The following is a 54,777-nucleotide window of genomic DNA, read 5'->3' on the forward strand; positions in this document are numbered from 1 at the left end:
AGAGGCTCATTTCATTTCCTTTTCCACGGCGAGGCGGCAGGCCGCGATCCGGGATGACCTTCGGCCGGGGGCGACTCGGACGGTCGATCCCCGCAGGCGGTCTTAGCACAGCCGGCCCCCGCCTGCGCCATGCGGATCGCAAGACGGCTGCCGCGTCCTGCGGGCGCCCCGCGGCCGGAACGGGGGCGGGTCACCGTCGCGGTCCCGGGCGAATCGAAAGCGGTTGTCGACATCGGCGATGACGATGATGGAACGGAACAAGACCGACGCAGGATCGTCGGACGTGCATGCGGGAACGGCCCGCGGCCGACAGGCGCGACGGCACGGAATGGAACGATTTAACTGTGGGATTTCAACTGGTGCCCGAGGCGAGACTCGAACTCGCACGCCTTGCGGCGGAGGATTTTGAATCCCCTGCGTCTACCATTCCGCCACTCGGGCCAGTTCCTGCCCGTGTAGCGGGCGGCCGGGCGGCTGGCAAGGGGCTTGCCGCGCCCGTCCGCCCGGTTCAGGGCTCGGCCACCGAGAAGGTGTCGCAATGCGAGATGTTGCCGCTTTCATAGCCGGTCTCGAACCAGCGCTGGCGCTGTTCGGAGGTGCCGTGGGTGAAGCTGTCGGGCATCGGCCGGCGGCCGGCGTTGCGCTGAAGCGTGTCGTCGCCGATCCGCTCGGCGGCGTTCATCGCCTCGGCGATGTCGCCGCGCTCGATCGAGCCGAACTGCTCCTCGGCGTGGAAGGCCCAGATGCCGGCCAGACAATCGGCCTGCAGCTCGGTGCGCACCGAAAGCGCATTGCTCTCGGCCTCGCCCGCCTTCGCGCGCAGCGCATTCACCTTTGACAGCACGCCCAGCTCGTCCTGCACATGGTGGCCGATCTCGTGCGCCACCACATAGGCCGCGGCGAAATCGCCCGAGGCGCCAAGGTCGCGCGACAGCGTGGTGAAGAAAGCGGTGTCGAGGTAGACCTTCTTGTCGCTCGGGCAATAGAACGGCCCGGTCGCCCCCGAGGCCGTGCCGCAGGGCGATTGCGTCACCTCGCTGTAGAGCACCAGCGTCGCCGGGTGATAGGTGCGGCCCAGCTCGTCGGTGAAGATCTTCGCCCAGACCTCCTCGGTATCGGCAAGCGTCACCGAGACGAAATCCCCCATCTGCTGGTCTTCCTCGCTGAGCGTGCCCGAGGTCTGCACCGACGGCCCCTGCCCGCCCTGATCGAGCAAGGGCGTCAGGTCGACGCCGAAATACCAGCCGACGAGGACGACCGCGAGCACACCGAGCCCGCCCACCCCGCGCAGCCCCACCGGGCTGCCCGAGGCGCCGCGCCGATCCTCGATGTAGCGGCTGCCGCGCCGTCCCTGCCACTTCATTGCACGCCCTCCACTGGTCACAAGGGCGAGATTAGCGGGTCGGGTTCCCCCGGCACAACGCAAATCCACGCGCGAAAGCTTGACCTTGCGCCGCAGAGCGGCGAGAGATCGGGAAACGGCAAACGAGGCTCAGATGATCCGACGGCTTTATGACTGGACGATGGGCCTTGCCGGGCATCCGCGCGCGATGTGGGCGCTGGCAGCCGTGGCCTTCGTCGAAAGCTCGGTGTTTCCGATCCCGCCCGACGTGCTGATGATCCCGATGGTGCTCGCCGCGCGCGAGAAGGCGTGGAAGATCGCCTTCGTCGCGACGCTTGCCTCGGTGCTCGGCGGCTGTCTCGGCTATGCGATCGGCTATGGCTTCATGGATGCGATCGGCAAGCCGATCCTCGAGTTCTACGGCAAGGCCGACAAGTTCGACGAGCTCGCCCTGCGCTTTAACACCTATGGCGGTTGGGCGGTGCTGGTCGCCGGCGTCACCCCCTTCCCCTACAAGGTGATCACCATCTTCTCGGGCGCGACGCAGCTCTCCCTGCCGCTGTTCCTCGCGGTCTCGGTCGTCGCCCGGGCGCTGCGCTTCTTCGTCGTCGCCGGGCTGCTGTGGCGCTTCGGCTCCCCGATCCGCGATTTCATCGAGCGCTGGCTCGGCCCGCTCTTCACCGCCTTCGTCGTGCTGCTGATAGGCGGTTTCTACGCCCTGAGGTATCTGTGATGCTGGATCTTCTCACCCCCCGCCGCCTCGTCGGCCTCGCCGCCTTCGGCTCTGCCGCGGTGCTGGGCGGCGCGCTGATCTTTCAGGCGATCGGCTACGCCCCTTGCGAGCTCTGCATCGAGCAGCGCTGGCCGCATCTCTTCGCGGCCCTTCTCGGCGCGGCGATGCTGCTGTTCCGCCTGCCGATGGGGCTGTCGCTTCTGGGCGCGCTTGCCGCGCTCACCACCTCGGTGATCGGCTTCTACCATTCGGGGGTCGAACGGCACATCTTCGCCGGCCCCGACGCATGCACCTCGAACCCGGTGGGCGGCATGTCGGCGCAGGACCTTCTGGCGCAGATCCAGGCGGCGCCGCTGGTGCGCTGCGACGAGATCAGCTGGGAGATCTTCGGCATCACCATGGCGAACCTGAACGCGGTCGGCTCGCTCGTCTTCGCCGGGATCTGGGTCTGGGCCTTCCTCAAGGCCCGCGCCACCGCCTGAGCCGCGCCGGTTTCCATCCGGGCGTGTCCTTGGGCTTTTTCATGGCAAAAATACTCGAATCCGCCGCCCGCGGCTTGTCCCGACGCTTCGAGATTGCACCCAAACCGTTGGATCGGCTATAAGACCGCCAACAAGATCTAGAAGAAGAAGACGCGCGTGACCGATACTCCCGAAACGCCGGAAACTCTCGACGACGGCCCGAAGCGGCCTCTTTACGACGGCCCTACCGTCTCGATCGCCGAGGAGATGAAGACCGCCTATCTCGATTACGCGATGAGCGTGATCGTGTCCCGCGCGATCCCCGATCTGCGCGACGGTCTGAAGCCGGTGCACCGGCGCATCCTCTATGCGATGCACGAGACCGGCAACACCTCGGACAAGCCCTATCGCAAATCGGCCCGTCCGGTCGGCGACGTCATGGGTAAGTATCACCCCCATGGCGACGCGGCGATCTATGACGCGCTGGTGCGCATGGCGCAGGACTTCTCGATGTCGCTGCCGCTGCTCGACGGTCAGGGCAACTTCGGCTCGATGGACGGCGACAGCGCCGCGGCGATGCGTTACACCGAAGTGCGCATGGACAAGCCCTCGGCCTTCATGCTTGCCGATATCGAGAAGGACACCGTCGACTTCCAGGACAACTACGACGGCAAGGACAAGGAACCGACCGTCCTTCCGGCACGCTTCCCGAACATGCTGGTCAACGGCGCGGGCGGCATCGCGGTCGGCATGGCGACGAACATCCCGCCGCACAACCTGGGCGAAGTGATCGATGCGACGCTCGCGCTGATCGAGACCCCCGACATGTCGACCGAGGCGCTGATGCAGATCGTGCCCGGCCCCGACTTCCCGACGGGGGCGCAGATCATGGGCCGCGGCGGCATCCGCAAGGCCTATCTCGAGGGCCGCGGCTCGGTCATCATCCGCGCCAAGACCCGGATCGAGGAGATCCGCAAGGACCGCCACGCGATCATCGTCGACGACATTCCCTATCAGGTGAACAAGGCCGCGATGATCGAGAAGATCGCCGAGCTCGTCCGCGACAAGCGGCTCGAGGGGATCTCGAACATCGCCGACGAATCCGACCGGGTCGGTGTGCGCGTGGTGATCGAGCTGAAGCGCGACGCGACGCCCGATGTGGTGCTGAACCAGCTCTACCGCTTCACGCCGCTGCAGACCTCCTTCGGCTGCAACATGCTGGCGCTGAACGGCGGCAAGCCCGAACAGCTGACGCTGCGCGATTTCCTCACCCATTTCATCACCTTCCGCGAGGAAGTGGTGGCGCGGCGCACGGCCTGGGAGCTGCGCAAGGCGCGCGAGCGCAGCCACATCCTGTGCGGCCTGGCCGTTGCCGTCTCGAACGTTGACGAGGTCGTCGCGACGATCCGCGCCTCGGCCGATGCCGCCGAGGCCCGCGAGAAGCTGATGACCCGGCGCTGGCCGGCGCATGAGATCGCCGGATACATCCGGCTGATCGACGATCCGCTCCATGAGATGAACGAGGACGGCACCTACAACCTCTCCGAGGTCCAGGCCCGCGCCATTCTCGACCTGCGCCTGCAGCGCCTGACCCAGCTCGGCGTCAAGGAAGTCACCGACGAGCTCGCCGATCTCGCGGCAAAGATCCGCGACTATCTCGAGATCCTCGGCTCGCGCGAGCGGATCATGAGCATCATCTCGGCCGAGCTGCGCGAGGTGAAGGAGCAGTTCGCCGTGCCGCGCCGCACCGAGATCATCGACTGGGCGGGCGACCTCGATGACGAGGACCTGATCGAGCGCGAGGACATGGTCGTGACGATCACCTCGGGCGGCTACATCAAGCGCACGCCGCTGGTCGAGTTCCGCGCGCAGCGCCGCGGTGGCAAGGGGCTCGCCTCGATGGCGACGAAGGAAGACGACGTCGTCACCACCCTCTTCGTCGCCAACACCCATACGCAATTGCTGTTCTTCACCACCGACGGCATGGTCTACAGCCTGAAGTGCTGGCGCCTGCCGCTGGCGGGCCGCACCTCGAAGGGCAAGGCGATCGTCAACATCCTGCCGATCCCGCAGGGCGTCTCGATCGCCGCGCTGATGCCGGTCGACGCGCCCGAGGAGGAATGGGACGACTATCAGGTCTTCTTCGCGACCTCGGATGGCGATGTGCGCCGCAACGCGCTGAGCGACTTCGCCAAGGTGATGCGCAACGGCAAGCGCGCGATGGAACTGCCCGAGGGCGTGACCCTCGTCGACACCCGCATGTGCTCGGAAGATGACGACATCATGCTCGTCACTGCCTCGGGTCGCGCGATCCGCTTCCCGGTGACCGAGGTGCGCGTCTTCAAGGGCCGCTCCTCCACCGGCGTGCGCGGCGTGCGTCTGGCCGAGGGCGACAAGGTCGTCTCGATGTCGGTGATCCACCACTTCGAGGCCGAGCCCTGGGAACGGGCCGCCTTCCTCAAGCGCTTCCGTGCCGAGATGGGCGCAGAGGCCGGCGAGGAAGAGGCGGTCGAGGTCGAGGCCGAGGAAGAAACCGTCGAGGCGGGCGAAGGCATGCTGTCCGACGAGCGCTATGCCGAGATGCGCGCGGCGCAGAACCTGATCCTGACGATCACCGTCAAGGGCGCCGGCAAGATCTCGTCGAGCCACGATTATCCCGTGCGCGGCCGTGGCGGCCAGGGCGTGGGCGCCTTCAAGATGAGCGACCGGACCGGCGACCTTGTCGCCTCCTTCCCGGTCGAAGCGAATGACCAGGTGATGCTGGCCACCTCGACCGGGCAGTCGATCCGCTGCCCGGTGGCGGGGATCTCGTTCCGGTCCCGTTCCGCGGGCGGTGTGCGGGTGTTCAACACGGGGGCCGACGAGGAAGTCGTCTCGGTCGCCCGCATCGCCGATCAGGGCGATGACGACAGTGAAGCATGACCCCCTGAAGGGGGCTATTGATGAGGTGCATGATGCAGAAAAAACTTCTTCTCGCGCTTTGCGCAGCCGGGCTGCTGCCGCAGACCGGCATGGCCGAGGTGACCGGTGCCGAAGTCGGGTTCCACTATTCGACCTTCGCCGATGCCGACGCCAATGACCTGAACAAGGCCACGCTCGGTGGCGCGCTCGAATACGCCTTCGCGCCGCAGTTCACCGCGCAGGCCGACCTGTCGCAGCGCTACTACGGGCTGACCAACTGGGATGGCACCACCTTCACCCTGCACGGCAGCTATCGCCCGACCGATGCGATGGCCGCCGGTGCCTTCGTCGGCCACGACTGGCTCGACAAGCAGGACGTGATCTACTACGGCCTCGAATTCGCCAACAAGGTCAACCAGATCTCCTATGAGGCGGCGTTCACCCACTTCGACAGCCTCGGCAAGAACGCCAACGGCATCACCCTGCGCGGCGGCTATGAAGTGACCCAGCAGCTCGGCCTCGGCGGCCGGTTCGACATCGTCCACGGCCAGGGCGATAACAACTACCGCATCAGCGGCACCGCCGATTACCAGATCACCCCCGGCTTCATGGCCACGGGTGAACTCGGCTTCTACGACGGCGACGGCATGCCGGCCGAAAGCTTCATCGGCGTCGGCGTGAAAGCCACCTTCGGCAACAACAACGGCGTGACCTTCGGTGGCCGTGGCCTGCAGGACTTCCTGCCCGGGCTCTGAGCCCCTGCACCTTGACGCCCCTCCGGGGGCGTCTGCGGCGCCCTCCCCGCGAGGGCGCTTTCCTTTTTCCGCAAGCCACCGTAAACGGACCCCATGAGCGAGACACTTCACATCATCGGCGGCGGCATGGCCGGATCGGAAGCCGCCTGGCAGGCCGCGCAGGCGGGCGTCCCCGTCGTGCTGCACGAGATGCGGCCCAAGGTCGCCACCTTCGCGCATCAGAGCGGCGATTTCGCCGAAATGGTCTGTTCGAACTCGTTCCGCTCGGATGATGACGAGCGCAACGCCGTGGGCCTGCTGCATTGGGAAATGCGCGCCGCGGGCGGGCTGATCATGACCACCGCCGACCGCCATTCCCTGCCCGCCGGCGGCGCCCTGGCCGTCGACCGCGAGGCGTTTTCGCAGGCGGTGACGGCGGCGCTGCGGTCGCACCCGCTGATCTCCTTCGCCGAGGATGAAGTCACCGAGCTGCCCGCCTCGGGCCACTGGATCGTCGCCACCGGGCCGCTGACCTCGGGCGCGCTCGCCGAAAGCATCCGCACCACCACCGGGGCCGAGAGCCTGGCTTTCTTCGACGCGATCGCGCCGATCGTCTATGCCGAGACCATCGACATGGACATCGCTTGGCGGCAAAGCCGCTATGACAAGGGCGAGACCGAGGAAGAGCGCACCGCCTATATCAACTGCCCGATGACCAAGGCGGAATACGAGGCCTTCATCGACGCGCTGCTCGCCGCCGAGAAGACCGAGTTCCACGAAGGCGAGACGGCGGGGTACTTCGACGGCTGCCTGCCGATCGAGGTGATGGCCGAGCGCGGCCGCGAGACGCTGCGCCACGGGCCGATGAAGCCCGTCGGCCTGACCAACGCGCACAAGCCCGAGGAAAAGGCCTATGCCGTGGTGCAGCTGCGCCGCGACAATGCGCTCGGCACGCTCTACAACATCGTCGGCTTCCAGACGAAGATGAAGTACGGCGCGCAAACCTCTGTATTCAAGATGATTCCGGGGCTGCAGAACGCCAGTTTCGCGCGCCTTGGCGGGATTCATCGCAACACTTTCATCAACTCGCCGACGTTGCTTGACGACCAGATGCGGCTGAAGCTGCGGCCGAACCTGCGTTTTGCCGGGCAGATCACCGGCGTCGAGGGCTATGTCGAAAGCGCGGCGATGGGGCTTCTGGCCGGCCGCATGGCCGCGGCCGAGATCAAGGGCGGCTGCCTGCCGCCGCCCGCGCCCGAAACCGCCATGGGCAGTCTGGTGAACCACATCACCGGCGGCGCCGAGGCGAAAAGCTTCCAGCCGATGAACGTGAACTTCGGCCTCTTCCCGCCGCTCGAGGAAGCCCGCGGCGGCCGCAAGGGCCGCAAGGACCGCTACAAGGGCTATACCGACCGGGCGAAAGAGCTGTTCACGCATTGGCTTGCGGCGCAGGGCTGAGATGATCACCCGGTTCGCGCCCTCGCCGACCGGGCCGCTGCATCTGGGCCATGCCTATAGCGCGATCCTTGCCCATGACATGGCGCGCGCCGCCGGCGGGAAGTTCCTGCTGCGGATCGAGGACATCGACCGGCAGCGTTCCAAGCCCGAATGGGAGGCGCAGATCCTGGACGATCTGCGCTGGCTCGGGCTGAGCTGGGACGGGCCGGTGATGCGCCAGTCAGAGCGCCTGAAGGTCTATCGCGACTGCCTTGAAAAGCTGTGGAATTCCGGATTCCTCTTCGCCTGTTCCTGCAGCCGGCGCGACATCGAGGCCGCGGCCTCGGCGCCGCAGGAAGGCGTGCCGCTCGGCCCCGACGGGATCGTCTATCCGGGCACCTGCCGGCTGACGGGCGCGCCGAAGCCCGGCGAACCGCTGCCCGACGCGGCGCTGCGGCTCTATATGGATCGCGCCGCAACCGCCTGTTCCTTCACCGAAATCGGCGAGAAATACCGCGGCATCCATGCGATCACGCCCGAGCGGATGATCCGCGAGGTGGGCGACGTGGTGCTGGCGCGGCGCGACATGGGCACCTCGTATCACCTGTCGGTGGTGCTCGACGACGCGGCGCAGGGCGTCACCCTCGTGACCCGCGGCGAAGACCTGTTCGAGGCGACGGCGATCCATGTCACGCTTCAGAAACTGCTTGAGCTTCCGGTGCCAACCTATTGTCATCACAAGCTGGTCCGCGACGAGAATGGCAAGCGTCTGGCGAAGCGTGACGATGCCCGGGCCCTGGCGAAATACCGGGCCGAGGGGGCGACCCCGGCCGATATCCGCCGCCTGGTCGGGCTGTAGCCTTACGCCATCGGCTTCAGGATCTCGACCTCGTCGCCCTGGCGCAGCGCGGTGTAGAAGCACGAGCGGCGGTTGGTGTGACAGGCCGGGCCGGTCTGGTCGACCAGCAGCAGCAGGCAATCGCGGTCGCAGTCGATGCGCAGCTCGACCAGCCGCTGCACATGGCCCGAGCTTTCGCCCTTCGCCCAGAACCCCTGGCGCGAGCGCGACCAATAGGTCACCTGCCCGGTCTCGAGCGTGCGCCCGAGGCTTTCGGCGTTCATCCAGGCCATCATCAGCACATCCCCGGTCGCCGCGTCCTGCGCGATTGCCGGGATCAGGCCGTTGGCGTCGTATTTCAGCGTGGCGGTGTCGAAACTCATCGGGCTTTCCTTGCGCGTTGTGGCGTCCTATCTAACCTGCGCAACCCCGGGGGAAAAGCCATGAGCGACGCCGATCTGTTCAAGCTCTATTCGCAGCGCATTCTGGCGCTGGCGGCCGACATCCCCTTTACCGAGCCGCTCGCCACCCCGGATGCCAGCGCCCGCAAGCGCGCGCCGCTCTGCGGCTCGACCGTGGCCGTTTCGCTGACGCTGAAGGACGGGCGGATCACCGGCTACAGCCAGCAGGTGCATGCCTGCGCGCTTGGTCAGGCCTCGGCCGCGATCTTCGGCGCGGCGGTGATCGGGCGCACGCGTGACGAGGTGGCGGCATTGCGCGATGCGCTGGCGGCGATGCTGACGGGCGGGCCGGTGCCGGCCGCGCCCTTCGGCGAATACGAAGTGCTGCAGGCCGCGCGCGACTATCCGAACCGCCACGCCTCGATCCTGCTCGCCCCCGAGGCGACGCTCGAGGCGCTTGACGCGGCGGCGAAGGCCGCCTGATCCCCTTTCCCAGTCGAGATAAAAAAACGCCGCCATCCGAAGATGACGGCGCAGGAGCGCTTTCGGGGGGCGGAACCCCTCTTTGGACAGGCGGCCGCACATCGGGGACAGAGGCGGCAGCGAAAGCGCGAGGCAGTGAACAGGGCCGGGCTCAGAACAGCCCGGGCAGATAGAGAACCGCGACAAAAGTCACGCAGAGCGAAAGGGCGCCCAGGGCGTCGTGCAGCAGAGTGTTCGGCAGACGGCCGAGGGTGGCATTCAGATCCTTGCGCATTCCGTACTCCTTTCGTTCCAGTTGCTATTTTGTTCTCATATCCCGTTCCGCAAGTAAAGAACTTTTTGAGAACATTTCTCAACCGACGTCGATCAGCCGGATCGCGCGGTCCTGTTCCATCAGCCACAGGAAGACCCGCACCGCCTGCCCGCGCTCGCTGGCAAGAGCGGGGTCGCGGGCCAGAAGCGTGCGCGCATCGCTTTGGGCGAGCGCCATCAGCCCCGCCTGACGCTCGAAATCGGCGATGCGAAAGCGTGGCAGGCCCGATTGCGCGGTGCCGATGACATCGCCCGCGCCGCGCATCGCAAGGTCTTCCTCGGCGATGCGGAAACCGTCTTCGCTCTCGCGCAGGATTGCCAGGCGCCGCTCGCCGCTTTCGGACAGCGGCGCCTGGTAGAGCAACAGGCAGGTCGAGGCGGCCGCCCCCCGGCCGACCCGGCCGCGCAGCTGGTGCAGCTGCGCAAGGCCGAAGGTCTCGGCCCGCTCGATCACCATGATCGAGGCCGCGGGCACGTTCACGCCGACCTCGATCACCGTGGTCGCCACCAGAACCCGGGTGCGGCCGGCGACGAAATCGGCCATCGCCGCGTCCTTGTCCGCAGGCGGCATCTGGCCGTGGACGAGCCCCACCACCCCCTCGCCAAGCGCCGCGCGCAGCGAGAGGAAGCGGTCCTCGGCGGCGGTCAGATCGACGTGCTCGCTCTCCTCGACCAGCGGGCAGACCCAATAGGCCTGCCGCCCCTCGGCCACGGCGCGGCGCAGATGCGCGACCACCTCGTCGATCCGCGCGGTCGAGATCAGCGCGGTCTGCACCGGCTTGCGCCCGGGCGGCTTCTCGTCGAGCAGGCTCACGTCCATGTCGCCGTATTGGGCAAGCGCGAGCGAGCGCGGGATCGGCGTTGCGGTCATCACCAGCACGTCGGCCGCCTGCCCCTTGGCGCCCAGCTCCATCCGCTGCGCGACGCCGAAACGGTGCTGCTCGTCGACGATCACAAGCCGCAGGTCGTGAAAGACCACGTCCTTCTGGAAGACGGCATGAGTGCCGATCAGGATGTGGATGCGCCCCTCGGCGAGATCGGCCAGCTTCGCCGCCCGCTCCGCCCCCTTGTCGCGCCCGGTGAGCAGCGCAAGGCGCACCCCCGCGGCCCTAGCCAGCTCGACCAGTCCCTCGTGGTGCTGACGGGCGAGGATCTCGGTCGGGGCCATCATCACCCCCTGCCCGCCCGCCTCGACCACGGCGAGCAGCGCGAGCAGCGCAACAAGCGTCTTGCCGGAGCCGACATCGCCTTGCAGCAGCCGGTTCATCCGCCGCTCGGAGGCCATGTCGGCGGTGATCTCCTCGACCGCGCGGGTCTGCGCGCCGGTCGGCCGGTAGGGCAGCGCGGCAAGCACCCGCGCCCGCAACCGGCCGTCGCCCAGGCTTGCCCGCCCCTTGCCGCGCCGCTGCATCCGTCGGGCGAGCGCCAGCGTCATCTGATGGGCGAAGAACTCGTCATAGGCGAGACGCGTGCGCGCGGGCGTGGTGGGCGCGGTGTCGGCAAGCGAGGTCGGCGCATGGGCGGTGCGCAGCGCCTCGGCCCAGCCCGGCCAGCCCTCGCGCGCGCGAAGCGCCGGGTCGATCCATTCGGAGAGATCGGGCAGACGGGCCAGCGCCCCCTCGGCCGCCTTCGCCATCACCCGCTGTGTCACCCCGGCGCCAAGCGGATAGACCGGCTCGAAGCGCGGCAGCTTGCCGGCCTCTTCCGGCGGCAACAGGTGATCGGGGTGGACCATCTGCGCGCTGCCGTCGAAAAGCTCGAGCTTGCCCGAGACGAGGCGGCGCGCGCCGATGGGCAGCTGCCGTTCGAGGAAATCGCCGCGGGCGTGGAAGAAGACCAGCGCGAATTCCGCCTCGGCATCATGCACCAGCACCCGCGACGGTCCGCCCTTGCGCCGCGCCGGCACATGGGCGTCGATGGTGACCTCGACGGTGACGATGGCGGGCGGCACCGCCTCGCGGATCGTGCGCAAGGGCGTGCGGTCGATGACCGAATGCGGCAGCGCGAAGAGCACGTCGCGCGGCCGTGCAATATCGAGCTGCGCGAGCGCCGCCGCGGTCTTGGCGCCGATGCCGGGCAGCGTCTCGAGCCCGGCAAACAGCGGAAAGAGAACCGCGGGGCGGCCGCTCATGTGCCCTGCGCCAGCGCGAGCCAGGCGTCCTCGTCGATCACCTCGATGCCAAGCTCGGCGGCCTTCGCGGCCTTCGAGCCGGCGCCCGGGCCCGCAATGACCAGATCGGTCTTGGCCGAGACCGAGCCCGCCACCTTGGCGCCAAGCGCCTCGGCCCGCGCCTTCGCCTCGGCCCGCGTCATCTTCTCGAGCGTGCCGGTGAAGACGAGGGTCTTGCCGGCGATCGCGCCGCTTGCGGCCTTGGCGGGCGGCGGCAGGATGGTCAGCTGCGCCACCAGCCGGTCGATGGCCGAGCGCTCCTCGGGGTTCGCGAAAGCGTCCGAGAGCGACAGCGCCAGCACCGGGCCGATGCCGTCGGTGGCGACAAGGTCGGCCCAGGCGGTGGTGGCGTCATCCGGCACATCACGGGCCGCAATCGCCGCGTTGCGCACCTCGGTGATGCGCGCCCGGCGGCCCTCGGCCTGCGCCGTTGCCCGTTCGGCCTCCTCGGCCGCATCGGCCGCGCGCTGTGCAAGGGCCGCCGGGCGGGCCCGGTCGAGCGCCTCGGCCATCGCCTCCCAGCGGCCGTAATGCTGCGCCACGTCCTTCGCCGCCGCCTCGCCGCAATGGCGGATGCCAAGCGCGAAGATCAGCCGGTCGAGCCCGATCTCGCGCCGCAGCTCGATCGCCGCAAACAGGTTCTGCGCCGATTTCTCGCCCCAGCCCTTGACCCGGGCGAGCGGCTTCGCGGCCAGATGCTCGATGGCGGAGATGACATGGTCGGGGTCGGCCTCATTGACCGGCACGCCCGAAGCCCGCAGCATCTCGGCCAGCCGCGCCAGCAGATCCCCGGCCCGGTCAGGCAAGGCGAGCTGATGCGCCAGCCGGTCGCGCGGCCGGGCGACCAGTGCCTCGGACGTGCCATCGCGGGCCGCCAGGGTGAAGATATCGGCGGGTTCCGAGATCCGGCACAGGTCGTAGAAGAACTCGATCTGCTTCGCCCCCAGCCCCTCGATGTCGAAGGCGCCGCGCGAGACGAAGTGGCGCAGTTTCTCGACCGCCTGCGCCGGGCAGATCAGCCCGCCGGTGCAGCGGCGCACCGCGTCGCCCTCCTCGCGGATCGCGGGCGAACCGCATTCCGGGCAGATCGCCGGGAAGACATAGGGCGCGGCGCCTTCGGGCCGACGGCTCAGGTCGACATCGGCCACCTTCGGGATCACGTCGCCGGCGCGATAGACCTGCACCCAGTCCCCCTCGCGGATGTCCTTGCCGCCGCGGATTTCCTCGCCGAAGGAGTTGCGGCCGGCGATGTAATCCTCGTTGTGCAGCGTCGCGTTCGAGACGACGACACCGCCGACGGTGACCGGCGTCAGCCGCGCCACCGGGCTGAGCGCGCCGGTGCGGCCGACCTGGATCTCGATCTTCTCGAGCCGGGTCCAGGCGGTCTGGGCCGGGAACTTGTGCGCGATCGCCCAGCGGGGCGTGGTCGAGCGATAGCCAAGCCGACGCTGCAACGCGAGGTCGTTCACCTTGTAGACGACGCCGTCGATGTCATAGCCGAGCGTGGCGCGCTGTGCCTCGATGGCGTGGTAATGGGCGAGCATCGCCTCGGGCCCGTCGCACAGCACGGTGAGCGGGTTGACGGTGAAACCGAGCGCGCGGAAGCGTTCCATCGCCGCGCTCTGCGTCTCGGCCACGGGTTCGGAATGCGCGCCCCAGGCATAGGCGAAGAAATGCAGCGAGCGCGCCGCGGTGATGCGCGCATCAAGCTGGCGCAGCGATCCCGCGGCGGCGTTGCGCGGGTTGGCGAAGGGCTTTTCTCCCGCCGCCTCCTGCCGCGCGTTCAGCGCCTCGAAATCGGCGTGGCTCATGTAGACCTCGCCGCGCACTTCCAGAACATCTGGCGCGTTTTCAAGCCGTTGCGGGATGTCCTTGATGGTGCGGGCATTCTCGGTGACGTTCTCGCCGACCTCGCCGTCGCCGCGGGTCGCGGCCTGGATCAGCACGCCCTTTTCATAGAGCAGCGCAAGCGACAGCCCGTCGATCTTCGGCTCGGCGGTATAGGTCAGCGGTGCCTCGGGACCAAGCCCCAGATAATTGCGCACCCGGCCGTCGAAGTCGCGGATGTCGTCATCGGTGAAGCCGTTCTCGAGGCTGAGCATCGGCACCGCATGGGTGATCTTGCCAAAGCCCTCGGCCACCGCGCCGCCGACCTTCTGCGTCGGGCTGTCGGGGCGGGCGAGATCGGGGAAGCGCGCCTCGATCGCCCGCAGGCGATTCTTCAGCGCGTCATAGTCGGCATCCGAGATCTCGGGCGCGTCCAGCGTGTGATAGGCGGTGTTCGCGGCCTCGATGCCGGCAACGAGCGCAGGCAGCTCGGCGGCGGCCTGCGCATGGGTCAGTTCTTCGATCGCGGGCTTTTCGTCCGTCATCTTCGTCCCTTTCGGCTGCCCCAATCCATAGGGTCAGCCGAGGGAAGCGTCCAGAGCCTCAGGCCCCCATGGCGACGCGACTGCCGATCGCGCCGTGATCGGGGTCGCGCAACACATAGCCGCGGCCCCAGACTGTCTCGATATAGTTTTCTCCGTCGGTCACTTCCGACAGTTTCTTGCGCAGCTTGCAGATGAAGACGTCGATGATCTTGAGTTCAGGCTCGTCCATGCCGCCATAGAGATGGTTGAGGAACATCTCCTTGGTCAGGGTGGTGCCCTTGCGCAGGCTGAGGAGTTCGAGCATCTGATATTCCTTGCCGGTCAGATGCACCGGGCGCCCGCCCGCCTCGACCGTCTTCGCATCGAGGTTGACCGCGATCTTGCCGGTGCGGATCACCGATTGCGAATGGCCCTTCGAGCGGCGGATGATCGCGTGAATGCGCGCGATCAGCTCCTCGCGGTGGAAGGGTTTCGTCATGTAATCATCGGCGCCGAAGCCGAAGCCCTTGATCTTGTTCTCGGTGTCGTCGGCGCCCGTCAGGATCAGGATCGGCGTGTCGACCCGGGCGAGGCGCAGCTGGCGCAGCACCTCGAGCCCGTTGATGTCGGGCAGGTTCAGATCGAGCAGGATCAGGTCATAGTCATAAAGCTTGGCGAGATCGATGCCCTCCTCGCCCAGATCCGTGCAATAGACATTCAGGTTCGCATGAGTCAGCATGAGCTCGATGCTGCGCGAGGTCGTGGGGTCATCCTCTACCAGCAAGATCCGCATCATCAATCCTCCGCATTCGCCTCTCGATCGCTGTCGAGACTCGCATCAAGTGGTTAACACCTCCTTACTGTTGCATCTTTTTGACGTTACGCAACCTAAAGTTGTCTGTATTTCTGGATCGCCGTCACTTTCAGCCCCGCAACCCCGTGTTTTTGCACTGCTTCCGTCCAAAGATCGAATTCCTCGTCGGAGAGTTCATAGCGTTGCAGAACCTCCGCGCGGGGAATCAACCCATAGGTAACCGCCTGCACCAGCACAGCCTTGCGCGAAGCCACCCAGCGGCGCGTGTCCTTCGGCGGCAGGTCCGCGCGCGTCAGGATGGTGCCGTCTGGCAAGGTGACCGAACGTGGGCCATCGACTTTCTTCAGATACATGGCTCTCCCCTCCGACCTTCCGTCCCCGAAGTCTTGCGGCCCCTACCATGAGCCCACGGTCTTAACGACGGGTGAAGCCAAGGGTTGTGACCGCAGCGGTTTTTCCTATATTCCTGCGGGTCTGGTTAAAGGACCCTCGAAATGAGCAAGGATTTGCCTGACGATATGCCGCTGAACTCGCTCGGCCTGCCGAAGCCCCCCGCCGAGACGCGAGTCGTGGTGGCGATGTCGGGTGGCGTCGACAGCTCGGTGGTGGCCGCGATGCTGGCCGAGGAAGGCTATGACGTCGTGGGCGTGACGCTGCAGCTTTACGACCATGGCGCGGCGCTGGCGAAAAAGGGCGCGTGCTGCGCCGGCCAGGACATCCACGATGCCCGCCGCGTCGCCGAGACGATGGGCTTTCCGCATTACGTGCTCGATTACGAGAACACCTTCCGCGAGGCGGTGATCGAGGAATTCGCCGATGCCTATCTGGCCGGCGCCACCCCGGTGCCCTGCATCCGCTGCAACGAACGGGTGAAGTTCAAGGATCTGCTCGAGACCGCGAAGGATCTCGAGGCCGATTGCATGGCGACCGGCCATTACATCCAGCGCCGGATGGGCCCGAACGGGCCGGAACTCCATTGCGCCGCCGATCCGAACCGCGACCAGAGCTATTTCCTGTTTTCGACCACGCCCGAGCAGCTGGCCTTCCTGCGCTTCCCGCTCGGCCATCTCGCCTCGAAGGCCGAGACCCGGGCGCTTGCCGCGAAATACGGCCTGCCGGTCGCCGACAAGCCCGACAGCCAGGACATCTGCTTCGTGCCGAACGGCAGCTACGCGAGCGTGATCGAGAAGCTGCGCCCGGGGGCCGCCGATCCGGGCGAGATCGTCGATCTGTCGGGCAAGGTGCTGGGCACGCATCGCGGCGTGATCCACTACACCATCGGCCAGCGCCGCGGGCTTGGCATCGGTGGCGGCGAGCCGCTTTACGTCGTCAAGCTCGATCCCGGGACGCGGCGGGTGATCGTCGGCCCGAAGGAGGCGCTTGCCACCCGCATCATCCCGGTGCGCGAGATCAACTGGCTCGGTGACGAGCCGCTGACCGCGCGGCCGGAATGGCACGTCTCGGTCAAGGTCCGCTCGACCCGGCCGCCGCGCGAGGCGATCGTGCGGCCGCTGAGCGCAACCGAGGCCGAGGTCGAGCTGCTCGACCCCGAGGAGGGCGTCAGCCCCGGCCAGGCCTGCGTCTTCTACGAGACCGGCGGCACCCGCATCCTGGGCGGCGGCTGGATCTGGAAGGGCCGCACCGCCTGACCGGCCTGCCCCCGACATTCAGGATCGCGCAAAGAAAAACCCCTCGCCTTGGCGAGGGGTTTTCCAGTTCAGCGGGGGTCAGCGCACCAGGACGTAGGTGCCGGGGGCGTCGGCGAGCGGGGCATAGCCCGCCTCCTCGTTGCCCATCGGCGGCGGCGCGCCATCCTCGATCCCCTGCGTCTCGCGCAGCCAGTCGGCCCAGGGCTGCCACCACGAGCCCGGAACCTTCGGCACGCTCGCCGCCCATTCCTTCGGCCCGGGATGTGCCCGGCCCGGCTCGTGCGTCATCATCCGGTATTTCGCCCGCGGGCTGCCCGGAGGGGCGACGATGCCGGTGTTGTGCCCGCCCGAGACCAGCGCGAAGGTCACGCCGCCGTGCATCAGGTAGGTCAGCTTGAACACCGAGTTCCAGGGCGCGATGTGGTCATGTTCGGTCGCCACGGCGAAGACCGGCGCCTTGATGTCCTGCAAGAAGATGTGCCCGCCGCCCGATTCCATCCGGCCATCGGCCAGATCGTTGTTCAGGAACAGCTTGCGCAGGTATTCCGAATGCATCTTGTAGGGCATCCGGGTGGCGTCCTTCGACCAGGCGCCCAGCGACGAGGCCGTCTCGCGCTCGCCCATCATGTATTCGCGCACCATGTGCGACCACACGAGGTCTTGCGACTTCAGCATCGAGAAGGTGCCGGCCATCGCTTCTTTGTCGAGATAGCCCTCCTCCCACATCATGTCCTCGAGAAGCGCGAGCTGGTCCTCGCTGGTGAACAGGCTCAGCTCGCCCGCCTCGGTGAAGTCGACCTGCGCCGCCAGCATCGTCAGCGTCGCCAGCCGCTCGTCGCCGTCGCGCGCCATCGTCGCCGCGGTGACCGACAGCAGCGTGCCGCCAAGGCAATAGCCGAGGCCATGCACCTTGTCCGAGCCGGTGATCGCCGTCACCGCGTCGATCGCCGCCATCACGCCCAGCTTGCGGTAATCGTCGAAGCCGAGATCGCGGTCTTCCTCGTCGGGGTTCTTCCAGCTGACGCAGAACACGGTGAAGCCCTGGCCCACCAGCCAGTTGATCAGCGATTCCTGCTTCGTCAGGTCGAGGATGTAATATTTCATGATCCAGGCCGGCACGATCAGCAGCGGCACCGGATGCGTGACCTCGGTCGTCGGCGAGTATTGCAAAAGCTCGATCAGCCGGTTGCGGAACACCACCTTGCCCGGCGTCGCCGCGACTTCGCGCCCCGGCACGAAGACATCGGCCATCTCTTCCTGACCGGTCGCCTTCTTCACCAGATCCTCGGCGAAATACTGCGCGCCGCGCACCAGGTTACGCCCGCCCTCCTCAATCGTGCGCGCGATCAGCTGCGGGTTGGTGGCGAGGAAGTTCGACGGGGCGAACATGTCGAGCATCTGCCGGCCATAGAATTCGACCAGCTTCTCGTGCTTCTTCTCGACGCCGGGAACGTCGGTCGTGGCCTTCGCCCACCATTGCTGCGCAAGCAGGAAGCTCTGCGACCAGTAGGAGAAGGGCAGCTTCGACCATTCCGGGCCGGCAAAGCGGCGATCCTGCTTCAGCGGCTCGACACAGGGGGTGCCCTCATTCGCCACGCCGCCCATCTGGCACATCACCTCGGCGGCCAGACGCTGCGCCTTGCGCGCCGATTTCCAGGCAAGCTCGGCCTGCTTGCCGGGGCTGATCGCCAGATGCGAGGCCCAGTCGGCCCAGGCGAGCGACAGCGCAAGCGGCGACAGCCCGCCCTCGGCCTTGCCCATCAGCGCATGCACATAGTGATCGAGCTGGCGGAAGGATTCCTCGGCCGCGCGCTTCTCGGGCGTATCGCCCGCGATCCCGCTGCTCGTCACCACGGGAACCGGCAGCTGCGCCATCGGCGCCTCGACCGGGGCGGCGGGCTTCGCCGCCTTGGTCCGCGACCGCTGGGCGGGCTTCGCCGCCGGCGTTTCTTCCGCGGTCAGGATCTCGTCCGACACCTGGGCGTCGGATTTGACGCGCTGGCCGCGCGTCTTGCGGAGGGTAGTGGTCATCGCGTTTCCTTATGTCTCGGGGCGGGCAGCGCCCGCCCGTTGCGTCCGTCTCAGTCCTTGGTCTTGCCTCCGGCAGCCGACACCATCGCCGCGCCCTCCTCCGTCGCGGTGCGGATCGCCTGCTCGGCAATTTCGGTGGCCGACGCGGCCAGCTTGTTCGTCTCGACCGAATAATCGGTCAGCATCTTCTGCCAGAAGCCCTGCCACATCGCCATGGCTTCGGCGGGGGAACCGGCATCGGCCAGTTCGTCGAGCATCTCGCGGTCGCGCTCGAAGCGGGCCTTGAGAAACTCCAGCATCTCGATGTTGTGCTTCAGCATCGACTCGGCCATGCGGGCCTGCGGTTTCATGAACATCGTCCAAGTGTCGGCCGACGGCGCCTTCAGCATGGACGTGAAGGTGGTCGTCGAGGTGGTCGTCTTCGGTGGCATGACTGTCCTCCTTCAGATTTGCCAATACGCGAACTCTAGCACGATTTCGCAGGTGCAGAATTGATCTGTGACAATCTCCGCACTTGCGGACGCCGCGGCACCCTTTGCCTGCCTGTCCCGCAGGCAAAGTGATTCGCGCGTCGCAACCGTTCCTCACCATTTCATGCCTGCATATTTTATCAGCAGGTTGACGGTTCAACGCCGCAGCGGAAAACATTTTCGTGTCGCGGGTCGGGCCACAGTCGCCGAACCCGGCATCGCACTTGTTCCGGGACACATCTCTGTCATAGCTGAGCCATCGACGGGTGCCTCGGGTGCCCGCCCCTGCCGCAATGGCGCGGCTTTCTCGATCTTCGCCCGCAAGGGCTGCAGCAACGGGGCTGCGACTTCGATTCGGAACCTTTCCGGTCGTGGGAGCGCCGTTGCCGTCTCGCGCTTCCCGATCTCAGCCCCGGGTCCGGCCCTGCCGGCCCTCCGCCAGGAGACCGCCATGCGCGATATCAGGAAAAAGCTCGTCATCATCGGCAACGGCATGGCGCCGGGGCGGATGCTCGAACATCTGTTCGAGCTGACCACGGCCTACGAGGTCACCATCTTCAACGCCGAGCCGCGGGTGAATTACGACCGCATCATGCTCAGCCCCGTGCTTTCGGGCGAGAAGAGCTATGCCGACATCATCATCCACGGCGACGGCTTCTATGCCGAGCACGGCATCACGCTCCACAAGGGCGAACGCGTCGTCTCGATCGATCGGGCGCGTCGCGCGGTGATCTCGGACAAGGGCACGGTCGCGGCCTATGACAAGCTCGTCATCGCCACCGGCTCGGCGCCCGTCATCATCCCGGTGCCGGGGCACGATCTGCCGGGCGTCGTCGCCTATCGCGACCTCGACGACACCGCGGCGATGATCGCCGCGGCCGAAACGGGCGGGCGCGCGGTGGTGATCGGCGGCGGGCTTCTGGGCCTCGAGGCGGCGGCGGGGCTGAGGGTGCGCGGCATGGAGGTCACCGTGCTGCACCTGATGCCCTCGCTGATGGAGCGTCAGCTCGACCCCGCGGCGGGCTATCTGCTGCAGCGCGAGCTCGAGGGCCGCGGCATCGCGGTGCGCTGTGCCGCCAACACCAAGGCGATCCTCGGCACCGACCGGGTCGAGGGCGTCGAACTTGCCGACGGCACGGTGATCGGCGCCGATCTGGTGGTGATGGCGGTCGGCATCCGGCCGAACACCCAGATCGCCCGCGACGCGGGGCTTGCCGTCAACCGCGGCATCGTCACCGACGCGCAGATGCGCAGCGACGACCCCGACATCTTCGCGCTCGGCGAATGCGCCGAGGTCGGCGGCATGGTCTATGGCCTCGTCGCGCCGCTCTACGACATGGCGCGGATCGCCGCCCATGCGCTGGCCGGCGCCGAGGTCGAGGGCTTCCGCCATCAGGAGACGCCGACCAAGCTGAAGGTGACCGGCGTCAGCCTCTATTCGGTGGGCGAGTTCGGCGAGGGCGAGGGGCGCGAGGACATCGTCCTGCGCGACGCCCGCCGCGGCAGCTACAAGCGGGTGATCCTGAAGGACAGCCGGGTGATCGGCGCGGTTCTTTATGGCGACGTGGCCGATGGCGGCTGGTACAACGAGATGCTGAAATCGGGCCGCGACGTCAGCGACATCCGCGACACGCTGATCTTCGGCGAGCGGCATCAGGGCGGCGGTAGCTTCGACCCGGTCGCGGCGGCGGCGGCGCTGCCAGACGATGCCGAGATCTGCGGCTGCAACGGCATCTGCAAGGGCACCATCGTCCGTGCGATCACCGAAAAGGGGCTGAGCTCGCTGGCCGAGGTGCGCGCCACCACCAAGGCCTCGGCCTCGTGCGGCACCTGTGCGAACTCGGTCGAGAACGTCATCAGGGCGGTGCTCGGCGATTCCTATGCGCAACAGGCCGAGGGCATCTGCGCCTGCACCGATCACGGCCACGACACGATCCGCCGCGCGATCCGCGCGAAGGGTCTGAAGTCGATCCCGGCGGTGATGCAGGCGCTTGAGTGGCGCACGCCCGAAGGCTGCGCGAAATGCCGCCCGGCGCTGAACTATTACCTCATGGCCGACTGGCCGGGCGAATACGAGGACGACATGCAGTCGCGTTTCATCAACGAGCGGGTGCACGCCAACATCCAAAAGGACGGCACCTATTCGGTGGTGCCGCGGATCTGGGGCGGCGTGACCTCGGTCGCCGAGCTGCGCGCCATCGCCGATGTCGCCGAGAAATACGACGTCCCCGAGGTGAAGTTCACCGGCGGCCAGCGCATCGACCTGCTCGGCGTGAAGAAGGAGGACCTGCTCGGCGTCTGGAAGGATCTGAACGACGCCGGCATGGTCTCGGGCGCGGCCTATGCCAAGGGGCTGCGCACGGTGAAGACCTGCGTCGGCACCGACTGGTGCCGCTTCGGCACGCAGGATTCGACCGGGCTCGGCGTGAAGCTTGAAAAGTTCCTCTGGGGCTCGTGGACGCCGGCCAAGCTGAAGCTTGCCGTCACCGGCTGCCCGCGCAACTGCGCCGAGGCGACCTGCAAGGACATCGGGGTGATCTGCGTCGACAGCGGCTATCAGGTGGTCTACGGCGGCGCCGCGGGCCTGCACATCCAGGGCACGACGGAACTCGGCCTCGTGAAGACCGAGGAGGAGGTGATCGAGGTGATCGCCGCCCTCACCCAGTATTACCGCGAGACCGGCTTCTATCTCGAACGCGTCTACAAATGGGCGAAGCGGCTTGGCTATGATCATGTCAAGGCGGTGGTCTTCGATGATCTCGCCGCGCGGCGCGCCCTGCACGACCGCTTCGTCTACAGCCAGCGCTTCGCGCAGATCGACCCCTGGGCCGAACGCGTCGAGGGCAAGTATTCCCATGAATTCGCGCCGATGGCGGCGCTCAAGCTGGAGGCCGCGGAATGAACGCGCAAGCCACCCCCCTCACCTGGACCGCGATCGGCACGCTTGACGACATCCCGCGCCAGGGCGCGCGCTGCGTGCGCAACGGGCGCATGACAATCGCCGTCTTCCGCACCGCCGACGACCGTCTCTTCGCGCTCGAGGACCGCTGCCCGCACCGCAACGGGCCGCTGAGCCAGGGCATCGTGCATGACGGCTGCGTCACCTGCCCGCTGCACAACTGGGTGATCTCGCTCGAGACCGGCGCCGCGCAGGGCGCCGACAGCGGTGCCGCCGCCACCTTCCCCGTCCGTCTCGAGGGCACGACCGTGCTTCTGGGGCTCTGAGTTCAGGCTTTTCGGGGGGCCGAACGGCACGACCTCCCGCGGATCGTGGCCCGTTCCCTGGGGATCCTCGCCGTCACGAAAGACCGTCGCGCGCCCTGCCCCGAACCCCTTCCGCGCAGGCCCGACGGCCAGAGGCCCCGCCGGCATCCCGGCGGGGCCTGCTGTGTCTCAGCCCAGCTTGCGCAGCCGCGCGATCAGGCTCGAGGTGTCCCAGCGGCCGCCGCCCATGGCCTGCACCTCCTTGTAGAACTGATCGACGAGCGCGGTGACCGGCAGGCTTGCCCCGGTCTCGTCGGCGGTCGCGAGGCAGATCCCCAGATCCTTGCGCATCCAGTCGACGGCGAAACCGAAGTCGAATTTCCCCGCCTCCATCGTCTGGTAGCGGTTCGACATCTGCCAGCTGCCCGCCGCGCCCTGGCTGATCGCCTCGACCACATCCGAGATCGGCAGCCCCGCCTTCTCGGCGAAATGCAGCGCCTCGGAGAGGCCCTGCACGAGGCCCGCGATGGCGATCTGGTTGCACATCTTGGTCAGCTGCCCGGCCCCCGTCTCGCCCATCCGTCGGCAGGCCTTGGCATAGGCCGCGATCACCGGCTCGGCCGCGGCATAATCGGCCTCCGACCCGCCGCACATCACCGTCAGCACGCCGTTCTCGGCGCCCGCCTGCCCGCCCGAGACCGGCGCATCGACGAAGCCGAGCCCCATCGGCGCGGCGACCGCGGCCAGCTCGCGGGTGACCTTGGCCGAGACCGTGGTGTGATCGACGAAGATCGCATCCTGCCCCATGCCCGCAAAGGCCCCCTCGTCGCCCAGACAGACGGCGCGCAGATCGTCGTCATTGCCGACGCAGGCCATGACGAAATCGGCGCCCTCGGCGGCGGCGGCCGGCGTCGGGGCGGCTCGCCCGCCATGGCGCGCGACCCAGGCCTCGGCCTTGGCCGGGGTGCGGTTGTAGACCGTCACCTCGTGTCCTTTCGCGGCCAGATGCCCCGCCATCGGGAACCCCATCACCCCGAGCCCCAGAAATGCCACCTTCGCCATGGGTCTGCTCCCGCTTTCTTGCGCGAAACGCGCGTTGATCATTGGTCCTGCCTGACTTAGTAACCTCTCGTCCCGCCCCGTCAACCGACGCCCCCTCCCTCAGCCGCCGAGCCTGCCGATGTTCACCCTGTTTCGCTGGATGGTCCGCCTTGTCACGCTGGCGCTCGTGGTGCTGGTTCTGGCGGGGCTCGGGGCGTGGTATTTCGCCTCGCGCTCGCTGCCCGATTACAACGCGACCTACAGCGTCACCGGCATCTCGGCCCCGGTCGAGATCGTGCGCTCGACCGAGGACGTGCCGCATATCTTCGGCAAGACCGATGCCGACGTGTTCTTCGCCCTCGGCCTTGCCCATGCGCAGGACCGGCTGTGGCAGATGACCGTGCTGCGCCGCACCGTGCAGGGCCGGCTGAGCGAGGTCTTCGGCGCCGAGACGCTGAAGACCGACGAGCTGATGCGCCGTCTCGACCTTTACGGCGCGGCGGTGAAATCGGTGGCGGCGCAGGACGAAGAGACGAAGGCCGCGCTCGAGGCCTATGCGCGCGGCGTCAACGCCTGGATCGAGCAGGTGAACGAGGGGGCGCTTGGCCGCGGCGCGCCCGAGTTCTTCCTGTTCAAGGCCGATATCGCCTATTGGACGCCCGCCGATTCCATCGCCATCCTCAAGCTTCTGGCCGCCGAGACCGCAAGCCAGGTGCAGACCGAGGTGCTGCGCGCGCGCGTCTCGATGCTGGGCCAGGACTGGGTCAAGGACATCCTGCCCGACGTGCCGGGCGCCGGCACCGCGGCCCTGCCTGATTATGCCAGCCTCTTCCCCGGGCTGACCCCCGGCGTGAAGCTCGCCGATGCCGAGGGCGCGATGTCGCCCTTCCCGCCGCGCGACTTCGCCGGCGCCTCGAATGCCGTCGCCGCTGCGCCGCGCCGCTCGGCCGCGGGCGGCACGTTGCTGGCGAACGACCCGCACATGGCCTTCACCGCGCCGTCGTGGTGGTATCTCGCGCGCCTCGAGCTGAGCAGCGGCGGCGTCATCGGCGCCACCATCCCGGGCATTCCGCTGGTGCTGAGCGGGCGCAACCCGCGGCTGGGCTGGGGCATCACCTCGGCCCATGTCGACGATCAGGACCTGCATATCGAAGAACTGAACCCCGCCGATCCCGAGCGCTACCGCACGCCGGACGGCTGGAAGGCCTTCGACACCCGCCGCGCGATCATCGAGGTCAAGGACGCCCAGCCCGTCACCATCACCCTGCGCTGGACCGACAACGGGCCGGTGCTGCCGGCGGGCCATTTCAACCTCGCCGCGATCACGCCGCCGGGCGATGTCGTCTCGTTGAACTGGACTGCACTCGACCCCGCCGACACCTCGATGAGCGCGGGGCTCGCGCTGATGCAGGCGGGCTCGGTCGATGCGGCGGTGACGGCGGGCGAGCGCTACATCGCGCCGGCCGAGAACCTGATCCTCGCCGATGAAAAGGGCGTCGGCATGGTGACGATCGGCGCGATCCCGGCCCGCGATCCGGGCCACACCACGCAGGGCCGCATGCCCTCGCCGGGCTGGGAGACGGTGAACCGCTGGCAGGGCCGTCTGCCCTATGCCGACAACCCGCGCTTCCTGAACCCCGAGGGCGGCATCGTCATCAACACCAACAACAAGATGATCGACCGCCCCTTCCCCTACAACGTCAGCTTCGACTGGGGCGACAGCCAGCGCGTGCTGCGCCTGACGCGGCTGATGGGCGAGCGCGAGGTGCATTCGCGCGAAAGCTTCATCTCGGCTCAGCTCGACACCGTCTCGCCCGCCGCGCGCAACCTGTTGCCGCTGGTCGGCAAGGACCTGTGGTTCACCGGCGAGGCCGCGCCCGAGGGCACGCCCGAACGGCTGCGCCAGCGTGCGCTCGAACTGCTCGCCGCCTGGGATGGCGACATGAACGAGCACCTGCCCGAGCCGCTGATCTATGCCGCCTGGATGCGCCATCTGCAGAACCGGCTGATCCGCGACGAGCTCGGCCCGCTCGCCACGGAATTCACCCATCTCGAGCCGCTGTTCATCGAGCGCGTCTTCCGCAACACCGAGGGCGCCAGCCGCTGGTGCGACGTGATGCAATCGGCCCCGGTCGAGACCTGCACCGACATCGCACGGATCTCGCTCGACGAGGCGCTCCTGGAGCTGAAGGCGAAATACGGGCCCAATATCGAAAGCTGGCGCTGGGGCGACGCGCATGAGGCGCTGCACGATCACGCCGTGCTCGGCAAGACGCCGATCCTGAACTGGCTGATGAACATCCGGCAATCGACCTCGGGCGGTGATTTCACCCTGAACCGCGGCCTGACCTCGGGCACGGGCGCGAACCCCTTCGCCAATGTGAACGGCGCGGGCTATCGCGGCGTCTATGACTTCGCCGATCCCGACAGCTCGGTCTTCATCATCGCCACCGGCCAGTCGGGGCACCCGCTCAGCCGCCATTACGACGACCTGTCGGAGCTGTGGCGGCGCGGCGAATATATCCCGATGTCGCTCGACCCGGACCTCGCCCGCGCCGCGGCCGCCGGCATCACCCGGCTCGAACCCGCCGCGCCCGACGACAAGTAAGCCACCGGGACAGAAAAAAGCCGCGGCACAGGGATCCCGTGCCGCGGCTTTTCCTTGTCCGAAGACGCCCGCCGGAGGCCCCGGCCGGGGGTGGCGCCCACGCTCAGAGCGCGCGGAAGCGGTGCCGCTGGCTCGTCGACCAGTTCACGTCAAGGTCCCAGCCGTCCTTCGTCTCGCGCTCGCCGCGCACGACGTTCTGCTCGTGCAGCCAGGCGCGGGCGCGGCCCTGATCGAAGCCCAGGTGCAGCGCCTCGTCGTGACGCTCCTCGCCGAGCCGGGTCTCGATCGCCGCGAGCAGCGGCTCGAACCCCTCGCCGGTCAGCGCCGAGACCGCCTGCACATCGCCGCGCCGCGCATCCTGCACCAGAAGCGCCGCGCGGGTCTCCTCTGTCAGTGCGTCGATCTTGTTCCAGACCTCGATCAGCGGCACGTCCTCGGCCACACCGAGGCTTTCGAGGATCTCGCCGACATCGGCCGCCTGCTCCTCGGTCTCGGGGTGGGCGATGTCGCGCACGTGCAGGATCAGATCGGCCTCGAGCACCTCCTCGAGCGTCGCGCGGAAGGCGGCGACGAGTTCATGCGGCAGATCCGAGATGAAGCCCACCGTGTCCGACAGGATCACCTTGCGCCCGGAGGGCAGCGTGATGCCGCGCATCGTCGGGTCGAGCGTGGCGAAGAGCATGTCCTTGGCCAGCACGTCCGCCCCGGTCATCCGGTTGAAGAGCGTGGATTTCCCGGCGTTGGTATAGCCAACCAGCGCGACGATCGGGAACGGCACCTTGCGCCGCGCCGCCCGGTGCAGCTCGCGCGTCTTCACCACCTTGGCAAGCTGACGGCGGATCTTGATGACCTGCTCGTCGATCGCGCGCCGGTCGGCCTCGATCTGCGTCTCGCCGGGGCCGCCGACAAAGCCGAAGCCGCCGCGCTGCCGCTCGAGGTGGGTCCAGGCGCGCACCAGCCGCGTGCGCTGATAGCTGAGCGCGGCAAGCTCGACCTGCAGCACGCCCTCGCGGGTGCGGGCACGGTCGGCGAAGATCTCGAGGATCAGCCCGGTCCGGTCGAGGAGCTTCACTCCCCAGTCCTTCTCGAGGTTGCGCTGCTGCACCGGCGTCACCGGACCGTCGACGAGGACGAGATCGACCTCGGCCTCGTGCAGGCGCTCCTTCAGCTCGGCAAGCTTGCCGGTGCCGAACAGATGGCCGGGATTGGGTTTCGGAAGGCGCACGACCTCGGCGCCGACAACCTCGAGGTTCGGCAGGGCCGCCGCAAGCGAAACCGCCTCGGCGAGGCGGTGCTCCGGCAGACGGCGGGCATCGGCCGTCTTCAGATCGGGATGCAGGACCCAGGCCCGCGTGGGCCGGGCCTGCGACAGGACGGGATCGCTCAGTCTTCGCCCTCGTACAGAGAAATCGGCTGACCCGGCATGATCGTCGAGATCGCGTGCTTGTAGACAAGCTGGCTCTGGCCGTCACGGCGCAGCAGCACGCAGAAGTTGTCGAACCAGGTGATCACGCCCTGCAGTTTGACCCCGTTGATGAGGAAGATCGTGACCGGAACCTTCGTCTTGCGGACGTGGTTGAGGAATGCGTCCTGCAGGTTCTGTTTGTCGGCAGCCATTTTTTATTATGCCTTCGTGTTTTTGTCGCGCGCCGGCCGCGTTGCTGCGTCCGTGGGAATCAGTATGCGCAAGAGTGGGGGAGATTCCACCCCCAAAAACAGCCCGTTACCCCGTGCGCGGAAAAGATAGCGCTCGCAGCCGGGTCAGCCGCGCCAGAACTCGGGGTTGAAGAGCGCAATGATCGCGAGGGTTTCGAGCCGGCCAAGCACCATCGCCGCGGCCAGCACGAATTTCGTCGCATCGCCGAGTTCCGCCCAGCTCAGCGGCGTGTCGGCGGCAAAGGCCGCAAGCGGGCCGGTGTTCGACAGCGCCGCGATCGACATGATGGTCGCCGGCTCGAAGGCCAGCCCGGTCAGCGACACCGCCATCATCACCACCGCGATCGACATCGCGAAGAGCATGAAGAAGATCCAGGCGATATAGGCGCCCTCGCGGCGCAGCTTGCGCGCGGTCGGGCCGCCGCCGGCGATCGAGGTCGGGTGGACGAGCTTGTTCAGCTCGCGCTCGCCATGGCGCAGCAGCGCATAGACGCGCAGCAGCCGCACGCCCCCCGCCGTGGTGGCGATGCCGCCGCCGGTGATCGCCAGCCCGGCAAGGATCAGACCGGGCGTGCCCAGCCCCGACCAGTGCCGCGCATCGTCCCAGCTCGCGCTTTCGAAGCCCGTGGTGGTCAGGAAGGAGAGCGCGGTGAAGAGGCTGCCCCAGAGCGACTGCAGCACCGGGCCGAAGGCTGTCGGGGTCTCGACATCGAGCGCGGCGATCCAATGGCGCAACAGCAGGAAGGCCGCGACCATCCCCACCAGCACCGCGGCCAGCCACAGCTCGGGGTCATCGCGCAGCTTCTCCGACGCCCGCAGCTCGCCGCCGCCCGGCCAGAGCCGGCGCGACAGCGCCGGGATCAGGAAGAGGAAGATCAGCATCTCGCCCACCAACCCCGCGGGCGCCCCGGCGACGCCGGTCAAGGGCGAGATCCCCGAAGTGGCCAGCGTCGACATCGCATGGCACAGCGCCACGAGGGAATCATCGCCCGCCATCATCAGCAGCAGCCACAGCAGCGCGGTGAGCCCGGCATAGGCCGGCGCGAGCACGCGCGCATAATGCACCACGCGCTCGCCCGGCTCGGCCGCGCCGTCGCGCAGGAAGGACGGCGCCTCGCCCCCGGTGCTGTTGCCGGCGACGAAGATCTCGAACCCGCCAAGCCGCAGCGGGGCGAGCACCGCAATCGCCATCACCAGCATGAAGAAGCCGCCCATCCAGCCCACCAGCGCGCGCCACAGATGCAGGCTGGGCGCCAGGCGGTCGGGCACATAGAGCGTCGCGCCGGTCGTGGTCAGCGACGAGACCATCTCCCACCACGAGTTGTAAAGCCCGGTGTCGCGCACCGATTCGTTGAACGGCACCGCCAGCACCACCGGCAGCAGGGTGAAGGCCGCGAGCATGGTCAGCAGATGCGTGCGCCCCTGATGCTGCTTCGGGTTCGAGGCGGTGGCGAGCGCCAGCAGCCCGCTCAGCATCAGGAACAGGATGCCGGAATAGAAGAAGGCGCGCGAGACCGCATAATTGCGCAGCACGAAGGCATGGGTCGCGGGGATCAGCATCGCCGCCGCCGCGATCGCGATCAGGAAGACGAAGAGCGGGACATGGCGCAGCTTCTGCAGCATCGCGCCGCCTCAGAAGAAGTCGATCGAGACCTGCAGCAAGCGCTCCACCACCGGAACGTCCGCCGCAAGCGCGAAGAGCACGATGACATCGCCCTCGTCGACCTTGGTGTCACCGCCCGGCTTGAGGATGCGGTCGCCCTTCATCAGCGCCCCCATCAGCACGCCCTCGGGGAAGTCGATGTCGCGCAGCAACCGCCCGGCGATCGGCGAGGTGCCCAGCACCTGCGCCTCGATCACCTCGGCCTCGGCATCGCCGATCGAATAGATCGCCCGCACCCGGCCGTGGCGGATGTGGCGCAGGATCGAGCTGACGGTGGTGGCGCGCGGGTTGATGTAGGCGTCGATGTCGAGCGGCGCCATCAGGGGCACCATCGTCGGGTCGTTGACGAGCGAGATCGCCATCTTGCAGCCCGCCTGCTTCGCCCGCACCGCGGCCAGGATGTTGGTCTTGTCGTCGTCGGTGACCACCAAGACCGCGTCGGCGCGGTCGATGTTCGCCTCCTCTAGGATCTCCGCGCTCATGCCGTCGCCGTTCAGCACGATCGTCCGCTCGAGCATGTCGGCGGCGCGTTCGGCATTGGCGCGGTTCTTCTCGATGATCTTCGCCCGCACCCGGTCCGAGCGCGCCTCGAGCGCGCGGGCGACGCCAAGGCCCACGTTGCCGCCGCCGATGATGACGATGCGTTCCTGCTTTTTCGTCGCCTTGCCAAAGATTTCCAGCGTGCGGTTCACGTCCTCGGTGAAGGCGAAGACATAGATCTGATCCTCGACGAAGAGCTGATCGCCCGGCTCGGGCGCGAACAGCCGGCCCTCGCGCCGCACGCCGACGACCAGCGCGCGCAAGGTCGAGAACAGGTCGGTGAGCTGGCGCAGCGGCGTGTTCAGAACCGGGCAGTCCTCCTCGAGGACGATGCCCAGAAGCTGCACCCCGCCGTTGAGGAAGCTTTCGGTGTCGAAGGTCGCGGGCGCGTTCAGCCGCTGCAGCGCCGCCTCGGCCACTTCGCGTTCCGGGCTGATGACGACGTCGATCGGCAGATGGTCGCGGCGGTAGAGATCGGCATATTGCGGCGCCAGATAGGTCTGCGCGCGGATCCGGGCGATCTTGCGGGTGACGCCGAAGACAGATTGCGCCACCTGGCAGGTCACCATGTTGACCTCGTCCGAATGGGTGGCGGCAATGATCAGGTCGCAATCGCGCGCGCCGGCCTTTTCCAGAACGTCCGGATGCGAGGCAAAGCCCGCGACGCCCTGCACATCCAGCGTGTCCGAGGCGCGGCGCACCAGCTCGGCGTTGCTGTCGACGATGGTGACGTCGTTGCGCTCGCCCGCCAGATGGCGCGCGATCTGCCAGCCGACCTGTCCCGCACCGCAGATGATGACCTTCATTCCGTCCTCCGACTGGCCGTCTGGCTGTTGTATGCGCACAGCCCCCGACGGTCAATCACGGCGCCCTGGGCACCGCGCCCGGCCCCGGCTGCGGCCGCGCCGCAGGGAGTATTTGCACAAGAAAAAGCCCGCGGGCTAAGGCCCTGTCCCCCGGGCTTTTCCTGGCCCGAATACTCCCGCCGGAGGCGATCCGCGCCCACGGCCCGCGCGCGGCTCAGAGGTCGTCCTCGTCCTCGTCGTCCTCCTCGAGATGGGCAACGCGGCCGCCGGCCTTGGCCGAGGTGACGACGCCCAGAGACTTCAGCTTGCGATGCAGCGCCGAGCGTTCCATGCCGACGAAGGCCGCGGTGCGCGAGATATTGCCGCCGAAGCGGTTGATCTGCGTCAGCAGGTATTCGCGCTCGAAGAGTTCGCGTGCCTCGCGCAGCGGCAGCGTGGCAAGTGCACCGCCAAGCACGATCCGCCCCTCCTCGGCCGGGCCGCCCTCGCCCGGCAGCTCGCGCGCCTCGATCGGGCCGGTGCCCTCGCCGAGGATCAGCACCCGCTCGACGATGTTGCGCAGCTGGCGGATGTTGCCCGGCCAGTCCATCGTCTGCAGCGCCGCCCCCGCCTCGTCCGAGACCTCGCGCGCGGGCAGGCCCTGGGTGCGGTTGAAGGCCTCGATGAAATGGCGGGCGAGCAGCGGGATGTCCTCGCGCCGTTCGCTCAGCGGCGGCACCGCGATCGGCACCACGTTGAGCCGGTCGAACAGCTCCTGGCGGAAGCGGCCGGCGGCAATCTCGGCGGGCAGGTCGCGCGTCGTCGAGGAGATCACCCGCAGGTCGACCCGCACCTTGTCGGCGCCGCCCACCCGGGTGAACTGCTGTTCGGTCAGCACCCGCAGGATCTTCGATTGCGTGCCCGGCGGCATCTCGGCCACCTCGTCGAAATAGATCACCCCGCCATGCGCCTGTTCGAGCAGCCCCTTCTCGATGCCGCGCTCCGCGGTCTCGCGGCCGAAGAGCACCTCTTCCATCCGCTCGGCCGCGATCGAGGCCGAGTTGACCGTGACGAAGGGCGCCGCAGCGCGGTTCGAGTGTTGATGCACGAAGCGCGCGGCGGTCTCCTTGCCCGAGCCCGGCTCGCCGGTCAGCATCACCCGGCCATTCGACTTCGTCACCTTGTCGAGCTGGTCCTTGAGCTTGCGGAAGGCCGCCGAGGCGCCGAGCATCTCGCCCGAATGCAGGTCGCGCCGGCGCAGCGAGGAGTTCTCGCGCCGCAGCCGGGACGTTTCCATCGCCCGGCCGATCACCACCATCAGCTGATCGATGTTGAACGGCTTCTCGATGAAGTCATAGGCGCCCTGCTTAATCGCGGCGACGGCGATCTCGATGTTGCCGTGGCCCGAGATGATGATGATCGGGATATCGGGGTTGTCGCGCTTCACCGTCTTCAGGATATCGATGCCGTCCATCCGGCTGTCCTTCAGCCAGATGTCGAGGATCATCAGCGCCGGCGCCTCGGCGTTGATCTGCTCCATGCACTCGTCGGAATTCGCCGCCAGACGGGTGGCATAGCCCTCGTCCTTCAGGATGTCGGCGATCAGCTCGCGGATGTCCTTCTCGTCGTCGACGATCAGAATGTCACTCATGGGTCCCACTGTCCTTGATGGCGCGCTGGCCCGCCCGGGCCCGCGGCAGTCTGATTTCGGCGAGCGCGCCACGATGCGCGCCTTCGGCGAAGGCCGGCGCATCGGTCAGCACCAGCGTGCCGCCATGTTCCTCGATGATCTTCTTGACGATCGGCAGGCCGAGCCCGGTGCCCTTCGCCCGCGTCGTCACATAAGGCTCGAACAGCCGCGAGCGGTCGGGCGGCAGGCCGATGCCATTGTCCATGATGCGGATGGTGACGGCGTCGGGCGCGGCCTCCATCGCGACCCGCACCTCGGGCATCCAGCCCTCGGGCGCGCCCTTCTCGGCCAGGCTCTCGATCGCCTCGCCGGCGTTCTTGATGAGGTTGGTCACCGCCTGCGAGATCATCGTCGCGTCGAGCTCCACCACCACCGGAGCGGCGGGCAGGTCGGAGACGAGCTTCGCCCCGTGCAGCGCGCCCTCCTGCAGCACCACCGCATCGCGCATCAGCCGGGCAAGATCGTGGTCGCGCCGGTCGGGCTCGGGCATCCGGGCAAAGCGCGAGAATTCGTCGACGATGCGGCGCAGGTCGTTCGTCTGCCGCACGATCACCCCGGTCAGCTGTTCGAGCGTCTCCAGATCCTCGCCCGAGACGAGGCGCGAATACTTGCGCTTGATCCGCTCGGCCGAGAGCTGGATCGGGGTGAGCGGGTTCTTGATCTCGTGCGCGATGCGGCGCGCGACGTCGCCCCAGGCGGCCATGCGCTGCGCCGAGACCAGCTCGGTCACGTCGTCGAAGGCCACCACATAACCCTCGCGCTGGCCGTCCTCGCCGCTGCGCACCGCCATGCGCACCAGCAGGCTTTCCAGCCGTCCGCCGCGCGAGATCCGGATCTCCTCTTGCACAACTGCGTGAAAACCGTCCTGCAAGCGCTGGAAAAGACCAGCAAATTCCGGAACTGCCTCGGCCAGGTCGCGGTCATGTTCCTGACCCGGGGCCAATTCGAGCAGGCGCATGGCCGAGCGGTTGAGGAAGTCGAGCCGGCCGTCGGCATCGAGACCGATCACCCCCGAGGTGACCGAGCTCAGCACCGAATCGAACAGCCGGCGGCGCTCCTCGGTCTTCAGATGCGAGGCGATCAGCGCCTCGCGCTGGCCCTTCAGCTCGCGCGTCATGCGGTTGAAGACGGTGCCGAGGGTGGCGATCTCGTCATCGCCCTCCTCCTCGATCACCCGCGCATCGAGATCGCCGGCGCCGACCCGCTCGGCGGCCGAGGCAAGCCGCCCGATCGGGCGCGACAGGCGCTCGGCGAACCACAGCCCGACCCAGACCGCGGCCAGGATCAGGATCAGCGCAAAGCCGATGTAGACGAGACCGAACTCGAACAGCAGCCGGCCGCGGGTGGTCTCGAGCTGCTGATAGAGATGCACGGTCTCGCGCGTGCTGTCGAGCAGCGACAGGATCTGCCCGTCGACGGTGCGCGAGACGTAGAGATAGCGGTCGACGAAGGCATCGAGGCGGACGAGCGCGCGCAGCTCGGAATTCGGCCAGTCCTCGATCAGGACGGTGCCGCCCTTCTGCGCTTCGACGATCTTCTCGGGCGCAGGTTTCTCGAAGTCGAACAGATAGCTGCGCTCGCCGCGGGCGATGATCTCGCCGGTGCCGTCGATGACATAGGCTTCCTTCAGCCCGCGCTGGATGCCGGCCTGGCCCGCGACCAGCAGCTCGCGCAGGTCGCCGTCCGACATGAAGGTGGCGGCCTGCCGGCGCAGGTTCAGAAAGCCCGCGAGCGCCTCGGCATCGGAGACGATGTCGCGCTTGTGCTCGTCCTGATAGGCCTCGGCGGCGGCAAGCGAGGTGCCGACAACCGAGCGCACCCGGTCGGAGAACCAGCCCTCGAGGCCGATGTTCACGGTCAGGCCCGCAAACAGCGCCACGAGGATCGTCGGCACCAGCGCGATGCCGGCAAAGACGCCGGTCAGCCGCAGCGTGAGGCGCGAGCCCGAGGCGCGGGCCCGGCGGGCGGCGATCATCTGCGTCAGGCGCATCACGATCAGCCCGGCGAGCAGCAGGAAATAGATGAAGTCGGCGAGAAGTGTCAGGCGCAGCGCGTTCGAATCGGCGCCCTGCCCCATCGGGCCGAGCACGACGAAGGTGCCGACCGCCAGAACCGGCCCGAGCACGGTGAGCCCGAGCGCGAAGCCGTTCTGCACCCGGCGCTGGCGGCGCAGACGAACAAGCCTGTCCCAGCCCCTGCGATCGACCGTGCCGTGCAAAATGCCTCTCCCGCTCTCCGGGGTCGGGCGAATCCGCCGAGGCGAAATTGCCACAACCCCCTGTTGCGGGTTTACATCAGCTTCCGGCGCCGTGTCACCTGAATATCCAGATCGGTGATCTTCTTGCGCAAGGTATTGCGGTTGATGCCAAGCAGGTCGGCACATCTCGCCTGATTGCCGCCGGTGGCGTCGAGGGCGATCTCGATCAGCGGCGCCTCCATCTCGCGCAGGATCCGGTCATAGAGGCCGGGCGCGGGCAGGTTGCCGCCATGCAGGTCGAAATAGCGCCGCAGGTGGCGCGCGATCGAGGCCGAGAGCTTCTCGCCCTCGCCGCCCGAGCGCAACGGCTCGATCGCCGGCTGATTGCCGAGCACGAATTCCACCTCGGTGCGGGTGATTTCCTCCTCGGACGAGGTCACCACCAGCCGGCGCACGGTATTTTCCAGCTGACGCACGTTGCCCGGCCAGGCATAGGCGCGCACCAGCGCCATCGCCTCGGCCGAGAAGCGGCGGGTGCCGAGCCCGTCGCGCTCGGCGCGGGTCAGGAAGTGATCGGCGAGCAGCGGGATGTCCTCGACCCGTTCACGCAAGGCGGGCACCGCCAGGGTGACACCGCCGAGGCGGTAGAACAGGTCCTGGCGGAACTTGCCCGCCTCCATCAGCGCCGACAGATCGACCTGCGTCGTCGCCATGATCCGCGGCGCGGGATCGGGTAGCGCGTCGAGCATGCGCACGATGCGGCCCTGGGTCTCGTCGTCGTAATCGCCGACCTCGTCGAAGACGAGCGAGCCGCCCTTGGCCTTCGCCAGCAGCGCCGAGGGGCCGTCGGCGCCCTGCAGGTCGGCCGCCTGCGCCACCACGAAGGGCAGCGTGCGGCGGTCGGAGAAGTCATGGATCGCCCGCGCGATCAGCGACTTGCCGGTGCCCGATTCGCCGAGGATCAGCACCGGCAGATCGGCGTTCATCACCCGCGCGACAAGGCGATAGAGCGCCTGCATCGCCGCGGTGCGGCCGACCAGCGGCAGGTCGGTGCCGCCCTCGGTGCGCGGCTCGACCATCTTCGGCACCACCTGCGCCTTGCGCTTCTGCTCCAGCGCACGCGCCGCGCGCTTCATCAGATCGGGCAGGTCGAAGGGTTTCGGCAGATAGTCGAAGGCGTCGGCCTCGGCCGCCTGAATCGCCGTCATGATCGTGTTCTGCGCCGAGATCACGATCACCGGCAGGCCGGGGCGTTCCTGCGCGATGCGCGGCAGCGCCTCGAGCCCGTTGCCGTCGGGCATGACGACGTCGGAGATCACGAGGTCGCCCTTGCCCTCCTCGACCCACCGCATCAGGGTCATCAGCGAGGCGGTCGCGTGGACCTTGCACCCGGCCCGGGTCAGGGCCTGGGTGAGCACGGTGCGGATCGTGCGGTCATCATCAGCGACAAGTACGGTGCCGTCCATCGGTCAGCTCTCCTTGGGGGCGACAGGCAGGGAAATCCGGAACACGGTCTTTCCGGGAACGGAATCGACGGAGATCCAGCCGTCGTGTTCCGAGATGATCTTCGACACCAGCGCAAGGCCCAGTCCGGTGCCGTTCTCGCGGCCGGAGACGAAGGGTTCAAAGATCGACGAGGCGATGTCGGGCGGGATGCCCGGGCCGTCGTCGACGATCTCGATCTGCAGGGGCAAGGCCTGCCCCTGCCCGTCCGCGCGCCGCAGACGCAGCGAATGTTCGTAGAAGGTGTGCAGCCGGATCGTGCCGGGCTGGCCCTTCGAGGCCTCTGCCGCATTTTTCAGAAGATTCAGGAAAACCTGGGTCAACTGGTCGGCATCGCCGAGCGTCGGCGGCAGCGAGGGGTCGTAATCCTCGACGATGGTCATGTGCGCGCCAAAGCCGACCAGCGCCGATTTTCGCGCCCGGTCAAGCACGTCATGGATGTTGACGGGCTTCTTCTCGGGCGGGCGGACATTGCCGAACTGCTCGACCTGTTCGAGCAGCTTCACGATGCGCCGGGTCTCGTCGACGATCAGGTCGGTCAGTTCCAGATCGTCGCCGGTGAGGTTCATGCTGAGCAGCTGCGCCGCCCCGGCGATGCCGGCGAGCGGGTTCTTGATCTCGTGCGCCAGCATCTCGGCCATGCCGATCGCCGAACGCGCCGCCGATTTCACCAGACTCGCCCGGCCGAGCCGGTCGGCAAGTTCGCGCGGCGAGATCAGGAACAGGATCGTCGCCGCATCCTCGCCCAGCGGGGCCGCCTGCAGGTTGCACTGCACCGGCGCCTTCTCGCCCGTCGTCACCTCGACGTCGTTGACGAAGAGCGCCGAGCGGTTCTTGCGGACGCGGGCAAAGATTTCCTCGAGCGGCGCCGAGATCGCCAGCCGCTCGAGCACCGACTGCCCCTTCAGCATCCGCGCCGAGATGTTGAGGAACAGCTCGGCCGCCGGGTTGACCTCGATCATCCGGTCGTCCGCGCCGATCAGAAGCGCCGGGATCGGCAGCGAGCTCCAGATGATGCCGGGTGCGGGAAGGGTCATGCCGCCATCCTTTCGCCGAAAGCCGCGCGGATCAGGGCAAGCGTCGCCGCCGGGGTTTGCGAGACCATCATCTCGGCGCGCAAGGGCGCGCCCGCGGCCTCGGCGTACCAGCCGAGGTGCTTGCGGGCGAGCCGCAGCCCGACCTCGATGCCATAGAAGGAGAGGATCGCCTCGTAATGCTCGGCCACCAGCGCGGCGAGCGCATCGCCCGTGGGGATCCGCGGTTCGGGCGTGCCGAAGAGCGCCGCGCCGATCTCGGCCAGCGCCCAGGGCCTTCCCTGCGCGCCACGCCCGACCATCACCCCGGCCGCGCCGCTTTCCGCCAGCGCGCGCCGCGCCGAGGCCGCGTCGACGATGTCGCCATTCGCGATCACCGGCACCGAGACCGCCTGCACCACCGGCCGGATCGCCGCCCAGTCGGCCGCGCCCTTGTAGAACTGCATCCGGGTGCGGCCATGGATGACGATCATCCGCACGCCGGCCGCCTCGGCGCGCCGGGCGATCTCGGGCGCGTTCAGGCAATCGGTATCCCAGCCAAGCCGCATCTTCAGCGTCACCGGCACGTCGACCGCGCCGGTCACCGCCTCGATCAGGCCGAGCGCGTGATCGGGGTCGCGCATCAGCGCCGCGCCGGAATAGCCGCCCGTCACCTTCTTCGCCGGGCAGCCCATGTTGATGTCGATGATCTTCGCGCCCATGTCGGCGACGACCTTCGCCGCCTCGGCCATCGCGCCAGCCTCGCGCCCGGCAAGCTGCACCGAGGAGGCCATGTCGAGGCCAAGCTCGCTGCGCGCCTTCGCCCGCACCGAGGGCTTGGCGGTCAGCATCTCGCCCGAGGCCACCATTTCGGAGACCACAAGCCCCGCGCCGAAACGCGCCACGATCCGCCGGAACGGCAGATCGGTGATACCGGCCATGGGTGCAAGCAGCACCGGGGGCTCCAGCCGGAAAGTGTCGAGCGTGAGGGTCACTTGGCATTCCAGATTGTTGCTGCACCTGAGGTAGCGGCTGAGCTCGGGAATCACAATTGAAACGCGCCAGTTTCGGCGAGAAAAATCAGCACTTGCATTAATTTTGTGCGAAACTCGAGGCGGTCCGGCCAAAGGTTACCGCTCACAGCCGGATTCGCCCGGTTTTGCGGCCGATTGCACAGGGCGCGGGCTTGGCCTAAGCCTTTCGCCGGAACCGGAGGAGATCGGATGACGGTTGCGGTGATCATCGTGGCGGCGGGACGTGGCAGCCGCGCCGGCGGGGGCGAGCCGAAACAGTGGCGCGACCTGGCGGGCGTGCCGGTGCTGGCGCGCACCGTTGCGGCCTTTCGCGGCGTCGGCCGCATCACCGTGGTGCTGCACCCCGACGACATGGTGCGCGGCATCGCGCTGTTCGGCGGCTCGGTGACGCTGGTCGCAGGTGGCGCGACGCGCGACGCCTCGGTGCGGGCGGCGCTCGAGAGTCTCACGGGCAGCGGCGTCGAGAAGGTGCTGATCCACGACGGCGCGCGCCCGCTGGTGCCGCGTGCGGTGATCGCGGGGGTGCTCACGGCGCTCGACACTGCGCCGGCTGCCGCGCCGGCGCTTGCCGTCACCGATGCGCTCTGGCGCGGCACCGAGGGCCGGGTCAGCGGCACCGAGAGCCGCGAGGGCCTCTATCGCGCGCAGACGCCGCAGGGCTTCCGCTTCGCGCAGATCCTTGCCGCGCATCGCGCCCATCCGGGCGGCGCCGCCGATGACGTCGAGGTCGCCCGCGCTGCGGGTCTGACGGTGGACATCACCCCCGGCTCGGAAGACAATCTGAAGATCACCTTTGCCGAGGATTTCGCCCGCGCGCGCGCGATCCTCGCCGCACGAAAGGACAGAGGCATGGATGTGAGAACGGGCAACGGCTATGACGTGCACGCCTTTTGCGAGGGTGACGGCGTCATCCTGTGCGGGGTGAAGGTGCCGCACACGAAGGCGCTTCTGGGCCATTCGGATGCCGATGTCGGCATGCACGCGCTGACCGATGCGATCTATGGCGCGCTGGCCGAAGGCGACATCGGCCGCCACTTCCCGCCCTCCGATCCGCAGTGGAAGGGCGCGGCGAGCGAGATCTTCCTCGCCCATGCCGCGAAGCTCGCCACCGAGAAGGGCTATCGGATCTCGAACGTCGATGTGACGATCGTGTGCGAGCGGCCGAAGGTCGGCCCGCATGCGGCGGCGATGATGGCCGAGCTTGCCCGCATCCTCGGGATCTCGCCGAACCGGGTCTCGGTCAAGGCGACCACCTCGGAACGGCTCGGCTTCACCGGTCGCGAGGAAGGTATCGCCGCCCTCGCCACCGCCACCCTGATCGGAGACTGACCATGACGCTGCGTGCGATCACCACTTTCGGTTTCGTGGGCCTGCTGCGCCCGGCCCCGGGCACCTGGGGCTCGCTTGTCGCCGTGGCCCTTGGCTGGGCGATCGAGCATTGGCTCGGCTTCATCCCGCTGGTGATTGCCACCGTGGCGGTCACACTCCTCGGCTTCTGGGCGGTCAATGCCGCGCTGAAGCCGGGCGAGGACCCGTCCGAGGTGGTGATCGACGAGGTCGCGGGGCAATGGCTGGCGCTTCTCTTTCCCGCCATGGGGTTCTGGCTGCGTGACGTGCCGATGGTCTGGCCCGGCCCGGTCGCGGCCTTCCTGCTGTTCCGCCTGTTCGACATCTGGAAACCCGGCCCCGTCGGCACCGCTGACCGCCGCAACGACCCGGCGGGCGTGATGCTGGACGACCTGATCGCGGGCGTCTTCGCGGGCATCGTCACGGTGATCCTGGCCGGGCTCTATCACGGGGTGATGATGCGATGACGCCCGCCGAGATCCTTGCCGCGGCCCGCGCGAAGGGGCTGCGCATCGCCACCGCCGAAAGCTGCACCGGCGGCATGGTCGCCGCGGCGCTGACCGACATTCCTGGCAGCTCCGACGTGTTCGAGCGCGGCTTCGTCACCTATTCGAACCTCGCCAAGGAACAGATGATCGCGGTGCGGGCCGAGACGCTTGCCGCCCATGGCGCGGTCTCCGAGGAGGTCGCGCGCGAGATGGCCGAGGGCGCGCTTGGCCATTCCGCCACCGATCTCGCGGTCTCGATCACCGGCATCGCTGGCCCCGGCGGGTCCGAGTTCAAGCCCGAGGGGCGGGTCTGCTTCGGCCTGGCCGGCACGGGGCGCGCAACCGTCACCGAAACCGTCGAGTTCGGCGCCCTTGGCCGTGACCGGGTGCGCCTTGCCGCCCGCGATCATGCGCTCGCACTGCTGGCGCGGGCGCTGGCCTAGGCGAGCGGGCCGTAGAGCGCCACGGCGCGATCCTCGAACGCCTTGACGATCTTGCGCATCGCCTGATCGAAGACGACGCCGATCACGCCTTGCAGGATCGCGTTCTTGAACTCGAAATCGACGAAGAAGTCGACATTGCAGCCGCCCTCGTCGCGGTCGGTGAACTGCCACCAGCTCTTCAGATACTTGAACGGCCCGTCGAGATATTCGGTATCGACCCGCAGCCGCGCCGGAAACAGCGTCACGCGCGAGCCGAAGCGTTCGCGGAACACCTTGAACGAGATCACCAGATCGGCCTCGAGCACCTCGGAGCCGGGCTCCTCGCCCGGGCGGCGCGCGCGGATCCGCGCCGCCGAGTTCCAGGGCAGGAACTGCGGGTATTTCGCCACATCGGCAACGAGGTCATACATCTGCCGCGCCGAATAGGGCATGACGCGCTTTTCGGAATGTGTCGGCATCTGCTCCTGTCCGTGCGCCGTTCCCTTCGCCCCCTTGTTGCGATAAACCGGCAGGGAAATGCAAGGCCCCCCGGGCCGGTTCAGGAGAACAGGATGACGCAGCGCACCGCCGATGGTCGCACCTACGAGATCGACCAGATGATTTCCGCCAAGCGCATCGCCGCGCGGGTCGAGGCGCTTGGCGCCGAAATCTCGGAAAGCTTCCGGGGCACCGACCGGCTCGTGGTGGTGGGGCTGCTGCGCGGGTCCTTCGTCTTCATCGCCGACCTGATCCGCGAGATCGACCTGCCCTGCGAGGTCGATTTCCTCGAGGCGTCCTCTTACGGTAACGACACCACCTCGACCCGCGAGGTCCGCATCCTGAAGGATCTGCGCGGCAGCATCGGCGGGCGCGACGTGCTGGTGGTCGAGGATATCGTCGACACCGGCCACACGATTTCGAAGGTGATGGACATCCTGCGCGACCGCCACCCGCGGCGGATCGAATGCTGTGCGATGCTCGACAAGCCCTCGCGCCGCGAGGTCGACGTGCATGCGACCTGGACCGGCTTCGAGATCCCCGATGAATTCGTCGTGGGCTACGGGCTCGACTTCGCGCAGACGCACCGCAACCTGCCCTTCATCGGCACCGTGCGCTTCACCGGCGAGGCGGCAAAGTGAACCCGCTGTGGTTCATCCGCATGGCGAAATGGGCGCGTCGGCCGCCCTCGATGACTCAGGTCAAGATCGCGGGCACGGTGCTCGCGATCGCTGTGGCAATCGTCATCGTCGACAAGCTCGGCTTCTGGCCGGACTGGGCGCGGCTGGACCGCGCCCCCCGTCCCTGATCACTCGTTCTCGCCCGCGAGCAACGGCGAGATCTGCTCGTCGAGCACCTTTTTCGTGATCGGCCCGGCATAGCGCAGCAGCACCGTGCCCTCGCCATCGATCACGAAGGTCTCGGGCACGCCCGCGACGCCCCAGTCGAGCCCCATGGTGTTCTTCGGATCGGCCCCGATCTTCGCGAAGGGATCGCCAAGCTCGGCCAGGAATGACAGCGCCTGTGCGGGCTTGTCCTTCCAGTTCACGCCATAGATCTCGACCCCGTCCTCGGCCATCGCCTTCAGCGTCGGATGCTCGACCCGGCACGGCGCGCACCACGAGGCCCAGAAGTTGACCAGCTTGATCTTGCCGTCGCGCAGATCGGCATCAGTGAACATCTGCGCCTCGCCAAGCGCCACGGTCTCGACCGGCGGGGCGGCCTTGCCGATCAGCGCCGAGGGCAGTGCCGTCGGATCGGTGCGGTTCATCCCCCACAGGAACAGCCCCGCCAGTGCCGCGAAGGCGACCGGGGGCAGCAGGACAAGCGGCTTAACCATTCTTTCGCATCCGTTCTTCCTGGCGCGCCAGCGCCTGTTTCACTTTCGCGCCCTTCCACAGCGAGAGCGCGACAAGCCCCGCCAGAAGCCCCACGGTGGTGACATAGGAGCCGAGCACCGTGATCGCGTATTTCCCGAGTTCCGGCATCATGCCATGCGCTCCCTCTGCTCGAGCGCCTTGAGCCGGCGCAGGCGGATCTCGGTGCGGGTGCGCAAAAGCACCAGCGCGACGAAGAACAGGATGAAGCCCGCGATGCACAGCAGCAGCGGGAACCAGTAGACATCCGAGATGTGCTGCGCCGAATCCATGCTCAGCGTCGCGCCCTGATGCAGACCCTGGTTCCAGAACAGCACCGCATAGCGGCTGAGCAGCGCGAAGACCGAGCCGACAAGGCACAGCACGCCGGTGAGGTCGGCCGCGGTGTCCGGGTTGTCGATCGCCTCCCACAGCGCTATGTAGCCCAGGTAGAACAGGAACAGGATCAGGAACGAGGTCAGCCGCGGGTCCCACTCCCACCAGGTGCCCCACATCGGCTGGCCCCAGATCGCCCCGGTGATGAGCGCGATCAGCGTCATCACCATGCCGATCGGTGCCGCGGCCTTGGCCGCCAGCGCCGAGACGTGGTGGCGACGGATGAGCCAGATCAGCGAGGTGACGAGCATCATCACCCAGATGTTGATCGCCATCATCGCGGCCGGGACGTGGACGTAGATCACCTTCACCGTCGAGCCGAAATTGTCGGCGTCCGGGGTCAGGAAGAAGCCCCAGATCAGCCCACCCAGCAGGCAGGCCGCCGCCAGGCCCGTCACCCAGGGCAGGACGAGCGACGAGGTCTTCATGAACTTGACGGGGTTCGCGTATTCCCAGATCGACATGGGGTCTGGCTACCTTCCTGTTCTTTCGCGCTCAACTCACTATCGCGTATGGTCCGACATTCGATGCGACGCCTTGCCGCGCGTCAAGCCTGCCGCAGGTTCACCCGGATCGCCGCGGCCGAGGCGAAGGGCACAAGGGCGATGGTCGCCGCGGTGATCCCCGCGAGCATCAGAAGCGGCACCCGCACCTCCGCCCCCTCGGCGCCGCGCCGCACGAGTTCCGCCCCGAAGATCAGCGTCGGCACGTAGAGCGGCAGCACCAGCAGCGACAGCAGCAGCCCGCCGCGCTTCAGCCCCACCGTCAGCGCCGCGCCAAAGGTGCCCAGCACCGAGAGCGCCGGCGTGCCCAGAAGCAGCGACAGCACCAGCCACAGATAGGCCGGCGCGGGCAGATGCAGCAGCACGCCGAAGACCGGCGCCGCCAGCACCAGGGGCAGCCCGGTGGTGATCCAATGCGCCGCGGCCTTCATCGACACCGCGCCCTCGAGCGGGATCGGCGCGGTCACCAGCAGATCGAGCGTGCCGTCCTCGTAATCGAGCGCGAAGATCCGGTCGAGCGAGAGCAGGCAGGCAAGCAGCGCACCAAGCCACAGCACGCCCGAGGCGATGCGGGCGAGCACCCCGCCCTCGGGCCCGACGCCGAAGGGGACAAGCGTCACCACGATCAGGAAGAAGGCAAGGCCGAGGCCGAAGCCGCCGCCCGCCCGCACCGCGAGGCGCAGGTCGCGAAGAAGCAGCGCGATCATGCCCGGCCTCCGTTTCGGCACAGAGCTCGGACGCGCCGCGGGGAGTATTCGGGCCAAGAAAAAACGGGGGGCCTTTTCCCGGGCCCAAATACTCCGGCCGGAGGCGTCCGGCAGATGTCACAGGTGCCGCAGCGGCTCATCCGAAAGCCTCGTCGAAGCTGCCGCGGAAACCGCCCAGTTCGGGCGGGCGCGCCTTGAAGGGGGCGAGGTCGAGCACCTCGGCCTCGGGGATGCCGAGGTCGATATGGGTGGCCATCAGCGCCGCGCCGCCGGTGGCGAGATGCGCCCGCACCGCCGCCCCGAAGAGCGCGACAGAGGCCGCATCGAGCGAGACGGTGGGTTCGTCGAGCACCCAGATCGGGCGGCCGGTGACCAGCAGGCGGGCGAGCCCAAGCCGGCGCTTCTGTCCGGCCGACAGGCTGTGCGCCGCCCGGTCGGCCAGCGCGCGCAGGTTCATCTGCTCGATCGCCGGGGCGATGTCGGGCGTCGCGTAGACATCGGCCCAGAAGCGCAGGTTCTCGCGCACGCTCAGCATCGCCTTCAGCCCGTCGGCATGGCCCGCATAGGCCATCGTCTCGGCCGGCATCGAGACGGTGCCGGCAAGTGCCGGCTGCAGCCCGGCAAGCGTGCGCAGGAGCGTCGTCTTGCCGATCCCGTTCGGGCCGCGCAACACCAGCGCACGGCCGGCGTCGAGGGTGAAGCTCACCCCCTCGAGCACCGGCAGCCCGCCGCGTGTCACGCTCAGATTGTCGACGCTCAGCATGGTCATGGCAGAGCCTTAACCGATCCGGCCGGGCCGGGAAAGCGTCACGGCGTCTCCCCCGGCATCGGCAGCAGCGCGGCGGCAACGCGCCGCCCCTCGCTCAGCAGCACGTTGTAGGTGCGCGCGGCGGACGGCGTGGACATGCCCTCGCACATCACCCCGGCCGCCTCGAGCACGGCAACGAAGGGTTTCGGCAGATAGGCGATCTGCGCTCCGGTGCCGACGAACAGCACGTCGACCTGCCCCGCGAGCGCCTCGAGCGGTGCGAGGTCGTCATAGCCGCCCCAGGGGCCCGCCGCCTCGGCCCGCACCAGCAACCCGCCGCGATGCACCACCCCCGCGACCCGGAAGAAGCCCGGGCCATAGGAATCGACCGGCAGAGAGGCGCCGAATTCGGCCTCAGTGATCGGCATTCGCCGCCCCCTCGGTGAAGAACTTGTCCGACGGATCGCCCGGTTTCTTGTTCCGGTCGAGGCCGATGAACAACACGATGTTCTTCGCCACATAGACCGAGGAATAGGTCCCGACCACCACGCCCCAGGTCATTGCGAAGACGAAGTTGCGGATCACATCGCCGCCCAGCACGAGAAGCGAGATCAGCGCGATCAGCGTGGTGCCCGAAGTCATCACCGTGCGCGACAGCGTCTCGTTGACCGAGATGTTCATCACGTCCTTCAGCGGCATCGTCTTGTACTTGACCAGGTTCTCGCGCAGCCGGTCGAAGACGACCACGGTGTCGTTGATCGAATAGCCGAGGATGGTCAGCAGCGCCGCGATGATCGTCAGGTCGAACTTCATCTGGAACAGCGCGAAGAGCCCGACGGTCAGTGCCACGTCATGGACAAGCGCGGCGAGCGCGCCGATCGAATATTGCCACTCGAAACGGACCCAGACATAGACGACGATCGCCGCGGTGGCGGCAAGGACCGACCAGACCGCGGTCCAGATCAGCTCGCCCGAGACCTTGGGGCCGACGGATTCGGTCGACACGAAGGTCACCGCCGGGTCGACCGTCTTCAGCGCCGCCTCGATGGTGCCGATCGTCTCGGGGGTGATCGCCTCGGTGTCGCCCTGCGCCTGGATGCGGATCATCGCCACATGCTGGTCGGCGCGGAAGTTCGGGTCGAAGACCTCGGTGATCGCCACGTCGCCAAGCCCGAGCGGTGCCATCGCCTTGCGATAGGCGCCGACATCGAGGGTCTGCGTCGATTCCGTGCGGATCGTGGTGCCGCCGCGGAAGTCGATGCCGAAGTTCAGCCCCATCACGATCGGCAGGATGATCGAGATCACCACCGCCACCGCCGAGGCGCCGAAGGTCAGCCAGGCGTGCTTGAAGAAGTCGAACGTCGTGTGTTCGGGAACGAGTTTGAGCCGGAATGCCATGGCGTTCCCTCCTTAGAGCACGATCGTCTTCGGGCGGCGCCGGCTGTACCAGGCGCTCACCATCAGACGGGTGACATAGATGGCGGTGAAGACCGAGGTCAGGATGCCGATGATCAGCGTCACGGCAAAGCCGCGCACCGGGCCGGCGCCCAGCACGAACAGGATCACCCCGGTGATGAAGGTGGTCACGTTCGCGTCGACGATCGCCGACATCGCCTTCTCGAAGCCGAGCTCGATCGCCCGGGCCGGCCCCTTGGCGGTGCGCAGCTCCTCGCGGATGCGCTCGAAGATCAGCACGTTGGCGTCGACCGCGGTGCCCATGGTCAGCACGATGCCGGCGATGCCGGGCAGCGTCAGCGTCGAGCCGATCATCGACATGATGCCGAAGATGAGGCCGATGTTCACCACCAGCGCGACCGAGGCGAAGACACCGAAGAGCCCATAGGAGGCGATGATCAGCGCCACCACGGCGACGAAACCGACGGCCGCGGCCACGCGGCCCGCGGCGATCGAGTCGGCGCCGAGCTCGGGCCCGATCGTGCGTTCCTCGAGGAAGGTCATGCCGGCCGGCAGCGCGCCCGCGCGCAGCAGCAGCGCAAGGTCGGTCGCCTCCTGCGAGGTGAAGCGGCCGGTGATGATCCCCGAGCCGCCGGCGATATGGCTCTGGATCACCGGCGCCGAGATCACCTTGCCGTCCAGAACGATGGCGAAGGGCTCGCCGATATGGTTCTGGGTGAAGTCGCCGAAGGCGCGCGCGCCGGTCGGGTTGAAGCGGAAGCCGACGGCGGGATAGCCGTTCTGGTCGGTTTCGGGGCGGGCATCGGTCAGCTCGTCGCCCGAGACCACCGGCACCTGGTCGAGGATGTAATAGATCCCCTGGGTGTTGGCGTCGGGCAGGATCACGTTGCCCGAGCCCGCGGGCTGGTCGGGGTTCGAGCTGCGCCCGACGACCTGGTGGAAGGTCAGCTTCGCGGTAGTGCCGATCAGCGATTTCAGCTCGGCGGCCGAGCCGATGCCGGGCACCTCGATCAGGATCCGGTCCGAGCCCTGGCGCATGATCGTGGGTTCACGGGTGCCGGCGGCGTCGACGCGGCGGCGCACGATCTCGAGCGACTGCTGCATCGTGCGGTCATCGGTCGCGGCCTGCTCGGCCTCGCTCAGCCGGATGGTGAGCGTGTCGCCCTGCCCGGTCACCTCGATGTCGCTCTGCCCGACGCCGGTCAGGGTGACGACCGGGGTGGCGAGAGCCTTCACCGCGGCGACCGCGGCCGCGATCTGGTCGGCATTGCCGATCTGGATGCGCAGCTCGCCGTCCGGCGAGGCGACGCGGCGGATCGAGCCGATGGTCGCGCGCTCGGCCGAAAGCGCCTTGCGCGCCTCGGGCCAGAGCGCATCCATCCGCGCCTTGTAGACTTCGGAGAGATGGACCTCGGCAAGGAGGTGCGCGCCGCCGCGCAGATCGAGCCCGAGATTGACGAGCCCCGAGGGCAGCCAGTCGGGCCAGGCGGCTTTCGCCTCGGCCTGCGCGTCGCTCAGCGCACCGCTGCGCTCGAGCGTGCGAACGGCGTCGTTGTGCCCCTCGACGCGACTGTAGAAAAGGTTCGGCGCCGCCATGCCCAGCCCGATCACGCACAGGCCGATGATGACGACACGCTTCCAGAGCGGGATCTGCAGCATGACGGCGATGGTCCTTATTCGGCGCTGGCGGCCGGTTCGGTCTTGGTGAGCACCTGGGTGACGGTCGCCTTCACGACGCGCACCTTGACGCCCGGCGCGATCTCGACCTCGAGCTCGCCATCCTCGCGCACATGGGTCACCTTGCCGATGATGCCGCCCTGGGTGACGACCTGGTCACCGCGACGCAGCGCCTCGACCATCGAGCGGTGTTCCTTCACCTTCTTCTGCTGCGGACGGATCAGCAGGAAATACATGATCACGAAGATCAGGACGAGCGGCAGGAACTGGCCGAAAGCGGCAATGCCCGACGGGGCGGCGCCACCGGCGGCCTGGGCGAAGGCGGGGGAGATGAACATGGTCTGGTCCTTTCGTTCGGGCCTTGGGCACGCCTTCCGCGCACCCGGTTTTCGGCGCGCACCCTAGCCGCCGCCCCCCGCAATGGCAAGGCGCGACGGCCCGTCCCGCCGCCTGCTCACGGTCACGTCAGAGCGCGGTGTCCAGGCACAGAGAGAGGGGGCGCCGCCCCCTCGGCGCGTGCCGCGCCTCACCCCCGAGGTATTTTTGCCAAGATGAAAGCAGCGGCCGCGGGGTCTTGCGGATTTCTCCTTGCCGAAAACACCTCGGGGTGAATTTGCGCCGCCGCGCAAGGAGGGGCGGCGCCCCTCCCTGCCCCGGTCTCAGCCGACCGGCAGCGCGCGTTCGACGAGCCGCGCGAAGAAGCTCGCGCCGATCGGCGCCGCCGCGTCGTTGAAGTCATAGGCGGGGTGGTGCAGCCCGGCCCCGGGCCCGGTGCCAAGGAAGAGATAGGCGCCCGGTCGCGCAGCGAGCATATAGGCGAAATCCTCCGCCCCCATGTCGCGCTCGGCCTCGGCCTCGACGGCGGCCGCGCCCGAGACCTCGGCCGCGACATCGGCGGCGAAGCGCGCCTTCTCGGCATCGTTCACCGTCGGCGGATAGCCGCGTTCATAGGTGATCTCGGCGCGCACGCCATAGGCCTCGGCCTGACCCGCGACGATGGCGCGGAAGCGGTCCTCGAGCAGGTCGCGCACGGCGGGCGAGAAGGAGCGGATCGTCGCCGCGAACCAGCCGCTTTCGGGGATGATGTTGTTCGCCGTGCCGACGTGGATCTCGGTCACCGAGACCACTGCCTGTTCGAGCGCCGCGACATTGCGGCTGACGATCGTCTGCAGCGCGCCGACCATGCCGGCGATGGCGACGACCGGATCGGCGCAGACCTGCGGCGTCGCGCCATGGCCGCCGCGGCCGGTGACGGTGACCCAGGCGGTATCGACCGCCGCCATCAGCGGCCCGGGCGTGGTCTGGAAATGGCCGAGCGGCAGGTTCGGTGCGTTGTGGATGCCATAGATCTGGGTGATGCCGAAGCGCTCCATCACGCCCTCGCGCACCATCACCTCGCCGCCGCCGCCCTCTTCCTCGGCGGGCTGGAAGAGCAGCACGACGGAGCCGGCGAAATTGCGCGTCTCGCTGAGGTAGCGCGCCGCGCCCAGCAGCATCGTTGTGTGCCCGTCATGGCCGCAGGCGTGCATCCGGCCGGGGTGTTCGGAGGCATAGTCCTTGCCGGTGATCTCCTCGATCGGCAGCGCGTCCATGTCGGCGCGCAGCCCGATCGCGGGGCCTGGCATGCGGCCGCGGATCACCGCGACGATGCCCGAGCGCGCCACGCCCTCGTGGATCTCGTCGACGCCGAAGCTGCGCAGCTTCGCCGCGACGAAGGCCGAGGTCTTGGGCAGGTCGAATTCGAGCTCGGGGTGGCGGTGCAGCCAGTGCCGCCACTCGGCCATCTCCGGGGCAAGGGCGGCGATGCGGTTGATGACGGGCATGGTGGACTCTGATCTCCGGGAAGGGATACTGACCTAGATGATCCTTTCAGGAGGCAAGGGCAATGGCGAAACCGGATGATCCGATGCTGTTCGACGAGACGGGCGATGCGGGGGCGCAGATGCGCCGGCTGGCGGCGATCATGGACTGCCTGCGCGACCCGGAGACCGGCTGCCCCTGGGATCTAGAGCAGGATTTCGCCTCGATCGTGCCCTATACCATCGAGGAGGCGCATGAGGTCGCCGACGCGATCGAGCGCGGCGCCTGGGACGAGCTGGAAAGCGAGCTGGGCGACCTTGCGTTGCAGGTGGTGTTTCACGCCCGGATGGCGGCCGAGAAGGACCTGTTCGACCTCGCGGGCGTCTTGCGCGCGATCAACGCCAAGATGATCTCGCGCCATCCGCATGTCTTCGGCGACGAGAGCCGTGACAAGTCGGCGGCCGAGCAGACCGTCGACTGGGAGAAGATCAAGGCCGCCGAGCGCGCGGGCCGGGCCGAGCGGGGCGTTCTGGACGGTGTGGCGCTTGGCCTGCCGGCGCTGAGCCGGGCGCTGAAGCTGCAGAACCGGGCGGCGCGGGTGGGATTCGACTGGCCCTCGACCGCCGAGGTGATCGACAAGATCGCCGAGGAGGCGCGCGAGCTGAACGAGGCGCGCGACAGCCTCGGCCCCGAGGAGATCGCCGAGGAATATGGCGATCTGCTCTTCGTGATGGTGAACCTCGGCCGGCATCTGGGGCTTGACCCCGAGGCCTGTCTGCGCGCCGCGAACGGGAAATTCACCCGTCGGTTCAACTATATCGAGGACGAACTGAGAGCGCGCGGCAAGGCCCCGGCGGAGAGTGATCTGGCCGAGATGGATGCGCTTTGGAATGCGGCGAAGGCGCGCGGCGTGAAGTGAGGCGTGGGGCTCTGCCCCACACCCCGGAGTATTTTCACCAGGAAAAAGCCAGCGGGCTCAGAACAGCGCCTTGCGCAGCATGTTCAGCGCGACGAGCATCAGGAAGCCCGCGAAGACGCGCTTGAGCTTCTTCGGGTCGAGCCGGTGGGCGAGCGCCGCGCCCCAGGGGGCGGTGATCATCGTCATCGCGATCACCACGAAGAAGGCCGGCACGTTGATCGCGCCGATCGTATAGGGCGGCGCGTCGGGCACGCGGGTCAGCAGGAAGGCGACCGCCGAGGGTGCGGCGATGGTCACGCCAAAGCCTGCCGCCGTCGCCACCGCACGGTGAATGGGCACCCCGTGCAGGGTCAGCATCGGCGTGCCGATCGACCCCCCGCCGATGCCAAGGAGCACCGAGGCGAAGCCCATCAGCGGCCCGAACCAGGCGCGGAAGATCCCGCCCGGCAGGTGATCCGAGAGCCGCCAGCTTGCCTTGCCGAAGGCCATGTAGCAGGCGATGCAGAAGACCAGCACGCCGAAGATCAGCTGCAGCGTCTGCGTGCGCAGCTGCGCGACGACCAGGACGCCGGCGACCGCGCCGATGGCGATCGGCGGCGCCCATTGCTTCAGGATCACCCAGTCGACCGCGCCGCGGCGGTTGTGCGCCAGCACCGAGCGGATCGAGGTGACGATGATCGTGGCAAGCGAGGTCGCGACGCAGACCTGCATCAGGTTGTCCGACCCGTAGCCGAGCCCGGCGAAGAGGTAGTAGAAAGCGGGCACCAGCACGATGCCGCCGCCGACGCCGAGAAGCCCGGCAAGGATGCCGGCAAGGGCGCCGACCGCCATCAGGATCAGCAGCAGCGGCAAAAGCGTGTCGAGATGGGTCATGCGGTCCTCCTGCGCGCCCGGGCCTATGCGGGTCGCGCCACTTCTGCCAGAGCCGCCTCGTAAAGCGCAAGCCCCGCGCCCTCGCGTGTCGCGCCTTCGGACAGCACCCGGCGCCAGCCGCGCGCCCCCGGCCGGCCGTGGAACAGGCCGAGCATGTGGCGGGTGATCTGATGCAGCCGTCCACCCGTGGCAAGGTGCTGCGCGATATAGGGTTTCATCGCCTCGGCCGCGGCGAAGGGATCGACGGGCGCCCCCTCGCCCCAGATCGCGGCATCGGCACCGCCCAGGACCTCCATCGGCTGGTGATAGGCGGCGCGGCCGATCATCACCCCGTCCATTCCGGCGGCGAGCTGAGCCTCGGCCTCGGCCAGCGTGGCGATGCCGCCGTTGATCGAGAGGTGCAGATCCGGGAATTCCGCCTTCATCGCATGGACGAGCGGATAGTCGAGCGGCGGGATCTCGCGGTTGTCCTTGGGGCTCAGCCCCTGCAGCCAGGCCTTGCGGGCATGGATGGTGAAGCGGCGCACGCCGGCCTGCGACACCTGGCGCAGGAAGTCGGGCAGCACCTCTTCGGGCACCTGATCGTCGACGCCGATGCGGCATTTCACCGTGACCTCGACCGGGCTCGCGGCGATCATCGCGCTCACGCAGCGCGCCACCAGATCGGGGGTCTTCATCAGCACCGCCCCGAAGGCGCCCGACTGCACCCGGTCGGAGGGGCAGCCGCAATTGAGGTTGATCTCGTCATAGCCCCAATCGGCGGCGATGCGGGTGGCCGCGGCCAGCTCTGCGGGATCCGAGCCGCCGAGCTGCAGCGCGACCGGATGTTCCTCGGGCGAGAAGTCCAGCAGCTGCGCGCGTTTGCCATGCACGATGGCGGGCGCGGTGACCATCTCGGTGTAAAGAAGCGCGTGGTGCGAGATCTGGCGGTGAAAGACGCGGCAGTGGCGATCCGTCCAGTCCATCATGGGCGCAACGGACAGGCGGGAGACCATCGATAAATCATGTTTTTTAATTTTATCAGTCACTTATCTTCGCCTCACCTTCGTCTCGTTCCGGCCTGTTCTGTACCAAATACGCCGAATTCGACGCTGGGCTTGGCACTATGTACCAAATAGGATTCCCATGAACCAAGTCAGGAGGTCTTCATGGGCTCGATCAGTATACGCAAGCGAAAGGATGGCAGCAGTAGCTACCCTGCGCGCGTGCGAGTGCTGCGAGACGGAACCTCCTATCATGAGACGAAGACCTTTGACAGACGCCCTGCCGCAACCGCCTGGATGAAGACGCGCGAGAAAGAGCTCGCAAAACCTGGTGCCTTGGAGGAGCTGAACGTATCTGACCCTCCGCTGTCCAAGGCGATCGAGCGCTACACTGAAGAAACGGTGAAGGACATCGGTCGCACGAAAGCGCAGGTCCTCAGGACCATTGCCGCCTACCCGATCGCTGATCTGCCCTGCTCCACCATCACGTCGAAGTGGATTTTCCCGAGATTTGTGGAGAGCGTTTAGCTCACTTCCCGGGCCTTTCGCTCGAAGGCGATCGGGCTCTGGAAGCCGAGCGATGAATGCCGCCTGAGGGGGGTATAGAACCCGTCGATGTATCTGGCGACGGCATTTTGAGCTTGAGCGCGCGTCTGCCATGCGACCGGCCAGATCAGCTCCGACTTGATGGTCTTGAAGAACGTTTCCACCATCGCGTTGTCGTAGCAGTTCCCGCGCCCGCTCATCGAGATCAGGATGCCACGTTTGCGCAGCAGCGCCTGATAGTCCACCGAGCAGTATTGCGACCCGCGATCGGAATGGTGAACCAGCCCCGGCCCAGGGGTGCGAGCCACCCGAGCACGGCGCAGGGCTTCGACCGCGAGGTCACGCTTCAGACGATCACTCGTGGCCCAACCGACCACGCGCCGCGAGAAGAGGTCCAGCATCGAGCCATTGTCCGCCATTGGTCCGAGGACAATGGCGAGGGGCAAGATAGAGCCAGCCCTCCGCCGTCCAGATGCAGGAGATATCCGCCCCCCACTTCCTGTCCGGGCCATCCGCCGTGAAGTCCTGCGCCACGAGATTGGGCGCGACGGGCCAGGCATGTTCATCCTCCCTAAAATCTGTCCACTGGACAGATTTCTTCACGCTCAAATTCCGTCGTGCGCCTGAAGCACCGCTTCTGCCGCGCGATCACCTGGTTCTCTCGCATCCGCCGCGCCGTGCGATGCCGTCCGATCTCATCGCCCTCACCCTTCGTGATCGACGCCTTCGCTTGCCGCATCGTCGGCTGGCGGGTGAGCCGAACGGCGCATGCAGGCTTCGTGCTCGACGCCCTGGAGCAGGCGGTTCATCAGCGGCAGCCGGGCGCCTGAACCGCCCCGGGTTTGCCGGAGGCTCCAACTCCTGAGTAGGATGGAGCATCATGAGCAAGACCACGAACAAGTTTTCCCCTGAGGTGCGCGAACGCGCTGTGCGGCTGGTGTTGGACACCGAAGGCCAGCACGGGTCGCGCTGGCAGGCCATCGTGTCGATCGCCGCGAAGATCGGCTGCTCGGCGCATACGCTGAATGACTGGGTCAAGAAGGCCGAGGTCGACAGCGGCAAGCGCGCCGGCATCCCGACCGAGCTGGCCGAGAAGATGAAGGCGCTGGAGCGCGAGAACCGCGAGCTGCGTCAAGCGAACGAGATCCTCCGCAAGGCCAGCGCATATTTTGCGATGGCGGAGCTCGACCGCCGGTCGAAGTGATGGTGGGCTTTATTGATGCGCATCGGAGTGCGCGCGGGGTCGAGCCGATCTGCAGCGTTCTGCCGATTGCCCCCTCCACCTATTACGATCACCTGGCCAGGCGGGCTGATCCCGCCCGGCGGTCGTACCGTGCGCGCGGGGATGAGGCGCTACGCCCCGAGATCCGGCGTGTGTTCGATGAGAACTGGCGGGTCTACGGCGTCCGGAAGGTCTGGCGGCAGCTTCGCCGTGAGGGTTTCGATGTGGCCCGCTGCACGGTCGCGCGGCTGATGAAGAGCATGGGTATTCAAGGCATTATCAGGGGCAAGCCGCACAGGACGACGATCCCCGACAGGAAGGCGCCCTGTCCGCTGGACAAGGTGAACCGCCAGTTTCGCGTGCCCGCGCCGAACAGGCTCTGGGTGTCGGACTTTACCTATGTCGCCACATGGAAGGGGTTCGTTTATGTTGCCTTCGTCATCGATGCCTATGCCCGCAAGATCGTCGGCTGGCGCGTCAGCCCCTCGGCGCATGCCGGTTTCGTTCTCGATGCCCTGGAGCAGGCGGTTCACGAGCGCCGTCCCGGCAAGGGTATGGGGTTGGTCCACCATAGCGACCGCGGGTCGCAATACCTGTCCATCCGCTACAGCGAAAGGCTGGCCGAGGCAGGCATCGAGCCCTCGGTGGGCAGCGTCGGTGACAGCTATGACAACGCGCTGGCCGAGACGATCAACGGGCTGTTCAAGGCCGAGGTCATCCACCGCCGCGGACCATGGCGCAGCTTCGGAGCGGTGGAATACGCGACGCTGGAATGGGTCGACTGGTTCAACAACCGCCGCCTGCTCGAGCCCATCG

53 protein-coding genes, 1 tRNA gene, 1 pseudogene and 1 other annotated feature (2 of these 56 running past the window's edge) are annotated in these 54,777 nt (G+C 67.7%); of the genes and pseudogenes, 20 read left to right on the forward strand and 35 right to left on the reverse strand.

Going from position 1 to position 54,777, the window contains the following annotated elements:
- The 3 genes from arsB to ypfJ all read right to left on the reverse strand — a co-directional run.
- On the reverse strand, positions 1-10 hold the start of the coding sequence (arsB, locus tag AC0QTQ_RS09890; protein ID WP_480256428.1) for an ACR3 family arsenite efflux transporter. Its footprint begins 1,010 nt before the window's first position; the window shows 10 of its 1,020 coding nt (coding positions 1-10); its start codon is at positions 8-10; the stop codon falls past the left edge of the window.
- 347 nt (positions 11-357) lie between these two features.
- Positions 358-441 (reverse strand) — tRNA-Leu (locus AC0QTQ_RS09895).
- Positions 442-508: 67 nt separating this feature from the next.
- Positions 509-1,363 (reverse strand): KPN_02809 family neutral zinc metallopeptidase, encoded by an 855-nt coding sequence (ypfJ, locus tag AC0QTQ_RS09900; RefSeq protein WP_480256429.1) that lies wholly within the window; start codon positions 1,361-1,363, stop codon positions 509-511.
- 133 nt (positions 1,364-1,496) lie between these two features.
- Between ypfJ and AC0QTQ_RS09905 the strand changes: the two genes are divergently transcribed.
- From AC0QTQ_RS09905 to gluQRS, 6 genes are all read left to right on the forward strand, one after another.
- Positions 1,497-2,075: a YqaA family protein gene (locus AC0QTQ_RS09905; RefSeq protein WP_480256430.1), complete on the forward strand. Its 579-nt coding sequence runs from the start codon at positions 1,497-1,499 to the stop codon at positions 2,073-2,075.
- The gene (locus AC0QTQ_RS09910; RefSeq protein ID WP_480256431.1) at positions 2,075-2,557 is read left to right on the forward strand and encodes a disulfide bond formation protein B; all 483 of its coding nucleotides are present in this window, start codon (positions 2,075-2,077) and stop codon (positions 2,555-2,557) included. Before AC0QTQ_RS09905 ends, AC0QTQ_RS09910 begins: the two co-directional genes overlap by 1 nt.
- A 156-nt stretch (positions 2,558-2,713) precedes the next feature.
- Positions 2,714-5,458, forward strand: coding sequence for a DNA gyrase subunit A (gene gyrA / locus AC0QTQ_RS09915; protein WP_480256432.1), 2,745 nt, complete (start codon positions 2,714-2,716; stop codon positions 5,456-5,458).
- Between the two features lie 32 nt (positions 5,459-5,490).
- Complete coding sequence (locus AC0QTQ_RS09920; protein WP_480256433.1) at positions 5,491-6,192, forward strand: hypothetical protein; 702 nt, start codon at positions 5,491-5,493, stop codon at positions 6,190-6,192.
- Between the two features lie 93 nt (positions 6,193-6,285).
- A complete protein-coding gene (gene trmFO, locus AC0QTQ_RS09925) occupies positions 6,286-7,629 on the forward strand; it encodes a methylenetetrahydrofolate--tRNA-(uracil(54)-C(5))-methyltransferase (FADH(2)-oxidizing) TrmFO (RefSeq protein ID WP_480256434.1) in 1,344 nt (447 codons plus the stop codon).
- 1 nt (position 7,630) lies between these two features.
- Entirely contained in the window at positions 7,631-8,467 is an 837-nt protein-coding gene (gene gluQRS, locus AC0QTQ_RS09930; protein ID WP_480256435.1) for a tRNA glutamyl-Q(34) synthetase GluQRS, read from the forward strand.
- 2 nt (positions 8,468-8,469) lie between these two features.
- Here gluQRS and hisI read toward each other — a convergent pair whose 3' ends face one another.
- Complete coding sequence (gene hisI / locus AC0QTQ_RS09935) at positions 8,470-8,829, reverse strand: phosphoribosyl-AMP cyclohydrolase (RefSeq protein WP_480256436.1); 360 nt, start codon at positions 8,827-8,829, stop codon at positions 8,470-8,472.
- Positions 8,830-8,889: 60 nt separating this feature from the next.
- Between hisI and AC0QTQ_RS09940 the strand changes: the two genes are divergently transcribed.
- Positions 8,890-9,330 (forward strand): iron-sulfur cluster assembly scaffold protein, encoded by a 441-nt coding sequence (locus AC0QTQ_RS09940; protein WP_121532432.1) that lies wholly within the window; start codon positions 8,890-8,892, stop codon positions 9,328-9,330.
- A gap of 151 nt (positions 9,331-9,481) precedes the next feature.
- Here the strand turns inward: AC0QTQ_RS09940 and AC0QTQ_RS09945 are convergent, their stop codons facing one another.
- The 5 genes from AC0QTQ_RS09945 to sciP form a co-directional block, all read right to left on the reverse strand.
- Positions 9,482-9,604: a hypothetical protein gene (locus AC0QTQ_RS09945; protein ID WP_281272457.1), complete on the reverse strand. Its 123-nt coding sequence runs from the start codon at positions 9,602-9,604 to the stop codon at positions 9,482-9,484.
- Between the two features lie 78 nt (positions 9,605-9,682).
- On the reverse strand, positions 9,683-11,773 hold the full coding sequence (recG, locus tag AC0QTQ_RS09950; protein WP_480256437.1) for an ATP-dependent DNA helicase RecG: 2,091 nt from the start codon (positions 11,771-11,773) through the stop codon (positions 9,683-9,685).
- Positions 11,770-14,184, reverse strand: a complete 2,415-nt coding sequence (ligA, locus tag AC0QTQ_RS09955) for an NAD-dependent DNA ligase LigA (RefSeq protein WP_480256438.1) — start codon at positions 14,182-14,184, stop codon at positions 11,770-11,772. The genes recG and ligA overlap by 4 nt, the downstream gene beginning before the upstream one ends.
- 58 nt (positions 14,185-14,242) lie before the next feature.
- Positions 14,243-14,956 carry a response regulator transcription factor CtrA gene (ctrA, locus tag AC0QTQ_RS09960; RefSeq protein ID WP_121532438.1) on the reverse strand — a complete coding sequence of 238 codons (714 nt, stop codon included), beginning with the start codon at positions 14,954-14,956 and terminating at the stop codon, positions 14,243-14,245.
- 95 nt (positions 14,957-15,051) lie between these two features.
- Entirely contained in the window at positions 15,052-15,330 is a 279-nt protein-coding gene (sciP, locus tag AC0QTQ_RS09965) for a CtrA inhibitor SciP (protein ID WP_480256439.1), read from the reverse strand.
- A 141-nt stretch (positions 15,331-15,471) separates the two neighbouring features.
- Between sciP and mnmA the strand changes: the two genes are divergently transcribed.
- Positions 15,472-16,626 carry a tRNA 2-thiouridine(34) synthase MnmA gene (gene mnmA / locus AC0QTQ_RS09970; protein WP_480256440.1) on the forward strand — a complete coding sequence of 385 codons (1,155 nt, stop codon included), beginning with the start codon at positions 15,472-15,474 and terminating at the stop codon, positions 16,624-16,626.
- A gap of 78 nt (positions 16,627-16,704) precedes the next feature.
- On the opposite strand, the gene AC0QTQ_RS09975 is transcribed toward mnmA, so the two are convergent.
- Positions 16,705-18,657 (reverse strand): PHA/PHB synthase family protein, encoded by a 1,953-nt coding sequence (locus AC0QTQ_RS09975; RefSeq protein WP_480256441.1) that lies wholly within the window; start codon positions 18,655-18,657, stop codon positions 16,705-16,707.
- Between the two features lie 50 nt (positions 18,658-18,707).
- Positions 18,708-19,088 (reverse strand): phasin family protein, encoded by a 381-nt coding sequence (locus AC0QTQ_RS09980; RefSeq protein ID WP_121532444.1) that lies wholly within the window; start codon positions 19,086-19,088, stop codon positions 18,708-18,710.
- A 490-nt stretch (positions 19,089-19,578) separates the two neighbouring features.
- Here AC0QTQ_RS09980 and nirB point away from each other — a divergent pair, with 490 nt between their 5' ends.
- Both nirB and nirD read left to right on the forward strand, forming a co-directional pair.
- Complete coding sequence (gene nirB, locus AC0QTQ_RS09985) at positions 19,579-22,029, forward strand: nitrite reductase large subunit NirB (RefSeq protein WP_480256442.1); 2,451 nt, start codon at positions 19,579-19,581, stop codon at positions 22,027-22,029.
- Positions 22,026-22,352, forward strand: coding sequence for a nitrite reductase small subunit NirD (gene nirD, locus AC0QTQ_RS09990; protein WP_480256443.1), 327 nt, complete (start codon positions 22,026-22,028; stop codon positions 22,350-22,352). Before nirB ends, nirD begins: the two co-directional genes overlap by 4 nt.
- A gap of 168 nt (positions 22,353-22,520) precedes the next feature.
- Here the strand turns inward: nirD and AC0QTQ_RS09995 are convergent, their stop codons facing one another.
- A complete protein-coding gene (locus AC0QTQ_RS09995; RefSeq protein ID WP_480256444.1) occupies positions 22,521-23,393 on the reverse strand; it encodes an NAD(P)-dependent oxidoreductase in 873 nt (290 codons plus the stop codon).
- Positions 23,394-23,511: 118 nt separating this feature from the next.
- On the opposite strand from AC0QTQ_RS09995, the gene AC0QTQ_RS10000 reads away from it, so the two are divergent.
- Positions 23,512-25,980, forward strand: a complete 2,469-nt coding sequence (locus tag AC0QTQ_RS10000; RefSeq protein ID WP_480256445.1) for a penicillin acylase family protein — start codon at positions 23,512-23,514, stop codon at positions 25,978-25,980.
- A 103-nt stretch (positions 25,981-26,083) separates the two neighbouring features.
- Here AC0QTQ_RS10000 and hflX read toward each other — a convergent pair whose 3' ends face one another.
- The 9 genes from hflX to dusB form a co-directional block, all read right to left on the reverse strand.
- Positions 26,084-27,367, reverse strand: a complete 1,284-nt coding sequence (gene hflX / locus AC0QTQ_RS10005) for a GTPase HflX (RefSeq protein WP_480259217.1) — start codon at positions 27,365-27,367, stop codon at positions 26,084-26,086.
- Complete coding sequence (gene hfq / locus AC0QTQ_RS10010) at positions 27,364-27,597, reverse strand: RNA chaperone Hfq (RefSeq protein ID WP_107323454.1); 234 nt, start codon at positions 27,595-27,597, stop codon at positions 27,364-27,366. Before hfq ends, hflX begins: the two co-directional genes overlap by 4 nt.
- Positions 27,598-27,741: 144 nt before the next feature.
- On the reverse strand, positions 27,742-29,259 hold the full coding sequence (locus tag AC0QTQ_RS10015) for a TrkH family potassium uptake protein (RefSeq protein WP_480256446.1): 1,518 nt from the start codon (positions 29,257-29,259) through the stop codon (positions 27,742-27,744).
- 9 nt (positions 29,260-29,268) lie between these two features.
- On the reverse strand, positions 29,269-30,645 hold the full coding sequence (trkA, locus tag AC0QTQ_RS10020) for a Trk system potassium transporter TrkA (protein WP_121532458.1): 1,377 nt from the start codon (positions 30,643-30,645) through the stop codon (positions 29,269-29,271).
- A 214-nt stretch (positions 30,646-30,859) separates the two neighbouring features.
- Positions 30,860-32,275: a nitrogen assimilation response regulator NtrX gene (gene ntrX / locus AC0QTQ_RS10025; protein WP_480256447.1), complete on the reverse strand. Its 1,416-nt coding sequence runs from the start codon at positions 32,273-32,275 to the stop codon at positions 30,860-30,862.
- Positions 32,268-34,532, reverse strand: a complete 2,265-nt coding sequence (locus AC0QTQ_RS10030; RefSeq protein ID WP_480256448.1) for a sensor histidine kinase NtrY-like — start codon at positions 34,530-34,532, stop codon at positions 32,268-32,270. Before AC0QTQ_RS10030 ends, ntrX begins: the two co-directional genes overlap by 8 nt.
- 71 nt (positions 34,533-34,603) lie before the next feature.
- A complete protein-coding gene (locus AC0QTQ_RS10035) occupies positions 34,604-35,977 on the reverse strand; it encodes a response regulator (protein WP_480256449.1) in 1,374 nt (457 codons plus the stop codon).
- A 3-nt stretch (positions 35,978-35,980) separates the two neighbouring features.
- On the reverse strand, positions 35,981-37,051 hold the full coding sequence (locus AC0QTQ_RS10040; protein ID WP_480256450.1) for a two-component system sensor histidine kinase NtrB: 1,071 nt from the start codon (positions 37,049-37,051) through the stop codon (positions 35,981-35,983).
- Positions 37,048-37,968, reverse strand: a complete 921-nt coding sequence (dusB, locus tag AC0QTQ_RS10045) for a tRNA dihydrouridine synthase DusB (protein WP_480259218.1) — start codon at positions 37,966-37,968, stop codon at positions 37,048-37,050. The genes AC0QTQ_RS10040 and dusB overlap by 4 nt, the downstream gene beginning before the upstream one ends.
- A gap of 282 nt (positions 37,969-38,250) precedes the next feature.
- On the opposite strand from dusB, the gene AC0QTQ_RS10050 reads away from it, so the two are divergent.
- From AC0QTQ_RS10050 to AC0QTQ_RS10060, 3 genes are read left to right on the forward strand one after another with little or no spacing between them, the layout of a single operon-like run.
- Positions 38,251-39,390, forward strand: a complete 1,140-nt coding sequence (locus tag AC0QTQ_RS10050) for a bifunctional 2-C-methyl-D-erythritol 4-phosphate cytidylyltransferase/2-C-methyl-D-erythritol 2,4-cyclodiphosphate synthase (RefSeq protein WP_480256451.1) — start codon at positions 38,251-38,253, stop codon at positions 39,388-39,390.
- A gap of 2 nt (positions 39,391-39,392) precedes the next feature.
- Complete coding sequence (locus AC0QTQ_RS10055) at positions 39,393-39,875, forward strand: phosphatidylglycerophosphatase A family protein (RefSeq protein ID WP_121532472.1); 483 nt, start codon at positions 39,393-39,395, stop codon at positions 39,873-39,875.
- A complete protein-coding gene (locus tag AC0QTQ_RS10060) occupies positions 39,872-40,339 on the forward strand; it encodes a CinA family protein (RefSeq protein WP_480256452.1) in 468 nt (155 codons plus the stop codon). Before AC0QTQ_RS10055 ends, AC0QTQ_RS10060 begins: the two co-directional genes overlap by 4 nt.
- Here the strand turns inward: AC0QTQ_RS10060 and AC0QTQ_RS10065 are convergent.
- A complete protein-coding gene (locus AC0QTQ_RS10065) occupies positions 40,336-40,797 on the reverse strand; it encodes a type II toxin-antitoxin system RatA family toxin (protein ID WP_480256453.1) in 462 nt (153 codons plus the stop codon). The two genes, AC0QTQ_RS10060 and AC0QTQ_RS10065, sit on opposite strands and share 4 nt — an antisense overlap.
- Positions 40,798-40,890: 93 nt before the next feature.
- Between AC0QTQ_RS10065 and hpt the strand changes: the two genes are divergently transcribed.
- Together hpt and AC0QTQ_RS10075 are read left to right on the forward strand one after the other, a co-directional pair.
- Complete coding sequence (hpt, locus tag AC0QTQ_RS10070; RefSeq protein ID WP_121532478.1) at positions 40,891-41,457, forward strand: hypoxanthine phosphoribosyltransferase; 567 nt, start codon at positions 40,891-40,893, stop codon at positions 41,455-41,457.
- Complete coding sequence (locus AC0QTQ_RS10075; protein ID WP_183077482.1) at positions 41,454-41,624, forward strand: hypothetical protein; 171 nt, start codon at positions 41,454-41,456, stop codon at positions 41,622-41,624. The genes hpt and AC0QTQ_RS10075 overlap by 4 nt, the downstream gene beginning before the upstream one ends.
- Here AC0QTQ_RS10075 and AC0QTQ_RS10080 read toward each other — a convergent pair whose 3' ends face one another.
- From AC0QTQ_RS10080 to AC0QTQ_RS10125, 10 genes are all read right to left on the reverse strand, one after another.
- Positions 41,625-42,155, reverse strand: a complete 531-nt coding sequence (locus AC0QTQ_RS10080; RefSeq protein WP_480256454.1) for a DsbE family thiol:disulfide interchange protein — start codon at positions 42,153-42,155, stop codon at positions 41,625-41,627.
- Positions 42,148-42,306: a heme exporter protein CcmD gene (gene ccmD / locus AC0QTQ_RS10085; RefSeq protein WP_480256455.1), complete on the reverse strand. Its 159-nt coding sequence runs from the start codon at positions 42,304-42,306 to the stop codon at positions 42,148-42,150. The genes AC0QTQ_RS10080 and ccmD overlap by 8 nt, the downstream gene beginning before the upstream one ends.
- Complete coding sequence (locus AC0QTQ_RS10090; RefSeq protein WP_480256456.1) at positions 42,303-43,031, reverse strand: heme ABC transporter permease; 729 nt, start codon at positions 43,029-43,031, stop codon at positions 42,303-42,305. Before AC0QTQ_RS10090 ends, ccmD begins: the two co-directional genes overlap by 4 nt.
- Positions 43,032-43,114: 83 nt before the next feature.
- Positions 43,115-43,777 carry a heme exporter protein CcmB gene (ccmB, locus tag AC0QTQ_RS10095; protein ID WP_480256457.1) on the reverse strand — a complete coding sequence of 221 codons (663 nt, stop codon included), beginning with the start codon at positions 43,775-43,777 and terminating at the stop codon, positions 43,115-43,117.
- Positions 43,778-43,913: 136 nt separating this feature from the next.
- Positions 43,914-44,546 (reverse strand): heme ABC exporter ATP-binding protein CcmA, encoded by a 633-nt coding sequence (gene ccmA, locus AC0QTQ_RS10100; RefSeq protein ID WP_480256458.1) that lies wholly within the window; start codon positions 44,544-44,546, stop codon positions 43,914-43,916.
- A gap of 38 nt (positions 44,547-44,584) precedes the next feature.
- Positions 44,585-44,953 (reverse strand): Mth938-like domain-containing protein, encoded by a 369-nt coding sequence (locus AC0QTQ_RS10105; protein WP_121532488.1) that lies wholly within the window; start codon positions 44,951-44,953, stop codon positions 44,585-44,587.
- Positions 44,940-45,923 (reverse strand): protein translocase subunit SecF, encoded by a 984-nt coding sequence (gene secF / locus AC0QTQ_RS10110; RefSeq protein WP_480256459.1) that lies wholly within the window; start codon positions 45,921-45,923, stop codon positions 44,940-44,942. The genes AC0QTQ_RS10105 and secF overlap by 14 nt, the downstream gene beginning before the upstream one ends.
- A 12-nt stretch (positions 45,924-45,935) precedes the next feature.
- Positions 45,936-47,600 carry a protein translocase subunit SecD gene (gene secD / locus AC0QTQ_RS10115; protein WP_480256460.1) on the reverse strand — a complete coding sequence of 555 codons (1,665 nt, stop codon included), beginning with the start codon at positions 47,598-47,600 and terminating at the stop codon, positions 45,936-45,938.
- A gap of 14 nt (positions 47,601-47,614) precedes the next feature.
- Entirely contained in the window at positions 47,615-47,956 is a 342-nt protein-coding gene (gene yajC / locus AC0QTQ_RS10120) for a preprotein translocase subunit YajC (RefSeq protein ID WP_121532494.1), read from the reverse strand.
- A 321-nt stretch (positions 47,957-48,277) separates the two neighbouring features.
- The gene (locus AC0QTQ_RS10125) at positions 48,278-49,441 is read right to left on the reverse strand and encodes a M20 aminoacylase family protein (RefSeq protein WP_480256461.1); all 1,164 of its coding nucleotides are present in this window, start codon (positions 49,439-49,441) and stop codon (positions 48,278-48,280) included.
- Positions 49,442-49,524: 83 nt separating this feature from the next.
- Between AC0QTQ_RS10125 and mazG the strand changes: the two genes are divergently transcribed.
- The gene (mazG, locus tag AC0QTQ_RS10130; RefSeq protein ID WP_480259219.1) at positions 49,525-50,337 is read left to right on the forward strand and encodes a nucleoside triphosphate pyrophosphohydrolase; all 813 of its coding nucleotides are present in this window, start codon (positions 49,525-49,527) and stop codon (positions 50,335-50,337) included.
- Positions 50,338-50,394: 57 nt separating this feature from the next.
- On the opposite strand, the gene AC0QTQ_RS10135 is transcribed toward mazG, so the two are convergent.
- A complete protein-coding gene (locus AC0QTQ_RS10135; RefSeq protein ID WP_480256462.1) occupies positions 50,395-51,210 on the reverse strand; it encodes a sulfite exporter TauE/SafE family protein in 816 nt (271 codons plus the stop codon).
- Positions 51,211-51,233: 23 nt separating this feature from the next.
- On the reverse strand, positions 51,234-52,178 hold the full coding sequence (gene dusA / locus AC0QTQ_RS10140) for a tRNA dihydrouridine(20/20a) synthase DusA (RefSeq protein ID WP_480256463.1): 945 nt from the start codon (positions 52,176-52,178) through the stop codon (positions 51,234-51,236).
- 180 nt (positions 52,179-52,358) lie between these two features.
- Here dusA and AC0QTQ_RS10145 point away from each other — a divergent pair, with 180 nt between their 5' ends.
- The gene (locus AC0QTQ_RS10145; RefSeq protein WP_480256464.1) at positions 52,359-52,721 is read left to right on the forward strand and encodes a hypothetical protein; all 363 of its coding nucleotides are present in this window, start codon (positions 52,359-52,361) and stop codon (positions 52,719-52,721) included.
- A gap of 17 nt (positions 52,722-52,738) precedes the next feature.
- Here AC0QTQ_RS10145 and AC0QTQ_RS10150 read toward each other — a convergent pair.
- Positions 52,739-53,445: pseudogene (locus tag AC0QTQ_RS10150) on the reverse strand (IS3 family transposase); the annotation flags it as partial.
- Between AC0QTQ_RS10150 and AC0QTQ_RS10155 the strand changes: the two are divergent.
- Positions 53,357-53,569, forward strand: coding sequence for a hypothetical protein (locus AC0QTQ_RS10155; protein WP_480259252.1), 213 nt, complete (start codon positions 53,357-53,359; stop codon positions 53,567-53,569). The pseudogene AC0QTQ_RS10150 and the gene AC0QTQ_RS10155 sit on opposite strands and share 89 nt — an antisense overlap.
- Before the next feature lie 50 nt (positions 53,570-53,619).
- Positions 53,620-54,777, forward strand: a protein-coding gene (locus tag AC0QTQ_RS10160) for an IS3 family transposase (protein WP_480256465.1) whose coding sequence is annotated in 2 segments (ribosomal slippage) — positions 53,620-53,908 and positions 53,908-54,777 — 1,230 coding nt in all; it runs 71 nt beyond the window's last position. Because the reading frame shifts where the segments join, the coding sequence is not laid out codon by codon here.
- Positions 53,901-54,017 (forward strand) — a sequence feature (AL1L pseudoknot). (Overlaps the previous gene by 117 nt.)

This window comes from Paenirhodobacter sp. YD-8, from assembly GCF_056590935.1.

What these genes read in the sequence shown, in the direction of transcription:
- AC0QTQ_RS09980 (WP_121532444.1), bottom strand. Translation starts at nt 19,088, where the DNA reads ATGCCACCGAAGACGACCACCTCGACGACCACCTTCACGTCCATGCTG.
- AC0QTQ_RS10060 (WP_480256452.1), top strand. Translation starts at nt 39,872, where the DNA reads ATGACGCCCGCCGAGATCCTTGCCGCGGCCCGCGCGAAGGGGCTGCGC.
- AC0QTQ_RS10135 (WP_480256462.1), bottom strand. Translation starts at nt 51,210, where the DNA reads ATGACCCATCTCGACACGCTTTTGCCGCTGCTGCTGATCCTGATGGCG.
- hisI (WP_480256436.1), bottom strand. Translation starts at nt 8,829, where the DNA reads ATGAGTTTCGACACCGCCACGCTGAAATACGACGCCAACGGCCTGATC.
- trmFO (WP_480256434.1), top strand. Translation starts at nt 6,286, where the DNA reads ATGAGCGAGACACTTCACATCATCGGCGGCGGCATGGCCGGATCGGAA.
- AC0QTQ_RS10055 (WP_121532472.1), top strand. Translation starts at nt 39,393, where the DNA reads ATGACGCTGCGTGCGATCACCACTTTCGGTTTCGTGGGCCTGCTGCGC.
- gluQRS (WP_480256435.1), top strand. Translation starts at nt 7,631, where the DNA reads ATGATCACCCGGTTCGCGCCCTCGCCGACCGGGCCGCTGCATCTGGGC.
- AC0QTQ_RS09945 (WP_281272457.1), bottom strand. Translation starts at nt 9,604, where the DNA reads ATGCGCAAGGATCTGAATGCCACCCTCGGCCGTCTGCCGAACACTCTG.
- yajC (WP_121532494.1), bottom strand. Translation starts at nt 47,956, where the DNA reads ATGTTCATCTCCCCCGCCTTCGCCCAGGCCGCCGGTGGCGCCGCCCCG.
- AC0QTQ_RS10105 (WP_121532488.1), bottom strand. Translation starts at nt 44,953, where the DNA reads ATGCCGATCACTGAGGCCGAATTCGGCGCCTCTCTGCCGGTCGATTCC.
- nirB (WP_480256442.1), top strand. Translation starts at nt 19,579, where the DNA reads ATGCGCGATATCAGGAAAAAGCTCGTCATCATCGGCAACGGCATGGCG.
- ctrA (WP_121532438.1), bottom strand. Translation starts at nt 14,956, where the DNA reads ATGCGGATCTTGCTGGTAGAGGATGACCCCACGACCTCGCGCAGCATC.
- ccmD (WP_480256455.1), bottom strand. Translation starts at nt 42,306, where the DNA reads ATGATGCCGGAACTCGGGAAATACGCGATCACGGTGCTCGGCTCCTAT.
- AC0QTQ_RS09995 (WP_480256444.1), bottom strand. Translation starts at nt 23,393, where the DNA reads ATGGCGAAGGTGGCATTTCTGGGGCTCGGGGTGATGGGGTTCCCGATG.
- dusA (WP_480256463.1), bottom strand. Translation starts at nt 52,178, where the DNA reads ATGATGGACTGGACGGATCGCCACTGCCGCGTCTTTCACCGCCAGATC.
- dusB (WP_480259218.1), bottom strand. Translation starts at nt 37,968, where the DNA reads ATGGCCGGTATCACCGATCTGCCGTTCCGGCGGATCGTGGCGCGTTTC.
- sciP (WP_480256439.1), bottom strand. Translation starts at nt 15,330, where the DNA reads ATGTATCTGAAGAAAGTCGATGGCCCACGTTCGGTCACCTTGCCAGAC.
- recG (WP_480256437.1), bottom strand. Translation starts at nt 11,773, where the DNA reads ATGAGCGGCCGCCCCGCGGTTCTCTTTCCGCTGTTTGCCGGGCTCGAG.
- ccmB (WP_480256457.1), bottom strand. Translation starts at nt 43,777, where the DNA reads ATGATCGCGCTGCTTCTTCGCGACCTGCGCCTCGCGGTGCGGGCGGGC.
- trkA (WP_121532458.1), bottom strand. Translation starts at nt 30,645, where the DNA reads ATGAAGGTCATCATCTGCGGTGCGGGACAGGTCGGCTGGCAGATCGCG.
- secD (WP_480256460.1), bottom strand. Translation starts at nt 47,600, where the DNA reads ATGCTGCAGATCCCGCTCTGGAAGCGTGTCGTCATCATCGGCCTGTGC.
- AC0QTQ_RS10035 (WP_480256449.1), bottom strand. Translation starts at nt 35,977, where the DNA reads ATGGACGGCACCGTACTTGTCGCTGATGATGACCGCACGATCCGCACC.
- AC0QTQ_RS09920 (WP_480256433.1), top strand. Translation starts at nt 5,491, where the DNA reads ATGCAGAAAAAACTTCTTCTCGCGCTTTGCGCAGCCGGGCTGCTGCCG.
- AC0QTQ_RS09910 (WP_480256431.1), top strand. Translation starts at nt 2,075, where the DNA reads ATGCTGGATCTTCTCACCCCCCGCCGCCTCGTCGGCCTCGCCGCCTTC.
- mnmA (WP_480256440.1), top strand. Translation starts at nt 15,472, where the DNA reads ATGAGCAAGGATTTGCCTGACGATATGCCGCTGAACTCGCTCGGCCTG.
- AC0QTQ_RS10065 (WP_480256453.1), bottom strand. Translation starts at nt 40,797, where the DNA reads ATGCCGACACATTCCGAAAAGCGCGTCATGCCCTATTCGGCGCGGCAG.
- AC0QTQ_RS10145 (WP_480256464.1), top strand. Translation starts at nt 52,359, where the DNA reads ATGGGCTCGATCAGTATACGCAAGCGAAAGGATGGCAGCAGTAGCTAC.
- AC0QTQ_RS10015 (WP_480256446.1), bottom strand. Translation starts at nt 29,259, where the DNA reads ATGCTGCAGAAGCTGCGCCATGTCCCGCTCTTCGTCTTCCTGATCGCG.
- AC0QTQ_RS09905 (WP_480256430.1), top strand. Translation starts at nt 1,497, where the DNA reads ATGATCCGACGGCTTTATGACTGGACGATGGGCCTTGCCGGGCATCCG.
- AC0QTQ_RS10050 (WP_480256451.1), top strand. Translation starts at nt 38,251, where the DNA reads ATGACGGTTGCGGTGATCATCGTGGCGGCGGGACGTGGCAGCCGCGCC.
- ntrX (WP_480256447.1), bottom strand. Translation starts at nt 32,275, where the DNA reads ATGAGTGACATTCTGATCGTCGACGACGAGAAGGACATCCGCGAGCTG.
- ligA (WP_480256438.1), bottom strand. Translation starts at nt 14,184, where the DNA reads ATGACGGACGAAAAGCCCGCGATCGAAGAACTGACCCATGCGCAGGCC.
- AC0QTQ_RS10040 (WP_480256450.1), bottom strand. Translation starts at nt 37,051, where the DNA reads ATGACCCTTCCCGCACCCGGCATCATCTGGAGCTCGCTGCCGATCCCG.
- hpt (WP_121532478.1), top strand. Translation starts at nt 40,891, where the DNA reads ATGACGCAGCGCACCGCCGATGGTCGCACCTACGAGATCGACCAGATG.
- AC0QTQ_RS09975 (WP_480256441.1), bottom strand. Translation starts at nt 18,657, where the DNA reads ATGACCACTACCCTCCGCAAGACGCGCGGCCAGCGCGTCAAATCCGAC.
- AC0QTQ_RS10080 (WP_480256454.1), bottom strand. Translation starts at nt 42,155, where the DNA reads ATGGTTAAGCCGCTTGTCCTGCTGCCCCCGGTCGCCTTCGCGGCACTG.
- AC0QTQ_RS10090 (WP_480256456.1), bottom strand. Translation starts at nt 43,031, where the DNA reads ATGTCGATCTGGGAATACGCGAACCCCGTCAAGTTCATGAAGACCTCG.
- secF (WP_480256459.1), bottom strand. Translation starts at nt 45,923, where the DNA reads ATGGCATTCCGGCTCAAACTCGTTCCCGAACACACGACGTTCGACTTC.
- AC0QTQ_RS09940 (WP_121532432.1), top strand. Translation starts at nt 8,890, where the DNA reads ATGAGCGACGCCGATCTGTTCAAGCTCTATTCGCAGCGCATTCTGGCG.
- AC0QTQ_RS10000 (WP_480256445.1), top strand. Translation starts at nt 23,512, where the DNA reads ATGTTCACCCTGTTTCGCTGGATGGTCCGCCTTGTCACGCTGGCGCTC.
- ccmA (WP_480256458.1), bottom strand. Translation starts at nt 44,546, where the DNA reads ATGACCATGCTGAGCGTCGACAATCTGAGCGTGACACGCGGCGGGCTG.
- AC0QTQ_RS10125 (WP_480256461.1), bottom strand. Translation starts at nt 49,441, where the DNA reads ATGCCCGTCATCAACCGCATCGCCGCCCTTGCCCCGGAGATGGCCGAG.
- mazG (WP_480259219.1), top strand. Translation starts at nt 49,525, where the DNA reads ATGCTGTTCGACGAGACGGGCGATGCGGGGGCGCAGATGCGCCGGCTG.
- nirD (WP_480256443.1), top strand. Translation starts at nt 22,026, where the DNA reads ATGAACGCGCAAGCCACCCCCCTCACCTGGACCGCGATCGGCACGCTT.
- hfq (WP_107323454.1), bottom strand. Translation starts at nt 27,597, where the DNA reads ATGGCTGCCGACAAACAGAACCTGCAGGACGCATTCCTCAACCACGTC.
- ypfJ (WP_480256429.1), bottom strand. Translation starts at nt 1,363, where the DNA reads ATGAAGTGGCAGGGACGGCGCGGCAGCCGCTACATCGAGGATCGGCGC.